Origin of the sequence: Fictibacillus sp. UD, from assembly GCF_043558025.1 — a bacterium.
In the GTDB taxonomy this organism is placed as follows: Bacteria; Bacillota; Bacilli; order Bacillales; family Fictibacillaceae; genus Fictibacillus.
Genome location: NZ_JARUHH010000021.1, coordinates 1 through 54,655 on the forward strand (window position 1 = coordinate 1; position 54,655 = coordinate 54,655).

51 protein-coding genes, 2 tRNA genes and 2 riboswitches are annotated in these 54,655 nt (G+C 39.1%); of the genes, 8 read left to right on the top strand and 45 right to left on the bottom strand.

Annotated elements, in window-relative coordinates:
• Positions 1–298: 298 nt before the first annotated feature.
• The 8 genes from P8610_RS19020 to P8610_RS19055 form a co-directional block, all read right to left on the bottom strand.
• Entirely contained in the window at positions 299–1,732 is a 1,434-nt protein-coding gene (locus P8610_RS19020) for a nicotinate phosphoribosyltransferase (protein WP_394605789.1), read from the bottom strand.
• Positions 1,733–1,840: 108 nt separating this feature from the next.
• Complete coding sequence (locus P8610_RS19025) at positions 1,841–3,181, bottom strand: vWA domain-containing protein (RefSeq protein WP_394605790.1); 1,341 nt, start codon at positions 3,179–3,181, stop codon at positions 1,841–1,843.
• Positions 3,182–3,208: 27 nt separating this feature from the next.
• Positions 3,209–3,412: a hypothetical protein gene (locus P8610_RS19030; RefSeq protein WP_289497371.1), complete on the bottom strand. Its 204-nt coding sequence runs from the start codon at positions 3,410–3,412 to the stop codon at positions 3,209–3,211.
• Positions 3,413–3,434: 22 nt separating this feature from the next.
• Complete coding sequence (locus tag P8610_RS19035) at positions 3,435–5,108, bottom strand: transglutaminase domain-containing protein (protein WP_394605791.1); 1,674 nt, start codon at positions 5,106–5,108, stop codon at positions 3,435–3,437.
• Positions 5,109–5,174: 66 nt separating this feature from the next.
• Complete coding sequence (locus P8610_RS19040) at positions 5,175–6,476, bottom strand: vWA domain-containing protein (protein ID WP_394605792.1); 1,302 nt, start codon at positions 6,474–6,476, stop codon at positions 5,175–5,177.
• 158 nt (positions 6,477–6,634) lie between these two features.
• Positions 6,635–7,333, bottom strand: coding sequence for a pilus assembly protein TadG-related protein (locus P8610_RS19045; protein ID WP_394605793.1), 699 nt, complete (start codon positions 7,331–7,333; stop codon positions 6,635–6,637).
• Positions 7,323–7,721, bottom strand: a complete 399-nt coding sequence (locus P8610_RS19050; RefSeq protein ID WP_394605794.1) for a TadE/TadG family type IV pilus assembly protein — start codon at positions 7,719–7,721, stop codon at positions 7,323–7,325. The genes P8610_RS19045 and P8610_RS19050 overlap by 11 nt, the downstream gene beginning before the upstream one ends.
• Before the next feature lie 6 nt (positions 7,722–7,727).
• Complete coding sequence (locus P8610_RS19055) at positions 7,728–7,946, bottom strand: hypothetical protein (protein ID WP_394605795.1); 219 nt, start codon at positions 7,944–7,946, stop codon at positions 7,728–7,730.
• A gap of 100 nt (positions 7,947–8,046) precedes the next feature.
• Here P8610_RS19055 and P8610_RS19060 point away from each other — a divergent pair, with 100 nt between their 5' ends.
• Positions 8,047–8,331 (top strand): hypothetical protein, encoded by a 285-nt coding sequence (locus P8610_RS19060; protein ID WP_394605796.1) that lies wholly within the window; start codon positions 8,047–8,049, stop codon positions 8,329–8,331.
• A gap of 65 nt (positions 8,332–8,396) precedes the next feature.
• Here the strand turns inward: P8610_RS19060 and P8610_RS19065 are convergent, their stop codons facing one another.
• The 12 genes from P8610_RS19065 to P8610_RS19120 all read right to left on the bottom strand — a co-directional run bounded on the left by P8610_RS19065 (position 8,397) and on the right by P8610_RS19120 (position 20,101).
• Positions 8,397–9,338 carry a type II secretion system F family protein gene (locus P8610_RS19065; RefSeq protein ID WP_394605797.1) on the bottom strand — a complete coding sequence of 314 codons (942 nt, stop codon included), beginning with the start codon at positions 9,336–9,338 and terminating at the stop codon, positions 8,397–8,399.
• 4 nt (positions 9,339–9,342) lie between these two features.
• Entirely contained in the window at positions 9,343–10,272 is a 930-nt protein-coding gene (locus P8610_RS19070; protein WP_394605798.1) for a type II secretion system F family protein, read from the bottom strand.
• Positions 10,272–11,546, bottom strand: coding sequence for a CpaF family protein (locus tag P8610_RS19075; RefSeq protein WP_425590823.1), 1,275 nt, complete (start codon positions 11,544–11,546; stop codon positions 10,272–10,274). Before P8610_RS19075 ends, P8610_RS19070 begins: the two co-directional genes overlap by 1 nt.
• A 63-nt stretch (positions 11,547–11,609) precedes the next feature.
• Positions 11,610–12,731 carry an AAA family ATPase gene (locus P8610_RS19080; RefSeq protein ID WP_394605800.1) on the bottom strand — a complete coding sequence of 374 codons (1,122 nt, stop codon included), beginning with the start codon at positions 12,729–12,731 and terminating at the stop codon, positions 11,610–11,612.
• Positions 12,732–12,764: 33 nt separating this feature from the next.
• Positions 12,765–13,523 (bottom strand): Flp pilus assembly protein CpaB, encoded by a 759-nt coding sequence (gene cpaB / locus P8610_RS19085; protein ID WP_394605801.1) that lies wholly within the window; start codon positions 13,521–13,523, stop codon positions 12,765–12,767.
• Positions 13,524–14,016: 493 nt separating this feature from the next.
• Complete coding sequence (locus P8610_RS19090) at positions 14,017–14,442, bottom strand: hypothetical protein (RefSeq protein ID WP_394605802.1); 426 nt, start codon at positions 14,440–14,442, stop codon at positions 14,017–14,019.
• Between the two features lie 2 nt (positions 14,443–14,444).
• Positions 14,445–14,732 carry a hypothetical protein gene (locus P8610_RS19095; protein ID WP_394605803.1) on the bottom strand — a complete coding sequence of 96 codons (288 nt, stop codon included), beginning with the start codon at positions 14,730–14,732 and terminating at the stop codon, positions 14,445–14,447.
• 36 nt (positions 14,733–14,768) lie between these two features.
• A complete protein-coding gene (locus P8610_RS19100) occupies positions 14,769–15,209 on the bottom strand; it encodes a hypothetical protein (protein WP_289497385.1) in 441 nt (146 codons plus the stop codon).
• A gap of 144 nt (positions 15,210–15,353) precedes the next feature.
• Entirely contained in the window at positions 15,354–15,773 is a 420-nt protein-coding gene (locus P8610_RS19105) for a hypothetical protein (protein WP_394605804.1), read from the bottom strand.
• Positions 15,766–17,766: a hypothetical protein gene (locus tag P8610_RS19110; RefSeq protein ID WP_394605805.1), complete on the bottom strand. Its 2,001-nt coding sequence runs from the start codon at positions 17,764–17,766 to the stop codon at positions 15,766–15,768. The genes P8610_RS19105 and P8610_RS19110 overlap by 8 nt, the downstream gene beginning before the upstream one ends.
• A 130-nt stretch (positions 17,767–17,896) precedes the next feature.
• The gene (locus tag P8610_RS19115) at positions 17,897–18,640 is read right to left on the bottom strand and encodes a prepilin peptidase (RefSeq protein WP_394605806.1); all 744 of its coding nucleotides are present in this window, start codon (positions 18,638–18,640) and stop codon (positions 17,897–17,899) included.
• Between the two features lie 162 nt (positions 18,641–18,802).
• Complete coding sequence (locus P8610_RS19120; protein WP_289497393.1) at positions 18,803–20,101, bottom strand: NCS2 family permease; 1,299 nt, start codon at positions 20,099–20,101, stop codon at positions 18,803–18,805.
• 106 nt (positions 20,102–20,207) lie between these two features.
• Here P8610_RS19120 and P8610_RS19125 point away from each other — a divergent pair, with 106 nt between their 5' ends.
• On the top strand, positions 20,208–20,438 hold the full coding sequence (locus P8610_RS19125; RefSeq protein ID WP_394605807.1) for a hypothetical protein: 231 nt from the start codon (positions 20,208–20,210) through the stop codon (positions 20,436–20,438).
• An 11-nt stretch (positions 20,439–20,449) separates the two neighbouring features.
• A riboswitch (purine riboswitch) is annotated at positions 20,450–20,551 on the bottom strand.
• A gap of 103 nt (positions 20,552–20,654) precedes the next feature.
• Here the strand turns inward: P8610_RS19125 and guaA are convergent.
• From guaA to P8610_RS19150, 5 genes are all read right to left on the bottom strand, one after another.
• Positions 20,655–22,184, bottom strand: coding sequence for a glutamine-hydrolyzing GMP synthase (gene guaA, locus P8610_RS19130; protein WP_394605829.1), 1,530 nt, complete (start codon positions 22,182–22,184; stop codon positions 20,655–20,657).
• A 151-nt stretch (positions 22,185–22,335) separates the two neighbouring features.
• Positions 22,336–22,437, bottom strand: a riboswitch (purine riboswitch).
• A 40-nt stretch (positions 22,438–22,477) separates the two neighbouring features.
• Positions 22,478–24,673, bottom strand: coding sequence for a DUF4129 domain-containing transglutaminase family protein (locus P8610_RS19135; RefSeq protein WP_394605808.1), 2,196 nt, complete (start codon positions 24,671–24,673; stop codon positions 22,478–22,480).
• Positions 24,660–25,931 carry a DUF58 domain-containing protein gene (locus P8610_RS19140; protein WP_394605809.1) on the bottom strand — a complete coding sequence of 424 codons (1,272 nt, stop codon included), beginning with the start codon at positions 25,929–25,931 and terminating at the stop codon, positions 24,660–24,662. The genes P8610_RS19135 and P8610_RS19140 overlap by 14 nt, the downstream gene beginning before the upstream one ends.
• Positions 25,931–26,905 carry an AAA family ATPase gene (locus P8610_RS19145; RefSeq protein ID WP_394605810.1) on the bottom strand — a complete coding sequence of 325 codons (975 nt, stop codon included), beginning with the start codon at positions 26,903–26,905 and terminating at the stop codon, positions 25,931–25,933. Before P8610_RS19145 ends, P8610_RS19140 begins: the two co-directional genes overlap by 1 nt.
• A 596-nt stretch (positions 26,906–27,501) precedes the next feature.
• Entirely contained in the window at positions 27,502–28,209 is a 708-nt protein-coding gene (locus P8610_RS19150) for a hypothetical protein (RefSeq protein WP_394605811.1), read from the bottom strand.
• Positions 28,210–28,542: 333 nt separating this feature from the next.
• Here P8610_RS19150 and P8610_RS19155 point away from each other — a divergent pair, with 333 nt between their 5' ends.
• Together P8610_RS19155 and P8610_RS19160 are read left to right on the top strand one after the other, a co-directional pair.
• On the top strand, positions 28,543–29,070 hold the full coding sequence (locus P8610_RS19155; RefSeq protein ID WP_394605812.1) for an ECF transporter S component: 528 nt from the start codon (positions 28,543–28,545) through the stop codon (positions 29,068–29,070).
• A 146-nt stretch (positions 29,071–29,216) separates the two neighbouring features.
• On the top strand, positions 29,217–30,398 hold the full coding sequence (locus tag P8610_RS19160; protein WP_394605813.1) for a DUF4317 domain-containing protein: 1,182 nt from the start codon (positions 29,217–29,219) through the stop codon (positions 30,396–30,398).
• 68 nt (positions 30,399–30,466) lie between these two features.
• Here the strand turns inward: P8610_RS19160 and P8610_RS19165 are convergent, their stop codons facing one another.
• Both P8610_RS19165 and P8610_RS19170 read right to left on the bottom strand, forming a co-directional pair.
• Positions 30,467–30,937, bottom strand: a complete 471-nt coding sequence (locus P8610_RS19165) for a hypothetical protein (protein WP_394605814.1) — start codon at positions 30,935–30,937, stop codon at positions 30,467–30,469.
• A gap of 250 nt (positions 30,938–31,187) precedes the next feature.
• Entirely contained in the window at positions 31,188–31,877 is a 690-nt protein-coding gene (locus P8610_RS19170) for a hypothetical protein (protein ID WP_394605815.1), read from the bottom strand.
• Between the two features lie 431 nt (positions 31,878–32,308).
• On the opposite strand from P8610_RS19170, the gene arr reads away from it, so the two are divergent.
• Complete coding sequence (gene arr / locus P8610_RS19175) at positions 32,309–32,722, top strand: NAD(+)--rifampin ADP-ribosyltransferase (protein WP_394605816.1); 414 nt, start codon at positions 32,309–32,311, stop codon at positions 32,720–32,722.
• 382 nt (positions 32,723–33,104) lie between these two features.
• Here arr and P8610_RS19180 read toward each other — a convergent pair whose 3' ends face one another.
• The 5 genes from P8610_RS19180 to groES all read right to left on the bottom strand — a co-directional run bounded on the left by P8610_RS19180 (position 33,105) and on the right by groES (position 40,817).
• Positions 33,105–33,725 (bottom strand): hypothetical protein, encoded by a 621-nt coding sequence (locus P8610_RS19180; protein ID WP_394605817.1) that lies wholly within the window; start codon positions 33,723–33,725, stop codon positions 33,105–33,107.
• Positions 33,726–33,816: 91 nt separating this feature from the next.
• Complete coding sequence (locus P8610_RS19185; protein WP_394605818.1) at positions 33,817–34,767, bottom strand: hypothetical protein; 951 nt, start codon at positions 34,765–34,767, stop codon at positions 33,817–33,819.
• A gap of 247 nt (positions 34,768–35,014) precedes the next feature.
• Entirely contained in the window at positions 35,015–38,062 is a 3,048-nt protein-coding gene (locus P8610_RS19190; RefSeq protein WP_394605819.1) for a DEAD/DEAH box helicase, read from the bottom strand.
• Between the two features lie 738 nt (positions 38,063–38,800).
• Positions 38,801–40,438 carry a chaperonin GroEL gene (gene groL / locus P8610_RS19195; protein WP_066242575.1) on the bottom strand — a complete coding sequence of 546 codons (1,638 nt, stop codon included), beginning with the start codon at positions 40,436–40,438 and terminating at the stop codon, positions 38,801–38,803.
• A gap of 94 nt (positions 40,439–40,532) precedes the next feature.
• Positions 40,533–40,817: a co-chaperone GroES gene (gene groES, locus P8610_RS19200; RefSeq protein ID WP_066242572.1), complete on the bottom strand. Its 285-nt coding sequence runs from the start codon at positions 40,815–40,817 to the stop codon at positions 40,533–40,535.
• A 246-nt stretch (positions 40,818–41,063) separates the two neighbouring features.
• On the opposite strand from groES, the gene P8610_RS19205 reads away from it, so the two are divergent.
• Together P8610_RS19205 and P8610_RS19210 are read left to right on the top strand one after the other, a co-directional pair.
• Positions 41,064–41,777 (top strand): CPBP family intramembrane glutamic endopeptidase, encoded by a 714-nt coding sequence (locus P8610_RS19205; RefSeq protein ID WP_289497411.1) that lies wholly within the window; start codon positions 41,064–41,066, stop codon positions 41,775–41,777.
• Complete coding sequence (locus tag P8610_RS19210; protein WP_289497412.1) at positions 41,774–41,980, top strand: YdiK family protein; 207 nt, start codon at positions 41,774–41,776, stop codon at positions 41,978–41,980. The genes P8610_RS19205 and P8610_RS19210 overlap by 4 nt, the downstream gene beginning before the upstream one ends.
• 327 nt (positions 41,981–42,307) lie before the next feature.
• Here P8610_RS19210 and tatC read toward each other — a convergent pair whose 3' ends face one another.
• Genes tatC through moaC form a run of 4 tightly spaced genes read right to left on the bottom strand, consistent with a single transcriptional unit; the run spans position 42,308 to position 44,488 of the window.
• Positions 42,308–43,090 (bottom strand): twin-arginine translocase subunit TatC, encoded by a 783-nt coding sequence (tatC, locus tag P8610_RS19215; RefSeq protein ID WP_289497413.1) that lies wholly within the window; start codon positions 43,088–43,090, stop codon positions 42,308–42,310.
• 12 nt (positions 43,091–43,102) lie between these two features.
• Positions 43,103–43,285: a twin-arginine translocase TatA/TatE family subunit gene (locus tag P8610_RS19220; protein WP_066242562.1), complete on the bottom strand. Its 183-nt coding sequence runs from the start codon at positions 43,283–43,285 to the stop codon at positions 43,103–43,105.
• An 18-nt stretch (positions 43,286–43,303) separates the two neighbouring features.
• Positions 43,304–43,939 carry a redox-sensing transcriptional repressor Rex gene (locus P8610_RS19225; protein WP_289497415.1) on the bottom strand — a complete coding sequence of 212 codons (636 nt, stop codon included), beginning with the start codon at positions 43,937–43,939 and terminating at the stop codon, positions 43,304–43,306.
• A 45-nt stretch (positions 43,940–43,984) separates the two neighbouring features.
• On the bottom strand, positions 43,985–44,488 hold the full coding sequence (gene moaC, locus P8610_RS19230; protein ID WP_394605820.1) for a cyclic pyranopterin monophosphate synthase MoaC: 504 nt from the start codon (positions 44,486–44,488) through the stop codon (positions 43,985–43,987).
• Positions 44,489–44,892: 404 nt separating this feature from the next.
• Here moaC and P8610_RS19235 point away from each other — a divergent pair, with 404 nt between their 5' ends.
• The gene (locus P8610_RS19235; RefSeq protein ID WP_394605821.1) at positions 44,893–46,833 is read left to right on the top strand and encodes an ABC-F family ATP-binding cassette domain-containing protein; all 1,941 of its coding nucleotides are present in this window, start codon (positions 44,893–44,895) and stop codon (positions 46,831–46,833) included.
• A gap of 306 nt (positions 46,834–47,139) precedes the next feature.
• On the opposite strand, the gene tsaD is transcribed toward P8610_RS19235, so the two are convergent.
• From tsaD to P8610_RS19280, 9 genes are all read right to left on the bottom strand, one after another.
• Positions 47,140–48,156 carry a tRNA (adenosine(37)-N6)-threonylcarbamoyltransferase complex transferase subunit TsaD gene (gene tsaD / locus P8610_RS19240; RefSeq protein WP_394605822.1) on the bottom strand — a complete coding sequence of 339 codons (1,017 nt, stop codon included), beginning with the start codon at positions 48,154–48,156 and terminating at the stop codon, positions 47,140–47,142.
• Complete coding sequence (gene rimI / locus P8610_RS19245; RefSeq protein ID WP_394605823.1) at positions 48,153–48,602, bottom strand: ribosomal protein S18-alanine N-acetyltransferase; 450 nt, start codon at positions 48,600–48,602, stop codon at positions 48,153–48,155. Before rimI ends, tsaD begins: the two co-directional genes overlap by 4 nt.
• A gap of 9 nt (positions 48,603–48,611) precedes the next feature.
• Positions 48,612–49,307, bottom strand: a complete 696-nt coding sequence (gene tsaB, locus P8610_RS19250; RefSeq protein ID WP_394605824.1) for a tRNA (adenosine(37)-N6)-threonylcarbamoyltransferase complex dimerization subunit type 1 TsaB — start codon at positions 49,305–49,307, stop codon at positions 48,612–48,614.
• Positions 49,307–49,759, bottom strand: coding sequence for a tRNA (adenosine(37)-N6)-threonylcarbamoyltransferase complex ATPase subunit type 1 TsaE (gene tsaE, locus P8610_RS19255; RefSeq protein WP_394605825.1), 453 nt, complete (start codon positions 49,757–49,759; stop codon positions 49,307–49,309). Before tsaE ends, tsaB begins: the two co-directional genes overlap by 1 nt.
• Positions 49,760–49,768: 9 nt before the next feature.
• On the bottom strand, positions 49,769–50,767 hold the full coding sequence (thiL, locus tag P8610_RS19260) for a thiamine-phosphate kinase (protein WP_394605826.1): 999 nt from the start codon (positions 50,765–50,767) through the stop codon (positions 49,769–49,771).
• A 379-nt stretch (positions 50,768–51,146) separates the two neighbouring features.
• Positions 51,147–51,222: transfer RNA gene (locus P8610_RS19265), tRNA-Asp, on the bottom strand.
• A gap of 44 nt (positions 51,223–51,266) precedes the next feature.
• A tRNA-Met gene (locus tag P8610_RS19270) sits at positions 51,267–51,343 on the bottom strand.
• A gap of 139 nt (positions 51,344–51,482) precedes the next feature.
• Positions 51,483–52,862 (bottom strand): amino acid permease, encoded by a 1,380-nt coding sequence (locus P8610_RS19275; protein WP_394605827.1) that lies wholly within the window; start codon positions 52,860–52,862, stop codon positions 51,483–51,485.
• A 109-nt stretch (positions 52,863–52,971) separates the two neighbouring features.
• A complete protein-coding gene (locus P8610_RS19280) occupies positions 52,972–54,120 on the bottom strand; it encodes a trans-sulfuration enzyme family protein (RefSeq protein WP_394605828.1) in 1,149 nt (382 codons plus the stop codon).
• Positions 54,121–54,655 lie beyond the last annotated feature (535 nt).

Below are 54,655 nucleotides of genomic sequence, written 5' to 3' on the forward strand. Positions count from 1 at the left end.
TGCTCGATTTTAAAACTGACGGAATTAATTCTTAATTCCTTACCTATTTCTTTTGTTCAGTTTTCAAAGAACTTTTTTCTTTATCGCGTCACTCTCTTAAAGCAGCGACAAAAACTATCTTAACACATATCTTCTTGCGAAGCAACAACTTTTTTAAAAGTTTATGTTTGTTTTTGTCGAACGTTATGTAAGAAAAGCAACAACGTTTATTACTATATCAGCGATATGGCCGACCGTCAACGCTTTTTTAAAGATTTTATTAAAAAACCTCTTTTCATGTCGAAAAGAGGCTCATTACCTATAAAGAATACTTCTCTAAAAGGTCGTTTTTGGTTCTCCACACTTCTACAGAAAGATCGACAAAGTACTCTTGCGGGTTCAGTCTCCTTAAATGCTGAGGCCAGAACAATTGAAGCTGTTCCTGATGATAACGGCGAATTTCTTCTAATTTAGGAAGCTCATATACAAGTTTTCCTTCTATATAAACAGGCTGAAGCAGTTCTTCTGCTGTAAAAGAAGACACGATCTTGCTTTTATAGGTGTGCACCGGATCGAAAAGCTTAATATCTTTTTCAGGAAGCACCTCATCATCCATTGCGATGTAATCCGCTTCCGCTTTTCCTTTTGCATTAATAATACGGTATACCTTTTTATAGCCAGGTGTAGTGATTTTCTCTACATTAGATGAAATCTTAATGGTTGGGACGTACTCTCCATCTTCAAATTTTGCTACCACTTTATAAACACCGCCAAGTGCTGGCTGGTCGGCTGCTGTAATAAGCTGCGTACCGACTCCCCATGATGTGATTTTAGCACCTTGTGCCTTTAAGTCTGTAATCACATCATCATCTAAGTCATTACTTGCGATGATTACTACATCGGTAAGTCCCGATTTATCTAACATTTTGCGTGCCTGTATTGAAAGATAAGCCAAATCACCGCTATCCAACCGGATGCCTTTTAGCGATTTACCCGCTTCTTTCATCTTTAAGCCGACCTTTATTGCGTTAGGTACTCCGCTTTTTAAAGTATTGTACGTATCCACTAGCAAAATACTTTGATCAGGCAGTGCCGCAGCGAACCTTTCGAAAGCTTCTTCTTCTGTATCGTGGTCTTGAACCCATGCATGTGCATGCGTTCCTTTAGTAGGAATTCCGAAGAGCTTCCCGGCACGCATGTTTGAAGTTGCATCAAAACCAGCAATGTATGCGGCACGCGCACCCCAAATCGCTGCATCCGCTTCCTGTGCACGACGTGTTCCAAACTCCATCAATTGATCATCGGGGGTTACATGACGAATCCGGGCAGCTTTCGTAGCAATCAGAGTTTGGTAGTTCATAAAATTAAGAAGGGCTGTCTCTAAAAGATGCGCTTCAAACACCCGGCACTTTATACGGATTAACGGCTCATTCGGAAAAACAACCGTTCCTTCTTTTACAGAGAATAACTCACCCGTAAAGTTGAAGCTTTTTAATTCCTCCAAAAAACCTTCCTCATATCGCTCTTCTTGTGTTCTTAAGTATTCGATGTCTTCCTCAGTAAATTGAAGGTGCTCCAAATAGCGAATAATCCGCTCTAGCCCCGCGAAAACGGCGTAACCGCTCTTAAACGGATTTTTTCGGAAAAAGGCTTCAAATACTCGAATGTTATTATGCGTTCCATTTTTCCAATGGGCGTACATCATATTAATTTGATACTTATCTGTATGTAATGCCAAATCTTCATAGCTCATGTATGAATCCCGCCTTTCTCTTGTTTCATTTTTCTCTAATTGTGCGGTTGTTAAACATAATAAAAGGCCCGGTAATAAAACCGGGCTAATTACCTCTTATCAATTTTTTTAATTAGTTCTAGCTTCCTTAGCATAATCTTGAATCAGTTTAACTACACGGTCTCTTTCTGCTTTAAGCGCTGCATTTTTTGTATCGTGTTTTTCTTTTGCATATTCCATAAGCTTTTCATTTCTTTCTCGAATCAGATCATCAAGCTTGTTCATTTCTTCATCTGTAAGTTTTTTCCGATCTCTCAAATTCAACTTAACATCTTGTAAAAGGGACTGTTCATCTCGAACGCTATCAATAACCGTTTTTGTATAAATCTTGCGGAGGTCCATGAATTTACGTGAGCTGCTCCAATTAATATCATTAATATCCATAGAAGAGTCCCAGTTAATTCTCGTATTGTGCATCGCCTTTGACCAGTTCGACTCTACTTCATCAAATAACTCTTTTTGTGATGAAACGGATTGAAATTCTCCTCCACCCGCTTCGGCTACTGCCTTAAGTTGCTGTTGTCCTTCGTTATCTACATCAAAACCGATGATGTTTACTTCTGCCTGAATATTCGATTCATGCAGTTTTTTCGCCGCTTCTATCGGATTTCCGTCACATGTCTCGATTCCATCACTCACGATATAAATGACGTTGTTTCCTTCTTTGCCTTGAAGATCTTTTTCTGCCGCTTCAATAGATGCCGCGAGTGGCGTCCAACCTGTTGGCTTGAACTTAGAAAGAGATTGTTGGAAAGCACCTGCATCATAAGCCCTTAACGGATACATGACTTCTGTACTCTCACATGATAACTTCTTGTCCTTATCATCATTACTTCCTTTATGACCGTAAACACGCAGCATAACGTTTGCGTCCTCAGGCAAGCCACCTGCAAACTTCTTTAGCGCTTCTTTCGCAGCTGTCATCTTATCCGTTCCTGAAACTTTTCCTGCCATACTACCACTGGCATCTAAAAGGATAACTACATTAAGAGGACCTTCTTTCTTTTCCTCTCCATCTTCTTCACTATACTTCTCGTACGCCTCTACTTCTTCAAACGTAATGTCAAAGTCCTCTAACTCCTGAAAAGCTAGCTGATGATCCGCCGCGAATGCTGCAATGATTCGATTATAGGCATCCTCACTTTTCATATCTTTTGGGAAGTCTTTCGTAAGTTCTTTAATTTCTTTATCTAAATCATCACCTTCAAGATCCTTTACCTTTTCGTAATGCTCACCAGCACCCTGTTTAACCATCTCTTCAGGTTCAGTCGGCGCTTTTTCAACTGTCTCTTTTTTAGGCTCTTTTTTCTTTGGTTCTGAGTCCGATGCTGTTTTTTCGGTTGAGCATGCTGTTAATAGAAGAATGACAAATAAAATTAGCGCTAGCACAAAACTTGTAGACCGATTCATTTTCCTCTCCTCTACCTCAATGAATGACTAAGCACCCATCTCTTTTTCTCTAATCTTCTGGATATGATTGTGCTTCATAGCTGGTAGTGCCAGTACGACTGGAATGATAAAAAACGGAAATGATTCTTCTCCTATAAAAAAGAGAATTAAACTTAACGGTGCAACCATTCCGTAAATTAAGATGTAAAGAAATAAATAGACTCGTCTCCATCGCTTTTCTTTTTTAGACATAACTGGCACCTCAAATATTTAATTAGAACTCCACTTCTTCCTTTTTATGTGTTTTTTGAAACTCTGCTGGTTTTGGATCAAAGTATTCCATCGTGAATTTTGGTACGAACTTGTTGTTCTGTAAGTAACCTGATCCCCATGTTGGATCCATCGTCAACCAGCGTCCGTCCACTTTCGTCTCTACCCACGCATGATTTTGACCAGCGTATCCCGTTACCACCTGCGCTTCCATCCCGCTTGCACGTAAAAGAGCTATCGCTAAGTATGCAAAGTCCTGACAAACACCTTTTTTCTCATACAGCGTTTTTAATGCACTGTCGTCAAACTCGAATGTACGATTATTTAACTTATCCACATCATAGCTTACGTTTTTAGCTACATACTCATATACAGCAAGCGCCTTTTCTTTTTCAGTCTTCTTATTCTTCGTCAGTTGAGCTGCTAAATTTTTGATCTCAGGTGCATCGGATTGAATTCCTCTTGAAGGCAGCGTAAATCGCTGATCTTGTGCATTTGTGTTCTCTACCGTAAATCCAGCAACCCCAACAAAATACTGCATATACCCATTTGTCGACATAAAATCAGGAGCCATAACAGAAATCTCATACTCACCAGGTCCAAATCGCAGGAAGAACTCGCCTTCAAACTTATTGTTTTTAACTGGAATGGCATACATGGCTTTCAAGTCACCCTTTGTGGTTTGTACAAAAACAACATCCGTTTTGTTCGCGTCTTTTCCACTAGGATCGACACTTCCTTTGATTGTATATGCTAGATCTGCCTTTTCACCGCTGACTTCAGGGGTTTCCAGGTTAAATCCTTTTTCTTTATATGCCGAAGAGTAATTAATAGGTTGAAAGGTATCACTTGATAGATTTTTAACAAACAGATTTGCCGCTTCCGAATAAAAATCTGTCATTCCCTCTTTTGGTGTCATGATCTGAACTTCATGAATTCCTTCACCATAATAAAGAGGGATTTTTTTCGTGAATTTCCCGTCCTTAACCGGAATCATAACCTTGGTAGATTCACTGTCTTTTTTAAGTTCCACCATAAGCTGCTTTACACTAGAATCCGCAATCTCACCAGCCAACTCGAAGAAACCATCTCTTTCCATATACCCATTTATGGAATTATTTAACACTAAATCGTGTTTATAAGCGTTCTTCGTAAACGCAACATCTCGCTTGATCTCAGGGTTCACGTTTTCCACATCAAATGAGGCAATGTCGTAATAATAGTCTTCAGCCGTATCACTCGGCACACTCACCTTAACGGAGTAATTACCTTTTCCGTTAAACAGCTGGACCTTCTGTTCAAACTTACCTTCTTTTATAGGTGCGTAATAACTGAATTCGCGTCCATTTGGTCCATCTTCATCACTTCTCACCTTGATCCATACATGGTCAGACTTAAAACCGCTGTACCTTTTCGCCTTACCTTTAATGAGTACGGTTGAGTTTGTTGTAAACTCTTTGTACTTGGGGCTGGATATCGTCGCTTCCACTTCTTCTGCATACGGAAGGAGTTCTAGCTTCTCAAGCTTTTCCTCTGTGTTCGCTTCCTCAGCAAGAGTTGTATACTTGTCCTTCTTCTCTTCTATTGATGGTTTAGTAGAAGAGTTTTGATCAGGACTACAAGCGGTTAGTGCCAGAACCATGGAAATCAGAAGAAAACTCGTAATCTTGTTTTTCATTTCTTTACTCTCCTCGGGGTTTATTCAAAAAGAAAGAGATGGGGTTTCCATCTCTCAAGTTGTTCGTTAGTTTTGTGAAGAATCATTAATTTGTTTAAAAGCTTTATCTTTCTCTTCATCCGTTTGCTTTTTAAGCTCTTCAAACTTCTCTTCATTATACGTATTAATTTTTTCTTCTCGTTCATTCACCTTAGCTCTTGCTTTCTCTGCCTCTTCTAAAGTAATCATCTTTTCTTGTTCCATGGCACCTATCATATTACTTAGTCCCATTGCCTCTGCTGAGACAACATCAGATACTCTGAATTTCAATTCGTTCAATACTTCTAATTTATCTACATAAGCATAGTTTACTTGTGTACCAGAGTTCGCTGCCCACTGATCTTTTTTGATTCCTTCCCATGCTTGTTCCATTAATGTTTTAAAGATACTGTTAAGCTCGCTCGCATTACGCACTGTTTTATATTCGCCACCGCCTGCTTCTGCGGTAGCTTTCAATTGCTGTTGGCCCTTATCATCAACATCAAATCCGATGATGTTCACTTGAGCTTTTAGAGAAGAGTTGTGCAGCGCGCGTGCCGCTTCAACAGGATCTCCATCACACGTTTCCACACCATCACTGATTATGTAAAGAAGCGTTTCCATGCCTGGATTCGCCTGACCAGCTAAATCTTTTTCCACTTGTTGAATGGATCCAGCGATCGGCGTCCACCCAGCAGGCTTAAACTTATTTAGTGAATCAGAAAAATTACCCTGATCATAGCTCGATAATGGATAAACCACCTCATGGCTTTCACATGACAGCTTTTTATCACTGTCCTTACTTGTACCCTTATGTCCGTAAACGCGAAGCATAACCTGATCTTCTTTGTTCGCTTTTGAAGCAAAATTAGAGATGGCCTGTTTAGCCAAATCCATCTTAACGCCGCCATCTACTTTTCCGTTCATGCTTCCGCTTGAATCTAGAAGAAGTACTAGATTTCTTGGTTTAGCATCACTGCCAGGCCCGCCTTCCACATCATTAAACCCAGGATTGTATTCATCATATAGTTCAAAGACTTTTTGGTGTTCAGCTGCTCCAAGAAAAACAGCTAGATTATATGCGTCTTCACCGTTTAACTTTTTAGGATATTTCTCTAGCTGTTTCTTTATCTCTTCATTCTCTTTTTCAAGAGCAAAGCCTGGCCCTTCATTAATCATATCTTCCACTTTAGTAGCTGCTTCTGGTATCTTTTCTTTTTTCTCTTCTGTCTTCTTCTCTTCTTTTTCCTTTGTAGAAGCCGATTCAGAATCAGAACAAGCAGAAAGTACTGCAATTAAGCATAGAAGAAATATTCTTAAAGCAAGCTTGCTTTTCAGCATCGTTTTCATGGTTGATCTCCTTATATGGTTATTAATCTATAAGTTTTTTTTCATAAGTGATAACGCAATAAAAATCATTGAGAACAAAATTGATGTTAATAAGAGTTTCCACGAAAATTTTAACCCGTTTTACCTTTAAGAAAGATATAAGTTAAAAGGACTGATCCTTAATTACAAACGATATTCATTCCTTTAGGTGCCTGAATGACTGCAGAAGCATTTGCTTTAACCTGATTGTTATCTCCTAATGCTTCTTCATCAACAGTCACGAATTCAGCTCCTTTTTTTACTTCTACATAGATTTGAAAAGCGTTGTTATAGAAGAATTCGACCTCAACGTCATCGCTTTTATTTTTGGTTGCATAATACCTAGCGGCTTCTTCAATACGGTTACGATTTTCATTGATAGCACCGCAAGCGATATCGTTAACTTCATCTTCTTCAAACAAATATTTAAGCGCATCATTTAAATCTACATCGACACTTGGGTCCTCAAGCCATTCCTCTAAATCGGGAGGCATTTCTTTCCCTACTCCATCAAAGATACCTCCTAATAAACCATCATCTTCAACAGGAGGTTCTTCTCCCTCTTCTTTGCCTTCTTTATCTTTCTCTTTATCCGCATCTTTTTTTAATTTCTCCATGCGGTCTTTCAACTCTTTAGACAGTTCTTCATCATAAACCTTTTTTGCTTCATTAGAGGCCGCAAGAGCTGCTGCATCAGCACTTGTTTGACTTACGCGTTTTGTCGCAAACGTCGTAAAGAAATCAAAAAAGATGAAGCTAATGAAGATCGAGGCTATTAATAACCCCATGACAACTAAAAGGGTGCTTCCTTTTTCATTATCAACATGCTTAATCTTCATCCGCTTCATCCTCCTCCATCGGCATGGTTGCATCCGCATTGAGTGAATAATTGATTCTACCTACAAAAGGTATAGATACAGTTGGTACTTTGGAGGTAACGGTGACGGTTACTTCTTCTCCGTATGAACTGCTTCCATAACTATGTGTTGCACGAACATCCAGTCCAGATGCTGATTTTTGAACAGTCGCTTGATAATCACCTTCTACAGAAGCGACACGAGCACCATCCCTGGCTGCTGCTTCTGAAACGACAACGGTATATGCCACTAGTGCCATCTGCCATATGAAAAGCATGGCGAATATAACCATAGGAAACACAGCCACAAATTCGATTAGCTGTGATCCCTTCTGGTTTTGAACGTATTTTTTAAAGTTTAGCCGCTTCATCTGGAATTAGTTAATACCATTGATAAGTTGAGTTAACTTGCTAATGATAGCCTGTCCTAAACCACTTGCGTTTCCAGAAACACCTGTAGCGATTGCTGCCATAACAGCGATAACAACAGTACCTAATGCGATCCACTCAAGTGCTTGCGCGCCTTCTTCGTTCTTTACATATCCTTTGTATGTTTCCATCTTGTTTTGTGCCTTAGCATATAATTTGTTCATCATGAAAATCTCTCCCTTAGTTTTAGTTTCTTTGATTAGCTCTTTTCTAAAAGATTGTTGCTTTTACATTTTGTCTTCTATGATTAGTTGATTGGAGTGCAAGGTGCGAGACTCCTCGAAAATTAAACTTCAAATTTTCTTCGTGCGATGTGTCGCTGCTGAAGCCTTCCTTGTCCTGCGGGACAGGCGGGCAGTCCGAAAAAGCGGAAGTGGCTCGTTCAGCCCCGACAAGCAAAAGTTAGATGGATTTGAAGGCGCACTTTGCCTTCTGAGCCATTTAACTTTTGACCTCGAGGGGCTAGCCACTGCAACTAGACAGGTGAGACACTTAAAAGTGAAACGTTATCAATGTGGCTCACCGCCTGCCCCGCGGAAAGCGAGCATCTGAAACGGAGATCAACTACTTCAAAAGCAACAATGAATACGAAAACAGCCTTTTATTTTTACATCTGGCTAATCGAATAATATATCTAATCCAAAAGCGCCAGGGTTATACACAACATTTAAGAATAACAATCCAATAATCAGTACAAAAACGGCTGGTGCTACAAAAAATGTAGTGATCAGTGTAATCTGAGGACTTGCTTTTGCAGCCTTTTCTTTTGCCTTAAATCCTCTCATAGCACGCAGATCTTCTGCTTGCAGTCTAAATGTCGTTGAAACCGGTACTCCCAATGTTTGTCCTTGAAGCAAGGAGTTAACCAGCATCTCCAGCTCCTTTGACTTATTCCTCGCTAAAAGATTCATGTAAGCTGTTTTTCGAGGAACACCTAAATCTACTTCTCGATTAAATTGCTCTATTTCTTCTATTAAGGGGCCGTCAAATTGCTTAGTAACTTGATGCAATGCTTGATCGATTCCAACGCCTGCTGATAAGGTAACGCTGACGGTATCGAGGAAATCTGGCATCGCAGCACTGATGAGCTCCTGCCTGTCTTTTGCTTTTAAATTCAACCAGACGATCGGACCAAAGTAACCGATCAGCGGAAGAAAAAGCATTCCCATTAAACCAAAAGGCAGTCCTAGCAGTAAATAAAGCACAGAATACATGAGAAGTCCTAAAGCCAGGACAAAACGAAGGCTATGAAAAAGTTCATGCGTTAAACTATACGGACTTCCAGCTAGTACCAGTAATCGTTCTTCCTGGGATTTATTCGTAAAAAATGTATATTTTACGGCTGTTGGTTTCGCATAATCCGCGGCTTTTAACAACGGATCCATAAACAAGCCGGACCTGCTTCTTTTTTGCTTCTTTTTCTTCTTTTCCATTTTTAATGCTTTATGAAGATTGGATTTCTTAGCTATAAAGATCCAAATGTAGATAAAGCTTATCAATAGAAATAATAATATGAAGGCGATGGCCAATACAGCTAGTGAACTCGTATTTGGATTCATACCGCTACACCCTTATCTTTGTAACTTTTTTTATGAGCATGAAGGCGAACCCTTGCATCGCTAAGAATACAGCTAGAAGAATAAGTCCTAAAGGAGTAAACAGCGGATTTAGAAATCCTGGAATGAACAAGTTCATCATCATCGCCATCATAAGCGGCATAATCGGTAGAATATAAGCAACGAACTTCGATTCAGCTGTTACCGTATCCACTTCTTTATTTACTCTTGCTCGTTCTTCCAGCGTTTGTGCCATTAGAGAAAGTACTTCAGTGAGGTTTCCCCCTACTTTACGCTGAATGAGAATGGTACTCACAAAGATGTTCAGGTCTTTACTTAGCACCCGTTCTCTAAAACGATCCATTACTTCTTCAAAATCGTCACCTAATCTGAGCTGCTGATCCATCATCTGAAACTCAGGGCCAGCAGGTGCTTTAATATCTCTTCCGACTAACTCAATTCCTTGAGGTATCGTTAGACCGGCTTTAATCGCATTACTCATCATCCGGCACACTTCTGGCAGTTGTTTATTGAAACTTTCACTTCTTTTATTCTGTCTCGAATTCAGGAACATTTTAGAACCTAACCAAACGATGAAATAAGCTAGTGTTGCATCTAAAGGAAAATCTAACTTCAGCAAAAAGTGATTCACAAACCAGATAAATGCAAATGTCATAAAATAGATGCCCATGTATTCAGAAGGCTTTAATTTTAGATCTGCTTGCACTAGTTTTCTTTGGAGATCTTCCGCAAGCTCTGATTTGTCGTACTTGTCTCCGATGAGCAGTACAACACTTTTTCTTTCAATCTTTCTTTCTCCTTCAAACCATGTCGCAACTCTTTTCTTTGTATCTTTATTACTTGAGGCAACTCTGAAATAATAGAATGCTAATATGAAGAAAATAAAAGTACTAGAAAGGGATAACCACGCAGCCATTATTTCATCGCCCCTCTCTCGAACAGGTTTTCTGGAACTTCTAGACCAAAAGCTTTAATTTTATTAAGAGCTTCAGGGACATAACCCGTTGCTTCGAATTGCCCAATAACAGAGCCATCTTCTTTTACACCTTGCTGTACATATTTAAAAATATCTTTCACATGCACTTGTCCATCCACTTCAACTAGTTCTGCTATACTGGTAATCTTTCTTTTTCCATCCGTTTGTCTATTTGTCTGAACGATGAGATCGAGCGCTCCTACAAAATATCCTCGAATGACATCTACGGTTAGCGGAAGTCCTGACATGATGACCATCGCTTCTAATCGGCCAAGTGCATCCTTTGGTGTGTTGGCATGGACAGTTGTAAGAGATCCTTCATGACCGGTATTCATCGCTTGAAGCATATCTAGCGCTTCTGTTCCACGCACCTCTCCGACAATAATACGATCGGGTCTCATACGCAACGCATTCTTTACGAGTTGGCGTATCGTGATCTCGCCTGTTCCCTCCATATTGGGAGGTCTTGTTTCCATTCTAATTAAGTTGTTGTATGAGAATCGCAGTTCGGCCATATCCTCAATCGTGATGATACGTTCACCAAGTGGGATCGAATCTGACAATACGTTAAGTAACGTCGTCTTACCGCTGCCTGTTCCCCCGGATACTAACATGTTGCATTTCGCTTTTACAGCCGTTTGCAGGAATTCTCCCATCCCCTCAGAGAACGTCCCAAAAGATAACAGGTTCTGCAAAGTAAAAGGCTTTTTATTAAACTTACGAATGGACATTGATGGTCCGTCTAAACTTACTGGAGGAATAATGGCATTCACACGGCTGCCGTCATGCAACCTTGCATCTACCATTGGTGAACTCTCGTCTATTCTTCGGCCAAGAGGAGCAATAATACGATCGATAATATGCCTAACATGCTGATTATCCTTAAACCGTATATTCGTTTTTTCAAGTTTTCCGTTTCTTTCTATGAAAACTTCCCTCGGACCGTTCACCATAATTTCTGTAATCGAATCATCTTGCAGAAGTACTTCCAGCGGACCATAACCAACAGACTCATTGATGATCTGATCAATAATTTCCTCAATCTCCATCTGCGGAATGATGATTCGTTCTTCTTGGATCATTTGAGAAATCAAACGCTCGATCGTCTGTTTTCTCTCTTGAGGAGTTAACACCGTTATGGATTCAAGATTAGCTTCTTTTATTAACCTTGACTTAAAATGCTTCACCCAATGGTCGATACTCTGGTCATTAATATCCCAGTTATCATTGGTAGCATTCTGTTGTGCAGCTGTTTTTAACCAGGACACAGTCATCACCTACTTCATGCTTTTTTCTACGAGTTGAACAATATCTTTCAAAGCCTTAGATCCTGGCTTCTCTTTCTTTTTTAAGTAAAAAGGTGTTCCCATGTTGATATTAGGCTGAATGTTAAAGAAGTCGGCTCTCACTTTACCGATAATAGGACGCGGTACAACTTCAGCTAAATCTTTTTCTGTTAACTCGTTCTTCGCGTGCGCGCGATTAATAATGACAGATAGGTTTTCTTTATTGCCCAATTGGAATCGCTGAAATACATCTTCAGCTGTTTTATAAGCTTTTAATCCTGGGCTGTCCGGTGTAAGAACGTAATAGATATGAGCTGCTTCATTTAGTCCCGTAAAACTTACCGTATTGATACTTGATGGAAGATCGAGAATGATATGATCAAAACTTTGACGGCAAATACGAATCAGCTTGGAGATTAACTCTTCTGTAATATCTTCCGCTTTTGCTGGATTAGCTGGACTTAGCATGACAAGATTTCCTGTTCTTTCATCCTTAAAAGCTACATTTTCGATATGGTGAATGCCAAGCTCTTTTACTACAGGCTGCAAGTCAGCGTATGAACGGCTTACTTCTAACCCTAACATGGACTCTAAACCACCAAATTGTGCGTTCAGATCAATAACAATTACTTTTTGATCATGTCGTACTTGCAAAGCTTGCGCGATGGCAGCTGCTAGGAATGTTTTGCCTGAACCGCCCTTCGCACTATAAAATGCACTGACCTTACCACCAATTTTTCCAGCATTGGTATAGTTCGTTTCACGTGCTTGAGCTGTTTCTTTTGTATTTTGGATAAACTCATCTAGCCGGTTACTATCTTCTGGCAGTACAACAACATCATTTGCACCTTTGTTCATCCAAGACCTGACCATTTCAAATGAAGGATTCTGCACGATTCCAATCAGGTAGCTTAAAGAATGGACGGAAATATTTTGATCATCTGTAACGGTCTCTTCATCAATAAAGTAATAGGAATATGTAGACGTATCGGAAAATGACTTCTTCCATTCGGATATACTTTCAACATCAATTGAGTGCTTTTCACACAAACCTTTTATATGTGTAATGAGATTTCCATTGGTAGATATAATGAGTGCTTTTAATTTATTCATGAATGACTAGACTTCCTTTCTTAACATCATCCATTAGTTCGCTGGCTTGGATGAGGGTTGTTCAGGCTTTGGAGCTGGTGTTGGTGCTGGAGCTTTTGGTTTTTCTTGAGCCGGCTGTTTTGCAGGAGCCTTCTCAGGAGCTGTTGTTTCTTTCGCTGGTTCGCTTGGCTCTTCAGCAATGGTGTTTACAAGCAACACACGAATTTGTTTCGCTTTGTTTTGGTAATGAATCAATTGCTCTGCATCTTGAACAGTTAAAGAAACCTTTATTTGTTTTGCATCAGGATTATCTTTCGTTGGCATTGTTGCCGCTTGAACGACAGATACATTCTTAAGGAGGCGCTGTGTTCTCAGACCTTCTTTTTCCTCTGTTGATACAATGACATCTACAATGTCACCTGGCGTAACTTCTTCATCAATCAGCACATTCTCCGTAGGGTTCAACATTACAACACGGTGATCTGCCGGGATATCAACATCCCCTCTCAACATGTTCTTGGAGAGGATATCGCCCTTCTTTATATTAACGAGGGCAATCTTCTTATCTAGATCATTTTTTCTTTGGATAAATGAGGGCACAACACTGGATTTAGGCATTTCAATCCATTCAATCTGATCTTCGCTAATCTCACGGTTTGATCCGATGTCTTTACTAGCCGAAGCCACTTCAACTGTCTCACCCATAGCCGTTTGAGCCTGTTTAATCTCGTTAAGTATTAGTCCAGCTGTAACAATTGCTAATATAAATGCTAATGATAAAAATATGAGTGCTTTTCTCTTTGCATCAATCATTTTTTAACTTCCACTCCATCAACAGACTTTTCTGTGCATATTTTGTCAAATTCTATACTACGAAAAAGTACCACAGTTTTTTTAAGCACGTCAACGCGTTAAAATGCTTTTATAACAACAATTCTAAAGGTTTTTTGAGACTATTTTACTATAGTTGTTGAGATTCGATTTTTTTCGACAAAACCCTCATACTAACTTTTTTAATTTAAAGGACTTCATACTTCGTTTTGTGAAATTATAATGCCCGCCCTTCTCCCTTAACCATCAAAGGAATGCAGCCTAATTCATACTAAATTACAATAAACAAAGTTATACGCAGGAAATAATTAACATGTAAATTAATATAATTTTTATAGTACTATCGTTCCTTTTTTAAAAAAGAGGTTAAATACAAGTCAACAAAATTCTGGAAATGCAAAAAACCTCAAATGCCATGAATGCAATTAAGGTTTTAGAAGAGTACAAATACAAGAATGAGGAGTATCTAGATCTATTAGAATTTCCACAAATCTTTATTATTTTTTATAATATCTTGCCAGATTGGCTCTCTAACTTCCCATACTTTGTCTAGCTTTTCTTGTTTAACGTGCTCAAGTCTGTACTCTCCCTTATTAACTTGTTCAAAGCCCCAATCTAGTAATTGATGATCATTAACGTCTCCAGATGTAATTAAGGAATATCCCATTTTACTAGACAGTAATAAGAAATCTCTGTTTTTAAACTTTGCCATTGTTTGGACACGGTTAGCTGCTGTTATATCTTTTAAATCTAAAGTTTTAATGTATCCTTCACTATATTTCACGAATCCTGCAAATTGATCTTCCGGATTTTCAGATATAATTTCAATTTGGTCTCCATTTCTAATTGCTTTATATTCTCTTGATTTATAAATTACATAATTACCGAACTTTACATCCATATTTACCTCCGAGGGAGTAATTTTTCAGCCATCTTTTCTGCTTTATCCATTTCACCTAACATTGGATTCAACCAATCACTATAGGCATCTACATAAGCCTTCACGCTGCCGTTTATGCTTAAGTCTGCATATGTAATTTCACTAACCCTTTTAGAGTTTACGATTTTTAGTGCCTTTTCGTATTTATAAACGATTAAATCTAGCATTCTTGTCGGTTCTTCTATTCTTTTTTGATTTAACAATTCTACTACTTTTTCGAGCTGTTTAATTAACATCGTTTTATCGTTCATAGAACACCTCTATATACTCTATATAGTTGAGTCAAACTAATCTGTTTCAAATGCAAAGTATATTATACTTTGTCCTGCCCTAGGATCTAAACTAGATGATATTGAACCCCAAGTAAATTTATATTTAGTCCAAAAAGGGCCATATTCATGTGGCTCTCCAAATAATTCTTGTAACCACGCATCATGAACTGCCTTCCTTTTTTCTTCATTTTCTTTATCATAAGGTATTTCCTTCATTTCACTATAACTTAGTGCAAGTGTTTGAAATATAGAATCCTTAAAAGTAAATGTTAAACCAAATGTTTTTCCCATTATATACTGCGGCTGTATCGAATAACTTATCCAATTTGCCGATTCGAACTTGTTAAAAATTAGTTTGGAGAGAGGAGAATAAAGAAATTTTTCTTTATTTAAATTTTTGTCGACTACAAACTGTAATTTATTAATAACTAATTTTCCTTTATGAATATCTAACATTTTAAATCTTACCTTTCTAAATTGAAAATATCATTGATAATATTTTTCTTTTCAATGAACCAACTGTTGATCAAGAATAAAAGTGGGTCGGACATAAAAAAAACAGTTCGAGATAATTATATCATCGAACTGTTTTATTCAAATTTAATCTAAATAGACTTTATCTTGTTTCTCAATAATTTCATCGAGGTCTTCAATTTGAACATGTTTATCATAAACAAATGGTTCTACAAACTTAAAATCTAATTTCTTAGCAATATCGCAATTACTCGTTGTAATTAGTACTTCTCCATTATCTTCACCCATAATATAGAACTCTTCACCTTTATATTTAGCCCACATTTCAATTTTATAAGCTTCTTGTATATCATTTTGATTAACCTTTTTCATAAATATATCTGTATTAATCTGACCTGCAACATTTACATAATACTCAAAACCCTTCTTCAAATCAGAAGAATCCCGGCTAGTAATATAATATTCCTGTCCCCTTTTTATGAGTTTATATTCTTTATTTTCATAAATAGCAAACAAGCCTTTTTTATTAATGTTATTTTTATTCAACTAAAATCCACCCTTTCTTTTCTTCATCGAATAAGAGGGTACTTTGAACCTTTCCATTACGGTCTCTAATTTGGAACATATCTCCATCTTCAAATGCCTTAGCATTTTGATAAAACTCCGGAATTATGTCCGTTTTACTTCCTGAGAATCCTTTCCCGGTATAAGGGAAATTTTCAGGTGTAGGCAAATCACTAGGAGTAGATAGTTTCTCTGAATCTGCTTTATATTGGAAAACTCCATAAAATTCGTCTTTGTCTCCAACACGTGAAGATATAGGATCTATCATTCCGCTATTAACCTTAAAAGCCGTTTGATTATAGTCTAACCGTAGTCCATAGTATATATCTTCTAGACTTACTAATCCTTCAGCATGTTCTTTCGTAGTTACAAATCCGCGTGTACCTTCATACTTAGGGTTATACAAATACTGATAAATATCCTGTTGAGGAATTACTTTTTGCATCATCGTTCCGCTAGCTACTGTAGATAATTCTTCTCGAACTTGATTAACTAAAGCTGTTTCTGATGAATTTAGTGTTCTTTCAGGATGTAATAAACTCTGGAAGTATACATCATCAATGCCTTTTTCTTTTAGTAATGTTTTTAATTGTGGTGATGTTTTTGTGTTGATTACACTATTTGGGATAGTTTTGGAATCTGTTTTACTGCTGAAGTATTGTAAATCTAAAGCTAAGGGACTTGTTTGGTCAGCTGTCTTCGTATTAGTACTTGCACCTGTTTTATCAGCTGTGGTTGTTGACAGATCTGCATTACCATCAGCACTTCCATTTTTCCCAGCCTGTACCCCATCATCAGCATTTGCTACCGTCGCCGTATCCGATGCTAGCTCAGTCGAATTCGCTACTTGCTTAACCGATTTATTTGTCATTTGGGTTGCGAGTACGCCTGCTCCACCCAATACAACAACAGCTGATGCTGCGATTGCCGCTTTCTTCAGATCGATTCCTTTACCTTCAAGCCAGTCACTTACTACGCTCTCTGACCCGGCACTTGTAGAAGCACCTGCAATCATTGCTTTCCCTTTACTTACAAAACGAGATGCCGCATTTGCGACTGGTTTGAACATTCCTCCAGCTACAGCACCGCTTGCTCCCCAAATCATAGCGTCTCTTCCAACTTCACCCCAGTTTGGAGTTTCACCTGTAATGGCCCACTTCGCCATATGTGTGTATACAGCGAGACCCGATCCAGCTATGGCACCTTTCATCATGCCTGGGATGATCGCACGTGCTGCACCAGCTATCATTGGATAAAAACGACTTCCTTTAATCGCTGCAGGAACGAAAGAAGCTAGCCTTCCTGCCACAGCTGCTTTTCCTCTGCTAAGTGCTGCACGGGCAGGGGCAAGGAATTTCGCACCTTTTGCAGCTAGTCCGATTCCTCCGCCTACCATTCCAAGTCCGCCCCACATAAGGCCGCCCCAAAAACTAACATTATTCGTAGTTGCAGCATACAGCGCATAGTTTGCCGCACCCATAACGCCCATCGTTAACGCGGCACCTGCTGAGATTACACCTGCTGCAGCTCCAAGTGTTACCACTGTCGCAATAACCCCAACGATGATTAAAGATTTTTCAAGCAGAGAACGTTCATTCCACCACTCTGTTGTGGCATCTACTATTTCAGACGTCTTATCACTTATGTATTCACCTGCATCTGTTACAGCATCAACTACTGTTTCTGTCCCTTTTTTAACTTTATCCACTACTACGTCTGCTGCCTTTTCCCACCAAGGACGGTCATCTTCTTCTTTGCCGTCCTCTTTTTCACCGCCGCCATTCCCATTTTTATTAGGATTGTTCGGATCATTAGGATCAGGATTCTTTTTAGCCCCTTGTTCGAGTGTAGGAGTTAATTGATTTTTTGTGTACTCAATCTCCCCTTTAACTGCTGTACTCGCAATAACATGCTGTAGAGGTAATAGTAAAACCGCTACCGCAAACATCCAAAATGTTAACCAATTAACCTTCATCATTATCCTCCTATACCGTACAACGCTTATATTGTTTCATAATAACCCACAATTTTAAGGATTGACTATATAGAATGGACAATTTTTACAAGTTAGTAAAGAGGGACCTGGACTATAGTACTATTGTATTTTATATATGAAAATTTAAGTATTCGTTAAAATAAAATGTAATTAATGCACCTAATGCCAAATAAGGGCCAAAAGGGATTGCTGTTTTTCTAGTATACTTCTTCATGACCAGGCCAATAACCCCTATAATCAGACCAATTACAGAAGCAATCATCAATGTGTAAAATCCACCCTGAAACCCAAGCGCCAGCCCCAACACGCCCATCAGCTTAATATCGCCTCCCCCCATTCCACCTTTAGAAAGGATGGCTAACAGCAACAAAAACAAAAACCCGAGCAAACTACCCGCTACAGCATCCACCCAGCCTCTATATTCGAAAATCACTTGCAACAAAAGGAACCACACAAAAAACACGATCAGCACTTTATCTGAGATAATGAAGTACAACAAATCAGAAACCGTAATAATGGCGCATAACAAAACGAGCGAGCATGCTAGCAACAGTTCTACCGAGAAACCGTACTTTATGTATGAGAAACTATAAAGTGCACCCGTCCCAAGCTCAACCATTGTATATAAAAGCGGAATCCGTTTCTGACACGTCTTGCATTTACCGCGTGCGGCAAGAAAAGAAACAATCGGAAACAGCTCATACCAGTGCAGCTGTCTTTCGCAGTGATCGCACTGTGATCGTTCCACACCTAGTACCTTCATACCTTTTGGCAATCGATATCCGATAACGCCTCCAAATGAAGCTAGCACTGCACCTAAGATAAAAAACCAAACGCTCCATACGATTTCCATTTCCCCACTTCTCCTTATTGCTCATTCTGCACACTATTATAATGAAGAAACGTATTTTCCGCACCCTTCTTCCTTAAAGTTATCGGCTCCCTTTTTCATTTGTTTTCCTCCACATACAAAAAAGGAATGCCCGATTTTGGACATTCCTTCTGATGTTTTTCACTATTCAACTAAAAATACGAAGTAACTGATAAAGATGATGAAGAGAACCCACATGATTGGGTGAACTTCTTTTACACGTCCTTTAACCGTCATTGTTAGAGGGTACATCACAAATCCTAATGCGATACCTGTTGCGATGCTGTACGTAAGCGGCATTGCGATCAATGTTAGGAATGCTGGTACTGCAATTTCTAAACGGTCCCACTTAATCTTGCTTAATACGGATACCATGAGCACACCGACAATGATTAGTGCAGGTGCTGTTACAGAAGGTGTTACGACCACTAATAACGGCGAGAAGAATAGTGCTAGTAAGAACAATCCGCCTGTTACAACGGATGTGAATCCTGTACGTCCACCAGCTGCTACACCTGAAGCTGACTCGATGTAAGCTGTTGTAGATGATGTTCCTAGGATAGCTCCAACTGCGATCGCTGATGAATCAGCAAGAAGTGCTTTACCTGCACGAGGCAGTTTGTTGTCTTTCATGATTCCCGCTTGTGACGCGACCGCCATCAACGTACCTGCTGTATCAAAGAAATCTACGATAAAAAATGTTAAAACGACAATCATCATATCGATTGTAAAAATTTGATCGAAGTGTGAGAAAGCTTGTCCGAATGTTGGTGCAAGGCTCGGGATCGCACCAACAATTTTGTCTGGCTTGTCGATTAATCCAGCAAAAATACCAACTACTGCTGTGATGACCATTCCATAGAAGATTCCTCCACGGATGTTTCGGATCATCATTAAGATCGTCACGATAAAACCGAAGATTGCAAGTAGCGTTGGACCAGTCGTTAAATCACCTAGAGAAACTAGTGTAGCTTTATTAGGTGCGATAATTCCTGCATTCTTCAATCCAATAAATGCGATGAACAAACCGATACCGGATGCTGCAGCAAACTTAAGATCTTGCGGAATTGCGTTTATGATGGTTTCGCGAATTTTAAATAATGTAATAAAAATAAAGATAATACCAGACATCAATACCCCAGCAAGTGCTGTTTGCCACGGGATATCCATTACTAGAACTACTGAGTAAGCAAAAAATGCGTTAAGTCCCATACCTGGAGCGAGTGCAATCGGATACTTAGCTACGATTCCCATGAACAGTGTGCCGAGAGCCGCTGCGAGTGCTGTTGCGGTGAATACTGCACCTTTATCCATACCCGCGTCACCAAGGACCATCGGGTTAACAAATAAAATGTAAGCCATCGCAAGGAAAGTTGTTAATCCTGCTGTAGCTTCTTTCTTGTAAGAAGTATTGAACTCCTTGAAACCAAAATACTTTTCCATCTATATATCCCCCTATACCCTGTCTACGTATAAAACCGAAAAAGCTTATTTCACTGACTTATGGGGTTTGAACTTTGCAACATTGACAAGTTGATTGTAGCGTAAGGTGCGAGACTCCTGCGGGACGAGTGGGACAGGTGAGACCCTTAAAGGCGCAAAGCGACAAGGGGCTCACCGCCCGCCCCGCGGAAAGCGGAGCACCTGGAGCGGAAATCAACCACTTCCAAAAACAGCTCAGTTCAAACAAACAAAAAGACCCAAGGGACTAGCCCCTGGGTCTGAATACGTAAGAGTTAATGAAACAGGCATATGCAAAAAGATCATAAATAGCAGATAGAGCACATGCGTGAGGTTTCAAAAATCCTTCGTAGTCAGACCATTTACGGCAGTCTGGTAGAAACTTTCGGGCCATATCCCCGAATTTATACGTAGGAAATACATTTAGTTTTTATTTACTACTTGAGTATAGGTCGAACTTTGTCGTACGTCAAGCATTTTTACGAATGATTTTATGTTATTTTACAATAATCGTTCGTGTTTTCGTATTTTAGATCTACTCCCACTCGATTGTTGCAGGTGGTTTTGAAGTAATATCATAAACGACGCGGTTAATGTGATCCACTTCGTTAACGATACGTGTAGAGATTTTCTCTAAAACGTCCCAAGGGATACGAGCCCAGTCAGAAGTCATTCCGTCGATTGACGTAACCGCACGGATTCCGATCGTGTAATCGTACGTACGAGCATCACCCATAACACCTACACTGCGGATGTCAGGAAGTACCGTGAAATATTGCCACACGTCACGATCTAATCCAGCGTTCAAAATTTCTTCGCGAAGGATTGCATCTGATTCACGAACGATTTCGAGCTTCTCTTCCGTAATTGCACCAAGAACACGGATTCCGAGACCTGGCCCTGGGAACGGCTGACGCCAAACGATGTGTTCAGGAATACCAAGCTCTGTACCTACTTTACGAACTTCGTCTTTAAATAGTGTGTTAAGAGGTTCGATCAATTTGAACTGCATGTCTTCTGGAAGTCCGCCAACGTTATGGTGAGACTTAATTGTTTGTGCTGTCGCTGTACCGCTCTCTACGATATCTGTGTATAGCGTTCCTTGAGCAAGGAACTCGATGCCTTGAAGGTTAGACGCTTCTTCATCAAATACATAGATAAATTCATTACCAATAATCTTACGCTTCTTCTCTGGATCTGATACACCTTCAAGTTTGCCAAGGAAACGGTCCTTTGCATCAACTTTGATGATGTTAATGTTGAATCCTTCACTGAACGTCTTCATAACTTGATCTGCTTCATCTTTACGAAGAAGTCCATGATCAACGAAGATACATGTCAGCTGATCACCGATTGCTTTATGAACAAGTACTGCTACAACAGAAGAGTCTACTCCACCAGACATCGCGCAGATCACTTTTTTATCGCCAACAACGTCACGGATCTTCTGAATTTCGTCTTCGATCCAGTTTTCCATCGTCCAGTTGCCTTCACATTCACAAACGGATTTTACGAAATTATCTAGAAACTCGATACCGTACTCAGAATGACGAACTTCTGGGTGGAATTGAACACCGTAAAGCTTACGAGACACATCACTCATCGCCGCTACAGGACAAGAAAGACTTGTTGCGTCTGTTACGAAACCTTCTGGTGGCGCTACAACTAAGTCACTATGGCTCATCCATACGACTTGTTGTTCTGGAAGGTTTTCATAAAGCTTGTTTGTGTTCGTAATATTAATGGAAGCTTTTCCGTATTCACGGTGGCTCGCGCGCTCTACTTTACCGCCAAAGTGGTAGCTCATCAGCTGCATACCATAACAGATACCAAGCACTGGGATATCCAAATCAAAAATAGCTGGATCACAAGCTGGTGCTCCTTCTGCATAAACAGAGTTAGGTCCACCAGAGAAAATGATTCCCTTTGGGTTCATCTTCTTTATCTCTTCCGCTGTTGTAGTGTGCGGATGCAATTCACTGTATACTCCTAAGTCACGGATACGACGTGCAATCAACTGATTGTATTGTCCACCGAAATCTAACACAACGACCATTTCGCTCATTACGTGCAAATCATTCGTTACGCTCATGTACTCACCCCATCTATTAGTGTCAGCTATAGTATCCGTCAGCTTGTCTAACTTTATAAACAAAAAGAATTCTACCCTTGTTTTCTACATACAAAAACAAAGGCAGAATTCCTTAAAATGTAGCTATAAAGAATCCTGCCTTCATAGTCAGGTCGTTATCGGCAACCCGGTAGAGACTCTCGAACCTTATTATCGAGGATATACGAAGGAGAATAATATCTGACGCTATAATCTTAAAGACATTCTAACAATGCCTGTTATAGCGGTCAAGGGCGGATTCTTTTAATTAAATTTTCCCACAATTCTCTATGAAAATCATTCCATAGATCTGTTCGTTTATTTGGACTGAATTGAACACCTTCATACGCTTTTGCAAGGATTCTCATGTCCTTCGTATCAAGTTCCCGGTCCACGTAAAGTGCATACTCTCGCAGTGTAAATGCAGGTCTTCTTTTAATGCCATACACGCGTAAAAGCCATAGCAAACGTTCAAACGCATCTTCAAACGTTTCGGAGCCTTTTTTGCGTTTATATCGCCAAATCGTATACTGTCGAAGCCATTTTCTGCGGAACAGAAAGGCAAGTCCAGCGATGATCAAAAGTGCTCCTAGTAATATGGCTGCTCCAATTCCTGCTGATTTTAAAGTGAAACCAGTATTCGAGTCCTTACTTGAGTTAGAGTCCTGTTCTTTCGCAAGGTCTTTTTCAGGCTTTTCAGGCTGATCAGGAACTGCTGCAGCAGGTGCAGAGTTTTGCTGATCTTCTTCTGGCTGGAACGGGTTATCGAATCCGCGTGTCGGCTCGAACGGCACCCATCCTATTCCTGAAAAATACACCTCTACCCAAGAGTGGGCGTTGGCATTTGTTACGGTATATTCACGAAGACCATCATTTAATGCCTCAAATGTACCTGGAGTAAAACCCTTCACCCATCGTGCTGGGATACCGACTGACCGCAGCATAACGACCATAGATGTTGAGAAGTTATCACAATACCCTTTTTTTGTATCAAAAATGAACTGATCCACATAATCTTCATCACCTTTTGGCACAGCAACTTCAATTGTGTTATAACCATATCCATTTTTTGCAAAGTACTCTTCGACCGTTTTGACTTTATCGTAAATGGTCGGTTGACTCGCAGTTACGTTTTGAGCAAGATCTTTAACCCTTTGCGGCAGCGATTCTGGAAGCTGCAAATAGTTTTCGGTTATGTGATTAGGATACTCATTCGTTGAAGCTCTTAGCTGTTCTTCCTTTAGGGTGGGCAGCTGGTAATCCATTTCATAAGCAGAAAGCTTTTCTTCTTTTCCTGCTGAAAACGTAGAAATCTTTCCACTCACACCATCTAACTGAAAGTTCGTTTCTGAACCTCCCTTAATGCTTTTCAGCTTTCCAGGTATCATAAGAAAAGAGTATTCTTTTCCTTTTTCAGCTTCGATTCGTGCTTTGTGGTCCTCCATCTGAAGTCCGTCTTCCCAGATTCGTGTGTAATCCGTATCTGCATCAGGAAGATCAGGTTCAACAGCTACAGCCTGGGTTGGTATCTTATTCTCCCACCCTTTTCCCGTGTAGAATTCTTTCGTTTCAATTCGCCAATAATGCCTTCCGTTATCGAACGTTTTAAAGATTGGCGTATAGTCGAATTGAAAAGGACCTCCGAGCTGGCTGTCATTTTCCCCATAACCAATTTTAGCGATTCCCGAACCTTTTCCTAATCCTTCTCCATCTTCTTTACCAGACATATTCTGAATGAACGGAACAGGGTCTGGCCAGATCGGTGACGCTTTCGGTGCCACATATCCTAGAACGGATGACAAGGCGATGACCCCTGAGAGGGGTGCCACCCATAGAATCGGAAACTTCCCTTTCAATAGGGAAAAGCCTTGCGTTTCAATAATCTTCATCATTCTTAAGATGCCGATAAGAATCAGGCCGATAAACACGGTACGGATGATCGCGAATTTTCCATCATAGACTGTAAATGTATCGAGAATGGAAATATAGATTACGGTAATCAAGAAGAACACAAAGATACGGCGCGTTTGGACAAGCCAATAATGCATCAAATAACTCACGAGCCACAGCAGTACAAAAAATAACAAACTTCGGGTCAGTGACGTCATATCGTTCCAGTTTCGATCCGAAAAGAGACCCAAGTTGTATTGAATATCCTCTATTAAAAACGGAACCCACTTAAAGGATAAAAACACATCAAAAAAGTAAAGAGAGTGGAGGGCGTATAACAGAGCACCCAATTTCACCGGAAAAGAAATCCAGAATGGCAGCTGAAAATACGTCACAATAAACAAAAAGAACGTGTACATCACAAATATTTGGATATCGCTCGTTGTTGTAATTTCTTTAAGCGGTCTCAACCACTCCCATAAAAGAAGAAATCCTAATCCATAAAGAACTAAAACATGCAGATTTGAAACCTGCTGCTGATTAGATTGAGGCATACATACCACCTGCCTTCAGCGATTCGTTAAAGTCAGACCCTGTAATCGGTGTTATTGGAACACCAAACTGCCTGATTCTTGAAATATACGTGAGATCTTGACTATTAAGCTTCTGGTCCAGCGCTAAATAAAAGAAAATAACGTTCGTTTGCTGTCTGGATGCTAAGAGTTCCAACGTTTTCATCGTGTATTCGGAAAGGTTTGGTGAAATAATGAGGACCGTTTTTCCTTCCATATGCCCTACCATGTATTTCTGCTTTAGACGTTCTTCAAAATGATCTGTCACATTTGCTTTCACTTTTGCAAGTTCGTGAAAAATTCTCCACTCTTGCTCAACCCCAATGTTCATCGAGATTTCTTTTCCTTGTAAAGGATGATATCCGATTGAACCGCCTTTAGAGATCGAGTAATGAACAAGTGACGCAGCAAGTGATACACCTCGTTCAAATAGCCAGTCGTTCGTGTCATAGCTTTTTTCACAATGGTCTAAAACGATCACAAAATCATCATTCCGCTGCTGCTCAAACACTTTTGTCAGCAGCTTATTCGACCTTGCACTCGCCTTCCAATGCAGCCAGTTCATTCTGTCACCCGCTACATAATCACGAACGCTTACAGTAGACGTGTAATCTGTAAACGAACGCATACCTACCTTTTTCATACCCGTTTGAAGCATCTTGCCCGTTTCCCACCGCTCAATTTCTTGATATTGAGGATACACAAAGATTTGATCGTTGACGGATACCGTTGTGCTTTTTAATACAAAGCCAAAGATATCGCCGGTGCTCACTTGAATGTGGTCGAACTTAAATAACCCGCGTGGCGCAGGATTGATCGTATACGAATATTCCATATGTTTTCGGAACAACGGAAACATCAGGATGCGGGACTGAACTTGATGCGTATTGCCTTCGTATCGTGTTTCACGCAGCAAAATCTCTGGCAGAACATCTTCTAACACGACATAAAAGAGCGGAAAATTGTTGCGCCGCTTAACGACGATCGTCACTTCCACTTCTTCTCCTGCCATCAGCTTGCTTTTTGAAATATACCGCTCAATCTTCAGCCTCTGAATAGGATAGAACGCCATAGTAATGGAATAAAGAACGAGAGGAAGAACGCTGTAAAATAGAAACCAGCTGACGAACCCTCCCTGAAACATAGCAAAAGAAAACGTAACAAGCAGTAAGAATATAATCCCTGAAAACCCAATTGGTGTTTTATAACGTTCCCAATTTTTTTTGAGAAATGCTTTCATTACGCGTGTTGTTCCTTATGGATTGGTGCAGGAACGCGTGCCAAAAGATCTTTGATCACTTCTTTGGCGGTTATACCTTCAAAACGAGCTTCAGGTTTTAAAAGCACACGGTGTACAAGGATAAACGGTGCTAAATATTTCACATCATCAGGGATGACAAAGTCACGGTTCATGAGAAGTGCAAATGCCTGGGCCGCTTTTAATAAAGCGAGTGATCCACGCGGACTTACTCCTAGAGCAATTGATTTATGATTACGCGTGCGGTTGATCATATCGACGATATATCGCTTGATCGAATCCGATACATAAATGTTTTTGACCGCTGCCTTCAATTCTGTGATCTCTTCTGATGAGATGACTGGTTTAAGAAGGTGAATCGGGTGTTCGTTTCCAATCACGTTTAGGACATTAAGCTCTTCTTCTGGTGTCGGATACCCCATCGTAAGCTTCATTAAGAATCGGTCAAGCTGTGCTTCTGGAAGTGGATATGTTCCTTCATATTCAATCGGATTTTGTGTAGCCATTACTAAAAACGGATCGGGCAAAATGTGCGTCTGGCCGTCAACGGTCATGCTCATTTCTTCCATAGATTCTAATAGTGCGGACTGTGTTTTAGGAGAAGTACGGTTGATCTCATCCGCTAAAATTACGTTTCCGACTAATGGACCTGGTCTGAATTCAAAGCTCATATCTTTTTGGTTATATATCGAAACCCCCGTCATGTCCGACGGCAATAGGTCAGGTGTAAACTGGATACGGTTAAACGTAAGTCCAAGCGATTTTGCGATGGAACGAACCATCATCGTCTTCCCTACTCCTGGTACATCTTCAAGTAATACATGGCCGCCTGCTAATAACGAAACGAGTGTTAACTCTGTAACCTGCTTTTTACCTACCATAACTTTTTCTACGTTTGCGATTACTTCTCTAAGTTGAGGATGATATTCGTATGTCTTTTCATTTCTAGCGTTCATGATAGACTCCCCTCTAACATTTCTGTCTCTCTATTAGATATATTTTTTCTTCCTTTAATAATTCGCATCACAGAAGTGGTATTCCTTGTTTTTTTTACAAAAAAAGAGAAAATTCGGGAGATTGTAATCATGAGTATAATTTCGATCAGACGTATAAGTAAAAAAACATTGCAGAATCACTTCATTCTCTTTTTAGTAAGATCATGTGAATATTTTCATTAAATAAAACAAAAGAGTTCCTTGCAGCAATAACTGCTAGGAACCCTTTTTACAATTTGTCGATAAGAACGCAAAATTTGTAGATATTTCTCGGGAAATGACTGTAAACTTGTGACTATAAGGAGTTTTTTCTGCATATCGGGTAGCGATATGCTGTCTATATTTAACAACATAACATTCTATAACCCTTTAGTTAAGAAGATCCATATCGCATGACGCTATAAACTTGATATGGTTTTCATCTCCTAAGCTCTCCATATCGTCTTATGCTATGTGATTCTTCCTTATCTCCTGTTACATTTATAAGAAGCATATCGCAAATACATGGAGTTCCACTATTAACCCATAGCTCATATCGCTAGGCGATACATAAAAATCTACTTGCGAAATAAGGATAGAAATCCTCCCCATTTGTCTCTTGGTTTTTCTATCGCTTCTTCTAAACGCTTATTAAAATCATTTTGAGAACGCCACTCTCTTGTCTGTTCTTCCCTCATATTTTGTATTTCTTTTTGTAGAAGTTCACTTTTTTGCTGCTCTTGTTCGAGCAATGTTTCGTAATGCTCTTTTTGCTGTCTCGTTAATGTTTCAATCTTAGCATTGGTCTTCTGTGCTGCATTTCCAACAGTAGAACTTATAACATGGTGATCTTGCTGGAGTCTCGACACTGTTAGTTTAAGCTGTGACATATCGTTTGTAAGTTGGACGTTCATTTCCCTTGTAGCTGCCAGTTCATTAGCTAACACCATTAAGACCTCTCTTAACTGATGGGGGTCTTGTGGTAGATTTTGGTATGTATCGGGTAGCGCTACGTCTGTTGCGCTGGTTTCTTGTAATCTTTCGTTTTGGTCACGCACAAGATCTTTCGCTGTATCATCTAATGGCTTGTCTGTATCGCGTAACGATATAAGCGCTTCAATATCAGATTGAACAAAGATACGGCGATCTCCATCCTTCAAAAACTCGTATCCATTCCGTTCTAAGATTTGACCATACTTCCGAACTGTAGGAGTAGCGATCCCCACTTCTTCTGCCACTTCCTTGGAAGAGAACGCTCGTTCATTCACTTGTATATCACGTCGCATATCGGGCCTCCTTTTTCATACATATCTATTTGCTGGTGTATCGCCATGCGATACAACTTTAATAAGCGGTTAAGCAGTCTACTATAGAAGTTCGAAGTGAACACCATCGATACGTCTATGTTACTTAGAGTTCTTCATTTTTATCTATCCCCCTCCTTAAACACCATAATAAAAAATATTTTATTTAAAACTACCAAAAAAATAGCTATTTTCTTAACAGTAATAGATAGATATAATGGATAAGTGGGTAAATTCCATCGATATGGATGACTAGATTAAAATAAACTTCTCTTGAAGCTGTGTAATAACTATAAAAAAGAAAGAGGTAATGATGTGAATACAACATACTCATCAATAGAATCGACTAAAACAAAGACATTAGTGATTAATGCCCTTTTCGTTGCACTGACACTTGTTGCAACGATGTTCATCAACATAAAACTTCCGATTGCAGGAAACGGCGGTCTTATACACTTAGGAAACATTCCTCTATTCATAGCAGCATTCGTCTTCGGCAGAAGAACAGGTGCTATTGCCGGGGCTTTTGGGATGGGCTTATTTGACCTTCTATCTGGCTGGACGATTTGGGCTCCGTTCACGTTCATCATCGTTGGAGCAATGGGCTATGTAGCTGGTCTTATCTCTGAAAAAGTACCTGGCAAACGAGTAATCGTCTATTCCATGGCAGTTGTCGTAGCTATGCTCATTAAAGTGGTAGGCTATTATTTTGCGGAAGTTGTACTTTACAGCAACTGGATTCAGCCTTTCGGATCCATTCCAGGAAACGTTTTGCAAGTTGGATTCGCTGGACTTATCGTAGTTCCGCTTGTAGCTCGTATTAAGAAAAGAATTTTATTTTAGAAAGAATTCATTGCACCCTGTAAAGTAGTACTTAGAAAAAAGACTACTTTAACAGGGTGTTTTTTGTTGTTACACTTTGTTTAGAGAAATGAATGTCCCTAAATTGGAAGACTACTACTTTTAAAATCTTAGGAGTGTATAGAAGCATGAATAAAAAAGATATCGCTCAAATACGAAAACAGTTCAAAAAAGAAAATGACTTGCTCAAGATCTCCAGCATCTTTAATGTATACATTACAAAAGAGTCAAGTGAGATCTACCATCACGTTAGTCAGCCTTTTGAAATGCTAGATGCCGAGCAGCAAGAGCTCTTTTTTAATAACTTTAAAAAATTGCTTGGTGGAAATCTCGATGAAAAACTCTTTGAACTTAAATTCAAAAGGGATGCTGAAAATAACAGCCAGCTTATTCTGCATCAAGGACTTCTCGCCAGTGATACGGAAGACTGGAAAGAGCGCATGCTTCAAATGGTGGGGAAAATGCTCTTAAACCGACAGTACGAAAAGGATATCGTGATTACCTTCATTAAGGGAGAATACTATAAGCCGACGAAGCGCAAAAATGATGAGGCGGAGATTAGCGAACGAGATGCCGTCTACTCTTTCCCCTTTATTTTGTGCAGCATAAACAATACACAAGAACCTAAGAAAGAGCTGCTCTTTGATTATGTTGAAAAAGAGTTCAAGTACAATTTTGTAGTCGATCCTGTTATTAACCTGAATGCGCCAATCGGAGGATTTCTTTTCCCTTGCTTCAGTGATAATGCAGCAGACGTGAATCATATCCTGTATTCAGCAGGTAAAGTGCATGAGCCCGATTATGAATTCATCGTGGACGTTTTAAATGGCGAAGAAATCATGACGGCGAAAGACGATAAGATCGTGTTTGAAGAAATCATTAAAGACGTAACGCAAGATCAATTAAACACATCTACCCTCTCCAATGTGTATGAAGAGATCAACCGGATGATCGAAGAAAACGAAGAGGAAGAACATCCTCGCTTAGATTCCAAGGACGTTGAACGCGTTTTGAAAGCGAGCGGTGTTGAAGATATTAGCGTGGAAAAGGTAGAATCTGCTTTCCAAAAAGTGATTGATGATGATAAGTATGAGATCAAAGCAAGCAGTGTGGTACCGAAATACAACTCGAAATCAATTAAGATCGACACAAAGGTAGCTAAAATTTCGATTAGTCCTCAAGATTTAAGGTACGTGAAACAAGTGCAGCTCAGCGGTAAACGTTACCTTATGATTGAAGTTGAGGAAGATACTGTGATTGAAGGGTTTACTATGATTCCTGAGGCTTTTGGGGAGAAGGTTGAGAAATAAACTACAAATAAAAAGCTTCTCACAAGTTTCTTCAACTAATGAGAAGCATCTTTTTATATAATCTTTTTTTAGTATGAATTTTTTTTCATAAGGGTTAGTAATTTTTCGAAATCCTTTTCTTCTTTTTCTATGTTAGGAGAGTCCCATTGACTTCCAAGTAATATTGGGAATTGTAATAATGTTGCCATTTCAAAGTATCTACCTTCAACCAATAAATGTAATAGAAATCCTAATTTATCCACCATATATTTATTTAGTTTTTTCATATCCTCTTGAGATAATTGACTAATATTTTCTAGTGAAGTATCTTCAGTAGCATGTTTTGGATTTGTGCCAGAGTGCATATCTTCAATTGGTCCACTTCTAAAACTATATTGTGTAAGACCAATTGCAAGATTTCGAATATAATCCTGACCAGCAAGAAATTCAAGCAATTCTTCAATACCATTCTCTGCAATTGCGTCTGCAATCAAATCATTTACATCTTCAATGTTTAATTTGTTTTCTTTAATATAAGTTAATACTTCTTCCTTTAACAAAAAGAACACTTCCTTTGAATATGTAATTGTAATTATTAATATTGGTGTATCACTTTATGTGACTAGATTATATTCCATTTTTTATATAATCTATATTATACCAATTATTAACTCTTTAAAGCATTTACTTCCCTTCACCACCTAAATAAAAGCTAGTATACTTCGTTTTTACCATAAGACTTTAAAATATTAGGAACTTAAAAAGGTGATCCAAGTAGATTTTAGTACTTGGATCACCTTCTTCATTCACTTATGAATCAGCAGTTATCACATCATTATGCGCCGCTATTCTCCTAGGTTCTGCCCAAAGATCATACCCCAGCCAAATGAGAGCTGCTCCCATCGGTATTGCCAGGATCCTGTCGAATGGGTGAGGGATAACGAAGGCAGCAAAGGTGACGACGGCTGCGAAGGCAAGTAATGCGCCTGCCATGCGCGGGAAGATTCTTGCACGGTATGTTGCGATTCCAAACAGCAGCCCGCCAAGAGCATACAGAATCCCTGAAATGGGTGCTAAGACTGGGAAAATCCCCAGATCCACCGTGCTTGTTGTTCCGCTAAAGAGCCCTACTATCCCTTTTACAAACTCAGGAGCATCCGTTGTAAGCAACGGCAACACAAACGCCTCGTTAAAACTAAAATTCATTGAAAGTAACCAAAATAGACCAAAGAAGATAAAACCAATCAGCCCCAGCCAGCCGGCTTCTTCCGCTTGCCTGCTGTAGATGCCTGTTATGCCGATCAGGCTGAAAAGAGACATGAGACTCGTTGCACATGCAACGGCCACCCATAAGCTTGTGCGAACGGAAGATAGCTGATCCGCCGGGTGAACAAACTGGATGCCGATATACAAAATCCCTGCTAACAAAGCAAAAACACCCGCCACTCGTATGAAACACTGCCCCGTATTACTTGGCTTTTTTTCATCCTTCTTATCCATATGCCCCTCCAATTTAATAATTAGTTTAGTGTAAAGCGAAATCGTATGACATATAGTAAGTTATGAAAAAGCACGGTGTTTCATTAATTGATTAAAATGAAATTTTCTTTAGCAAGAAGCTCACTGCATTTCAATTAAGAAAAGGGCTTTTCAAAAGTTTATGTAACTAATGAAAAGCCTCTTGGAAGTTAATATTCTGCTATTGAAAATAAAGGGGGATTCTTTCGCTTTAAGAAGCGCTCGTTCTTCCCCGAGTTGAGAAGCTTATTATTAAAAGTAATGGTTCTTATAAAACAATAGATGATTTCCGTCTGAATACGCTCTCTCTACTATAAGTATACTATTAATAACAAGCTATTTATAGACTATATTTCCCAACGCTCATGCCATAAACTGTTATATACAAGTCTAATAATAAGAGGTGAATTGGTATGAACGACAAAGATGCCTTAGATAAAGGTCCTTTCTTTCATGGTACTAAAGCAGAACTTGAAATTGGAGATCTTTTAGAACCGCAACACTTATCAAATTACCAAGACAAAAAGTCTAACTATATCTATTTCACTGCAACATTAGATGCGGCTAAATGGGGTGCTGAATTAGCAACATCAAAATCAAAAGAAAGAATTTACATTGTAGAGCCTTTAGGTGATTTCGAAAATGATCCAAACTTAACCGACAAAAAATTCCCTGGAAACCCAACTCGTTCGTATAGGTCTAGATCCCCTTTGAAAATTATTGCTGAATTAGAGTCATGGGAGAGACACTCGGATGAGCAAATAAATCATATGCTTATATCCTTGAGAAAATTACATGAGGAAGGTAATGCTATAATACACGACTAATCATTCAACTTCTATTCTTTTAAAAGAGGCAAGATATATAAAAAAAGCCTCTCTAAAACTCCTAAGTTTAAGAGAGGCTTTAAAATATTTAGCTTTTAAAACCCATTTGTGTGGTAAATTTACCTTATTAGATCAGGGGAATTAAGAGGCAGATTACATCATGACGCCAATGATCTTCAATTTAAACAGAAAGTAATATAGTTAAAAATAAACCAAGAAATGCTTTTTGACAGTTATTTTCATAAACTTTATTAAAGACTTAAAATTACGCGGACAAACTTGTGGTCAAATGCTCCAATATCACCTTGTAGTGAGGAGTTTATGATTGAGGTGTGTGGGATGATTCACTACAAAAAATTGTTACCAGTGTAATACCTTAATGTTATTGGAAATAATTATCGAATCTTTGTTGGAGAGATTTTAATAGTTCAAATGCGATTTGTCGTACGCTTGCTAATTCAGGACCATGCACATTCGAAACTTGCCCAGAATTATATTGATGATAAACATTTAGTGAATTTCCACGTGAAAGTTCAGCGTAAGATTTATTTAGCTTTTTATCTACATGAGATCCACCATCCTGATTCGCAACGCGCAATATCAAATCTTTTCTTGAAAAATTATTTCTTCCATCTGACAGCGCTACCATGTTAATCCACCATTCATCAAAAGTAATCCAGGGCATTTGCTTTCTTACATCACTTAAATTATCTAAAGGAGCTGAAAAAAATGTCTTACCTCCATTTTCAGTAGTTGTTGTTCTACCTACTAGCCCGAACGGTGTTCCCGGAATGGCTGTATTGAAATAGTAAATTTTCTTTTTACAATCTAGATGAGTTAATAAAGAAATAGAAGAACTTGTATCATGAACTAATGTTCTAATTGTTGATGCTAAACTCTTTCCTTCTGCACTATACCCTCGATCAAAGCCTTCACAAGATCTTTTTAAAAAGTAAACTTGTTCCTTTAAATGTATTAAAAAATCTTGTCTAGTTTGTTTCATGTTTCATTCCCCCCAAAAAAATAACCTTCACTCTGAGTCACTATAAATAATACTATTTTCATTGAGTATCTTTGATATATCGCCTCGCACCTTATTTGTTAAATGAGACTTTCATATTCTCTCTTATATCTATGACAATAACTTTGTCTCTACTTAAAAAAAATTTTGTCCTTTCGAAATCCCAATTCTGTATATTTTTAAAGTCTATATCTATGTTGTTAGTAAGTTTTTTAAATAAATATTCAGGTAAACCAACTTCTATTTCAATTTCTGGTATATTAATTAGGATATATACTGTATTCTGTATGATAACTTTATAAACTTTTTTGGAGTTTTCATAAAACAAATCTATGATTAATTTATAATATCTTTTTAGAAATTTAATATGATTTATCTCTAGTTTTACAGAATTGATTTTCGAATCATCAGGGTCTTCTATATGTAACTTGGCAAATCCAGAGTTAGTAAAATAAGTCTGGATAGCTACCTTAACCACTGGAATATTATTATTAATTTTACGAATTGCTTTAAGTTGAGTTTTAGCTTTATCTATTGCAATATTATCTTTTCTCCCACTTCTACCTTTTGATTCTAAAACTATCCATTCGTCTCTATAATTTTGGGCAATAAAATCTGGTTTACAACCTCCTATCGCGGATATAGAGTAAGTATGCTTATATTGGTCGTAATGTAAAATTGTTTTTACTCCTAATAATTTTATAGATACTAAATTAGTAAAAACGTTTCCCAAAAAATAGGATACAGCTCCCTTTTCCGACGGGTCTAGGACATCTTTATAAACTTCTGACTTCACTATCCCCCCTGTACTATCCTCTAAGATGAATGCTTTTAACATTGAATATCTGTATATAACCTCCATGTAAGAATAATAACCATGTAAACTTAACTCAAAATAAGATTGCTTTCCTACCATAAGCGCAGCGTGTACAATTTCAGGCCATGAGAAATTAAGGGTATTATGACCTTTTAATTTTTTACCCCAAATTCTAGTAAATTTATCTGCTTCATAGTTAACGAACATATACTCCTCCAATAAATACAATTAATTGTTCCTATTAATTAATGCGGTTTTATATCAGAAGTGAAATGGCTTACAAAAAAGTGCGATTTGACTTTTTTCGCACTCTAATTATTAGGTCTCTTTTAAGATTAACTCCTATTATTATTGACAATCTATAGAGTCATCCATTGGGTTTATCCTCGTATAATTTTACCTACTCTTAATCTGTTGCATTATCATATTGCGACCTTTTGTTATTAAAAGATTACTAAAGTTTGTTAAAAGAGAGTAAAAATTCGGCTTGCGCTCGTCCAATCGCTACAGCAGTTTGATTTAATAGATAGTCAATCTGTATTACTTCAGGTTTTTGCTTTTCAAACTTTTTATTCTTTTCAGCCAAGTACCTAGATTTAGAAAAAGCATCACCCACTAAGGCTATGACTTTTGTCTTAGAATTTGGATTGTTTTGAACTTCTTTTAACTTTCTCCAAATTCCCTCGGCTGTCAAATTATTAGGATTAAAGATATTCCTATTGGCTTTTACTTTATAATAGCTATTAACCCACTCCTTTTCCCAATAAGTGTAATTAGGTCTTCTATTACTTCCTTTATTAACATAATCAAGATTTTTAACTATCTGTCCACAAACTTCTTGAAAAGCTGAGGCAGACAATTTGGATTTACCAGCTTTACAGTGAATGAAACAAACTGTTTGTGTTGTTTCACTAATTGTTATAAAATCAGCAATTTCAGTTTGTAGATCTGTACAAATAACATAATCTGCATCTTGTAATAGTGTTTTTATTGTTGATATATTCGTAATGTTGTCTCCTTTTTTTGCAACCAAATAGAAAAGTGAATTTGGATCCCAGATTGATTTATATATACTACCCTTTGCTTTATTACCTTTTTCATTTATTTTTTTTGTTCTAGCTGGTAGAGATAATGTATATTCATCAAATATGTTTTCTAGCCAATTGTAATCAGAAGGAATACCAATGTTATGAAAATTACCCATAAAATAGCGGTGAGTATTACCTTCCACAATAATCTGAAAAGCTTGCTCCTCATTTAACCAGTTTAACAGCCGAATTTTACTTTTATTTTTAATTGAAACATACACATTAGGTTCATTTGTAGGTGTGGTTAAATTAAGGACATACTTACCTTCTTTAAATGAAAATTTAATATCTATTTCGTATGAATTATCATCCCATTTAAGATTAAACTTCGAGTCTTTTATAGTATAAAATAATTGGTCTAACTCAGTTAAAGTTCCATAATCAGTTTTTAAAGTAACGTCTTCTTCATTAAACTGGAATAAAATCGATTTTGGGGCTACCTTTGCTGGAATATCTGTTACAGTAGCAAAGCGATGAAAAATTCCATGCTCTTGATATGATGAATTTGTAATCTTCATATCTATCTCTTCTAACCAATCTAAATAAGAAGGTAAAGTTATGTATTCTGTACCTTGTGAAATACGTGCATTAGAAAACCCAATGTAATTCCTTATACTAGGAGTACCTAGTTTTTTCTTCCTACTACCTACCAATGTAGTACAAAGATTAAACTTATCATTTACATCAGGAATCATTGTAGATACATCTTGTGAATCAACAACCATTCTGTTGAAACTATTGTAGTTTATACTCCCATTTTGTATAGTTACTGAGGAAATATGAGAATCATTAGGTAAAATCTTTTTTAGCTGAGCTGCATTAATCTTTTTCCACTCATCATAAATAAATGAGGGAATATATTGGTTGCTAGCATGGTAATACAACTTATTCTGTAAAAAACGAAATACCGCAATTTCTAATTTGATTTCAAGGAAGCTATCATTAACCAAGATACTACTATTTTCGTATCTGGAATAAATGATACATGCAGTTCGTTTATCTAATATGTTAATTTTGTCTAAAATTAAAAAATCTAAACTATTAAAATCATCTATAATTTTTTCACTAAAAGACTCAATATACGACTGCACATCACCAATATGGTCAATAGCTTCAAAAACGTTTGCCTTCATTGGCAATTGATATTTTTTTATTCTTTCTTCAACCGTCTGGTCAGAATTCACTGAAAAACGTTTTAAAAATTTTTTATTTAGATAAGTTGTAGATGGATTTGCCTCTCTGACCTTCATAAAATAATCATTGTATTTGAATACTATCTCTTCAGGATTTAAAGATATTAATCTTTCATATTCTATATATGAATCCCACCACTCTTTTTGATACGATTCATTCTCTCTTAGTAATATTATTGCCTTTCTAGATTCACTTCCTTTTCTGATTACCCGACCTATTTGTTGAATTAATGAACGTGGATCAGGTAGTGGTTCATAAATACCTAATATACTGAATTGTTGATTATCAATACCTTCTATGAGTTTATTTTGATGAATCCAGATGCTTATATCGCTTGTTCTAAGATTTTCTGGAACATGGTCTGTTAATAAATCATTACTATCATTCTTAAACCGTTCATGTATACCAATTACTGATATCTTATCCTTCAATTCTTCTACCATTGCTCGAATTTCATCGGCATTCCCACACCGGATAATACATTTTATTTCTCCTTCGTCACAAGATTCCTTAACAACATAATCTTTAAATCTATTATAAATCCTTTCTGCAAACGTCTTTATTTCGTTATCAATGTGCATATATTCAAAGGTAATATCTCTAATATACCCATGTTTTTTTGCCTTTTCATATGAGTATGTATATGTAAAATTAATATCGAGTTGAAATTTATTACTATCATTACGAACTGGAGTTGCTGTAAATAGAACAATCTTTTTTCCAAATGATCTTATAACTGATTGCCACGTACTAGCAGGTTCCTTATGTCCCTCATCAAACAATACTAAATCTACTTTGTTTTGAAGGTTTTTAAATTGATCAACGTAATTTTCTTTAAGAGTAAGTAATGCTTGAATGGTACTAACAAAAATAGTTGGTGAATCTGGTATGTTTGTTAAAGTAGACGGTTTAAGCATATAAACAGTTTTAGGAGGACGTTTTGTCAGCCCCATCTTTAACCATACTTCCTCCGATATATCTTTTATTAATTGATCTCTAACAGCTTTTGTTGATGTCACTACAATTACAGATTGACTAGGAGTAAGCTCAGAACCTGTTACTGCAATAACTGTTGATTTCCCTGTCCCCATTGGCATTTTAACAAGTGCTTGTTTCATTGAATCACTAGAAATATATTGTCTAATCATGCATAAGGCTTCTATTTGATATGGGCGTAACGCTGTTAACAAGTCTTTATCAAGTTGTGCATCATTCTTCATTGTTTCATTCCTTTTTTGTTCTTTAATTTCCCTAAATAGATATGGTGTAAATCTGTAGTGAGTAAAAGTAATCACTTAAATAGTGCTTAATTTCTCACTTTAAATTTTAAAATTCCTAGCAGTTCAAGGATTTAACTGCAGTTTTTGAATGGATATATGTAATCAATATTTTTAAGTGCCTTTTAACATTAATATTTGATATTGAATATTTTAAAATCCAGCATTTATTCTTTCTTCCTTCATGTGATAGGAAGAAAGAAGATTTTATCTATTCGAATTTTGCCTAATAAAATTCAAAATCAAACAAAATACTCATCATCCATAAAATCAACTACATCTTGATAGATATAAGTTAAACAATAAAGGTCTGAATAAAATTAATTAAACAACCACCTTTCATACTATTAATTTTACATTACTCAACAATATCATCATACAAATTTTTACATGAAGAGATAAAAAAAGCCTTTTATCATTTTATTCATAGCTGAACGAGCTGCTACATAACATAAAGCTCTAATAAATGATTTAAGGATATCTTGTTAATTGAGAAAATATTTCAAAAAAAATAAAATAAAATTGTTTATTTACATGTTACAAAAGACAAAAAAAGAAGCCTCCCAAAAGTTCAGTGAACTATTGAGAAGCCTCATTTAAGATCCTTATGTTATCAAAATGTTAACATTTCACTCACACCCTACTCACAAACCCTTAGATATAAAGGCTTGGAGAGGCAAGTTACATCATGCCGCCCATTCCACCCATGCCCATACCGGACATGTCAGGCATTCCGCCGCCAGCGTTTTCTTCTGGCTTATCCGCGATTACTGCTTCTGTTGTTAGGAACATTGCAGATACGGATGCTGCGTTTTGTAGAGCTGAACGTGTAACTTTTGTTGGGTCAACGATTCCTGATTCGAACATGTTTACCCACTCGCCAGTTGCAGCGTTAAATCCAACTCCGATTTCTTCGTTCTTCAGACGCTCAACTACTACAGATCCTTCAAGACCTGCGTTGTGTGCGATTTGACGAACTGGCTCTTCTAGTGCACGAAGTACTAGTTTCACACCTGTTAACTCATCGCCTGTCGCTTCTACTTGAGCGATCGCTTTTAGCACGTTAACTAGAGCTGTACCACCACCGGATACGATACCCTCTTCAACCGCTGCACGCGTTGAGTTTAGTGCGTCTTCGATACGAAGTTTGCGCTCTTTTAGCTCAGTTTCTGTAGCTGCACCAACTTTGATTACTGCTACTCCACCAGCTAATTTAGCTAAGCGCTCTTGTAATTTTTCTTTATCAAACTCAGAAGTTGTTTCTTCGAGTTGTGCTTTGATTTGATTAACACGAGCTGCGATCTTAGAAGAATCTCCAGCACCTTCTACGATTGTTGTGTTCTCTTTCGTTACCACAACTTTAGATGCTGTACCAAGCTGCGTGATGTTCGCAGTCTTAAGGTCAAGACCTAGCTCTTCTGTGATTACTTCACCGCCAGTTAGTACTGCGATGTCTTCTAGCATAGCTTTACGGCGGTCACCGAATCCAGGAGCTTTTACAGCTACTGCATTGAATGTTCCGCGAAGCTTGTTAACTACTAATGTAGCAAGTGCTTCACCTTCAACGTCTTCAGCGATTAACAATAGAGATTTTCCTTGTTGTACCACTTGCTCAAGTACTGGAAGGATTTCTTGGATGTTCGTAATCTTCTTATCTGTGATAAGGATGTACGGGTTCTCAAGCTCTGCTTCCATCTTGTCAGAGTTTGTTACCATGTATGGAGATGCGTATCCACGGTCGAACTGCATACCTTCAACCACTTCAAGCTCTGTTGTGAATCCTTTAGATTCTTCGATTGTGATAACGCCGTCGTTTCCAACGCGCTCCATCGCTTCAGCAATCAATTGTCCTACTTCTTCGTCAGCTGCAGAGATTGCCGCAACTTGCGCGATAGACTCTTTGCCTTCGATTGGTTTAGAGATCGCTTTTAATTCTTGAACAGCAGCAGCCGTTGCTTTTTCGATCCCTTTACGAAGTACCATTGGGTTTGCTCCGCTTGTTACGTTCTTTAATCCTTCGCGGATCATCGCTTGAGCAAGAACTGTCGCAGTAGTTGTTCCGTCTCCTGCTACGTCGTTCGTTTTGCTCGCAACTTCAGCTACAAGCTTAGCACCCATGTTTTCGAATGCATCTTCAAGTTCGATTTCTTTTGCGATTGTCACACCGTCATTTGTGATTAGAGGAGAACCGAATTTCTTCTCAAGCACAACGTTGCGTCCTTTTGGTCCAAGTGTTACTTTTACAGCGTTCGCTAGCGCATCAACACCACGAAGCATTGAGCGGCGTGCGTCTTCACTAAATTTAATATCTTTAGCCATGTAAAAACCCTCCCATTAATTTTAAAAGTTAGTGACTTACATATGCTTTATTTATGTAGCTTCAAAATATTGAAGCTTCCAAGTTACCTAACGATTAGCCTACGATCGCTAATACGTCAGACTCACGAAGAATCAAGTATTCTTTACCTTGGTACTTTACTTCTGTACCAGCGTATTTTGAGAAAATAATCGTGTTTCCTTCAGAAACTTCTAAAGAGATACGCTCGCCGTTATCCGTCACACGGCCCGTACCTACAGCAACAACTTTTCCTTCTTGAGGCTTTTCTTTTGCTGAATCTGGCAATACAATGCCGCTTGCAGTTTTTTCTTCACCTTCTACAAGCTCAATAATAATACGGTCACCTAATGGCTTTAACAAGTGAAACACCCTCCTTAAATAGTTAAAAGAATTTCTTATTAGCACTCTTGGTTAGTGAGTGCTAACTCCATTTCTAATAATAAATAAAACTAAAAAATTTTGCAAGCGGGAAATTTAAAATTTAATCTGAATTCTTCTTAAATTCGATATCCTCGCGAGCCCTGCCTATTCTATGTTAAAATGGGTAAGCATATAAAGAGGTATCAGACTTAAATTATTGGGTGCGGAAGTAAAGGAGAAGGTAATTTGAAGAAAAAATATTGGTGGATCATCTTCATATATATCGCTATGCAATTCTCAGGCTACATCGGAGTTCCTCTTCTAAACGAACTTGGTGTTCCTAGAAAACAACTATTTGGAATGTGGGGAACGATCAGTTTCATCGCCGCTCTTATTATCATCCTTTACATGCTGATTCCTGAAATGAAAAGCAGGCACAGAGACTCTGAGCGCGTATCAAGAGGTTCTGCAGTCCTATGGTCGATCATCGGAATTTTTATGGCGTATGCCGCTCAAATTATCGCCAGCATGATCGAAATGAATCTGTTTGGCATACAGCCAGGATCTGAAAATACGAAAAACCTTGTTGAAATCGTGAAAAACGTAAAATATTTTATGATTGTAACGGCCATCGTTGGGCCAATACTAGAAGAGATCATCTTCCGAAAGATTATTTTCGGCTCTCTTCATAAACGCTTTAACTTCTTTATCTCTGCTTTGATCAGTTCTCTAATCTTTGCTGCTGTTCATGCGGACTTTACACACTTATTAATCTATACGGCAATGGGCTTCACGTTCGCGTACCTTTATGTTCGCACAAAACGCCTCATTGTTCCGATCGCGGCACACGTTGCCATGAATACGCTCGTTCTGATCGTTCAAGTATTCTTTGCTGACGAGATTCAGAAGATGGAAAAGCAGCTAGAAACAGCGCAATTGATTATTGGAGGACTATTATGAAGACATCACCACTGTTTATGGCATTTTTATATTTAGGGATCGGACTTGTCTTTACATACTTGGCTGTCCACTACTCTAACGAATACGGCATGACGAGCTTCTGGACGATCATTACAATGGTCGTAGCAACCTTTGATTTTGCCAATGCCATCCGCTATTTCGCTTTAAACAACCACTTAAAAAGAAAACGGAAGAAGAAATAATAGCAAAAACTGCCCCTTGATGGAGGCAGTTTTTTTGTTTGATGGTGGTGAATTTTGAATTGGACAGATTATGTGACCAATCCGACAGATTAATCTTCGAATCAGACAGATTCACTCGTCAATTTGACAGTCTGCCTGCAAGCACAGCCTCCTCAGAGCTTACTGTCGACTTTTACGAAAATACTGTCCACTTTTTGAGTTTTACTGTCGACTTTCGCTGATTTACTGTCCACTTTTGTAAATTTACTGTCCACTCTGCCATTTTTACTGTCCACTTTAATTTTCCGCAAAAAAAAGAGGATCCTCCACTTGGAGCAATCCTCTTTTTTAATCATGAAAAGCGGATTCTGCCTCAGCTTCTCGTTCCTTCACGAGGGCTTCGACTTCTGCTTTCATTCTTTTTTTGTATGCTGTTCTCGATATGATAATGCTAATCTCATATAAAAGTATAAGCGGGAACGTAACCATTAAGTGTGACAGCAGTTCTGGCGGTGTGATGAGACCCGCTACTACTAAGATTCCAAAGTAGGCTACCTTCCGGATGCTCTTTAACAAATCAGGTGTTACAATACCGAGTCTTGTTAAAAACATGATCAAGACTGGGAACTGGAATAACAATCCGAACGGCAGAGTGATGTTGAATAGGAACGAGAAGTATTCCTGAATTCCGTATTCTCCTTCAACACTTAAGGCCTCAGCGACATTTCCCATAAAACTTACGACGAATGGAAATAGAATAAAGTAAGAAAATGCAAGTCCTGTTAAAAAGAGCACGAACGCAATCGGAATGTACATCAATGTTACTTTTCTTTCGTTCTCGTAAAGCCCAGGGCTGATGAATGCCCAAAGCTGATATAAGACCACTGGTGCTGATAAGACGAGCCCGATAAAGAAGGCGAACGTCATGTAGACATTCAGTGGGTCAGTTAGATGAAAAGCGTTCATCTGAATGTTCTTTGCAATTGGATCACTTTGCAGATATACAATTACGGGCTTCGCTAAGAAAAATCCTGCGATCAAGAACAAAAAGAAGGCTAGAATTGCCCACATGATACGCTTTCTTAATTCGCCAATGTGACCGTATAGCGACATATTTTTTTCAGAGGTCATAGAAAAACATCCTTACTTCTTCAGTTGTTCGCTTTCCTTTTTGTTGTCATCTTCTTCGTCCATCATGCCTTTTGTAGCATTCTTGAACTCGCGAAGCGTTTTCCCTGCAGCTTTCCCTAACTCAGGCAGCTTTTTTGGCCCAAACATAACAAGAGCTGCAAGTCCGATTACTGCGATACTTCCTGGTCCTAACATAAAGATTACCTCCTTGTTTTAAGAGTAGTTTTTCATAAAATAAACAAGTGATTGTAATTCAACGGCTAAATCAATATGATGCACACGAATTTTTGGCGAGACCGTTAACCTAGCTGGTGTAAAGTTCAATATCCCCGTTACACCTGCGCGCTCGAGCTGATCCGCGATCGGCTGAGCCGCTCCTACGGGTACGGTGAGAATGGCAACATCGATGTTCCGCTTCTGCAGTTCTTGCTCGATGTCTTCCGTGTGGTAGATGGGTACTCCCGCTATCTCTGTACCGATTTTGGCTGTATCTACATCAAATGCGATTTCTATCTTTGTATTATTATTTTTGGTGAAATTGTAGTGCAAAAAGGCCGTGCCTAAGTTACCTACTCCAATTAACGCCACTGTTGTTGTTTCGTCTTGGTTCAAGGTTTTCGCGAAAAACGACAACAGATAATTAACATTGTAGCCATAACCCTTTTTACCTAATGCGCCAAAGTAGGAAAAATCTCTGCGAATCGTTGCAGAATCTACTTTAACCGCTTCACTTAATTCAGCTGATGATACCCTTTGTTTACCGGAAGATGATAAGTTTTTCAAAAAACGATAATACAAGGGCAGCCGTTTTGCTGTTGCATGTGGTATTTTTAACTGTTCTTGGTTCATATATGGAGCCCTCCATGTGTAGAAAGCTTATCTATTCCTATTGTATCATACTTTGTCAGGGCTTGAAGAACGTAGAAAGTCGCCATTCTTTCCTCCTGTTTTGGACACAAGATATGTAGGCCCGATCACCATTCCTTTGTCTGCCGCTTTACACATGTCATAGACGGTAAGAGCTGCAGCAGAAGCCGCAGTTAATGCTTCCATCTCAACGCCGGTGCTTCCTTTTGTTTTAACTTCAGCTTGTATATTTAATTTATAGTAGCGGTTCACCAATTCATCCCAGTGAAAGGATAGATCAACACCTGTAAGTGATAGTGGGTGGCACATCGGAATCCAGTCAGAGGTCTTTTTGGCAGCCATGATTCCAGCGACCTGCGCTACGGCTAGAACGTCCCCTTTTTTAAATCCATTATCTTTAATTTTAAGGAAGACTTCTTCTGAAACGGTTACCCCGCTTACCGCTATCGCTGTTCGGTGAGATGTTTCTTTTTCCGAAATATCGACCATTCGAGCACGGCCTTCTTCGTTAAAATGGGTAAACTCTATCATAAAACCCCTCCTCATGATGAATATACACGAAACCGCTTTTATTGTCGTTATGATTTTACTTGTAATTATTGCAAAATGTTGAACATTCCCTTTGTTGGCGCGAATCTCCAAACTACGCTAAACTACTAAGTAGACAGGGTTTGATTGTTATTTAAAGACTGATTGCATGTTGAAAGTAGTTGATTTCCGCTTCAGGCGCTTCGCTTTCCGCGGGGCAGGCGGTGAGCCCCTTGCCGCTTTGCGCCATTAAGGGTCTCACCTGACCGCTTGTCCCGCAGGAGTCTCGCACCTTGCGCTACAACCAACTTTTCAAAGAAGTATTTTTACTGCATTTTTAAGTAAAACAATCTTTTGAAACAGAGTCTTTAATTAAAACCACCCGTTTTTACAGAGGTGAAATTACAATGATTATTTTACAAGTTCAAGACGTTACGAAGTCTTTTGGTGCGGACGTCATTTTATCGAATATAAAATTAGAAGTTCAAAAAGGTGAGCGCATTGCTTTAGTTGGTAGAAACGGTGCTGGCAAGTCCACGCTGCTTCGTGTGATTACAGGAGAGTATTCTTATGATTCTGGTCATATCATGATTCCAAAAGACGTTAAGACAGGATACCTAGCGCAAGACGCAGGACTGGACTCTGATGAAACAATTTGGAACGAGATGCTTTCTGTTTTTGAAGATATTCGTAAAAAAGAAAAAAAGCTGCGTGAGATGGAAGCGCGTATGGGCGATCCGGAAGTCCTCGAAAATGAAGTTGAATACGAACGCCTCCTTAAAGACTACGACGCACTGCAAGTCACGTTTAAAGATGAAGGCGGCTATCAGTACGAAGCTGAGATCCGCACTGTGCTGCACGGCTTTCAATTTGCCGATTTTGATCGCGATACGAAGATCAATACACTGAGCGGTGGGCAAAAAACACGCCTTGCGCTGGCAAAGCTCCTTTTAACGAAGCCGGATCTTCTTATTCTTGATGAGCCGACCAACCACTTAGACATCAAAACACTAACGTGGCTTGAGCAGTATTTACAGAGTTATCCAGGCGGTATATTGATCGTTTCCCATGACCGTTATTTCCTCGATAAGATTGTAACGACTGTTTATGAAGTATCGAGAAAGCGATCATTCCGATTCGTAGGAAACTATTCTAGCTATCTCGAGCAAAAAGCAGAGCGATTTGCTCAAGAGATGAAAGAGTTTGAGAAGCAGCAAGATCAAGTGGCGAAGTTAGAAGATTTTATTCAGCGTAACATTGTGCGTGCTTCTACAACGAAACGAGCTCAAAGCCGTCGTAAGCAGCTTGAGAAGATGGAGCTGAAAGAGCGTCCCGCTGGTGCTGAAAAGTCTGCTTCCTTCTCGTTTGATATTGAAAAACAAAGCGGCAATGACGTGCTGAAGCTCGAGAATGTGAGTACGGGTTATGAAGACGATGAACCGCTATTTAAAAACGTTCAATTAGCAGTTAACCGCCAGGATAGCGTGGCGATTGTCGGACCCAACGGAATCGGCAAATCGACTCTGCTTAAAGTCATTCGAAAAAAATTGCCGCTCATATCGGGCGATATACGCTATGGCAGCGGGCTGAAGATCTCTCATTATGATCAAGAACAGGCGGACCTCCATTCACGCAAAACACTTTTAAACGAACTGTGGGATGACTATCCGGAAAAAACGGAAAAAGAGATTCGTTCTATACTCGGACAGTTCCTGTTTAGCGGTGACGATGTGCTGAAGCTTGTTACGGAGTTAAGCGGAGGTCAAAAAGCACGGCTTGCACTTGCAAAACTTATGATGGAAAAAGGGAACCTCCTTCTCCTGGACGAGCCGACGAATCATTTGGATTTGGATAGCAAAGAAATCCTTGAACAAGCACTAATTTCTTATCCAGGTACGATCCTATTCGTGTCGCATGACCGTTATTTTATAAACCGCATCGCAACGAAGGTCGTTGAACTCGCACCAACCGGTATGACCGAATATTTGGGTGACTACGACTATTACACAGAGAAAAAGAACGAGATGAAAGCCCGGGAAGAAATTGCTGAGCGTCAGAAAGCAGAAAACGCAGTAAACACACCTTCCTCAAACCAGGTGAACGGTGCAAAAAACTCAATCGATAAAGAAGCGAAAAAACAAGATCGAAAACGCCAGCGCCGCATTGAGGAAATCGAAGGTCTTTTAGAAGGGCTCGAAAGCAAGATAACTTACGCAGAGGGCGAGCTTTGTAAACCAGAAGTATTCCAAGACTACGAAAAAACACAAGAGTTCCAATCGCAGCTAGATAAGTTGAACGAAGAAATGGAATCCTTAATGGAAGAATGGGAAGAACTGCAGAACGCATAAACTAAAGGCTGGCATCCTCACAAAGTTGTGAGGCATGTCAGCTTTATCATTTATCCACAGTTCGACTTGTGGATTTCATTTTTAAATTCAAGTTATCCACTTTATCCACACGAACATGTGTATACTTTATGTGAATTGTGTATAACATAAACCCTTTATTACAAATGTTTCAAAAGCTTTGTCCACATTATCCACAATCCTGTGCATAACTTTTCCACAAAAAATAAGGGATATTGTGTCGAATGAGGTCTACTTCGGTCGATAAATAAAAAAGCTCTTTCCCCATTAGGAAAAGAGCTTACCTTTTTATTGCGCTTCTAAATCAAGTCCTGGCACACCATTTAATGACATGTCTCCTCGCGTACCCTTTTGATACGCAACACTGCCCGCGGCAGCAATCATAGCCGCATTATCTGTGCATAAGTGCAGCGGTGGAATCACTAGGTCATACTGTGTTCCAGCAAACCGCTTCTCTAACGTTTGGCGAAGACCTTTGTTTGCAGCTACTCCACCAGCTAGCAATACTTGCTTCACGTTATATTGCTCTGCAGCACGGTACGTTTTTTCCACAAGCACTTCCACAACGCTCGCTTGAAAGCTTGCTGCTAAGTCTTCCGGTTTAATCACTTCACCGCGCTGCGCTGCATTGTGAACCGTGTTGATTACTGCAGACTTCAACCCGCTAAAGCTAAAATCAAGTGAATCCGGTTCTAGCCAAGCTCGAGGCAAGTCAATGTTCGGTTCCCCTTCTTGCGCCAGCTTATCGATATGAGGACCGCCTGGGTACGGCATGTTCAGCGTTCGCGCCACTTTGTCATACGCTTCCCCTGCTGCATCGTCCCTCGTTTCACCGATTACTTTAAACGTTCCGTGCTCCTCCATTAAAACAAGCTCGGTATGTCCGCCAGAAACGATTAGGGACAGCAATGGAAAAGTCATCTCTTTTACAAGTCGGTTTGCATAGATGTGTCCTGCAATATGATGTACAGGAACGAGCGGCAAGCCGTGTGCAAAGGCAAATGCTTTAGCAGCATTAACACCGATCAAAAGCGCGCCGACTAACCCAGGACCTTCTGTTACAGCGACTGCTGTTAAATCCGAAGGCTCAATTTCCGCTTGATTCAAGGCTTCTTCGATCACGATCGTAATTTGTTCCACATGATGGCGTGACGCCACCTCAGGAACGACACCGCCGAATCGTTTATGACTCTCTATTTGAGAGGCAACAACGTTTGCGAGCAGCTCTGTGCCGTTCTTTAGAATCGCAACCGCTGTTTCATCACAGCTTGTTTCTATCGCTAATATCAATTCATTTTTTATCATAATTCCACCCACATTACTAAAGCATCTTCACCATTATCGCTATAATAGTTTTTTCGAATACCGCCTGCTTCAAATCCAAGCTTTTTATATAAATTCTGCGCAACATGATTGCTTACGCGCGCTTCTAGCGTCATCGTTCGAGCACCCTGTGCTTTCGCAAGCTTAATGGCTTCTTTCATGAGCATTTCCCCAAGCCGTCTCCCTCTGTACGACGGCAGAATCGCAATATTCGTTACGTGTGCTTCGTCCATAACAAGCCAGATTCCACAATAACCGATCGGCTGAAAGGAATCTTCAATCACGAGGTAATAGGCAAATTGGTTCTCAACAATCTCTCTATAAAAAGCTTCTCTGGACCAAGGAACGGTAAACGATGCTTGCTCAATCCCTAAAATATCATCAATATCACTTACTTTTGCCAACCTGAATGTATAAGCCTCTCCCATCAGTTATCCCTACTTCCCCTGTGACTTCAGCCAGTTCACTTCTGCTTCAGCCAACTGAAGATAGCTTGGAGTAAACGAATGGATATCATCCGGATCTCTCAACATTCCGATACGGCCTAGTTCACTCGGCCGCGGATTATGATCCGATACAGTGCCAATTACAGCTTGATCTCCTAACACTTCTTTTATCGTGTCCTGATGCAGTGGAAGATCGTTTCCAACAAATAAAATTCTCTTATCTAATGTTTTCACCTTTTCCAGCCAATCACTTAATAAAATGATCCGGTCCTCCCAAAGATTTTGAAATTCTCCTGATTCATCTTGGCCGTAAAGCCCTGTAAATAATTGCGTACGGCGCGCATCAAATAGCGGCACCACAGACCCGTCAAAATATTTACCGCTTTGAGCTAAAACTTCTAAACTCGAGACACCTACAAGGTCTTTTTTCAGCGTCCAAGCGAGTGTCTTTGCGATTGTTACGCCGATTCGAACTCCTGTATAAGATCCTGGTCCTTTGGCAACCACGATTCGATCCAGATCAGCAGGTTTTACGCCTGTCTCTTTAAGCACTTCTTCAATTGCTGGCATGACTCGTATCGAATGATTCTTTTTTAAATTTGTAATATACTCACCGAGCACTTTTCCTTCATCCAATACAGAGATCCCCATCACAAGATTGGATGTATCTATTGCAAGAACTTTCATTACATAATCTCCTTAACACGTTCTTCGTATCTGTTGCCGATAGGTGTTACTTGTATCTCGCGCTCTTCATCGCCTTTATGCAAGATCACGAGCTCCAATCTTTCCTCTGGCAAATACTCTTCTATAAAAACTGCCCACTCAACCACACAGACTCCGTCACCTGAGAAATACTCTTCAAAGCCTAGATCTTCATCAGAGTCTTCTAAACGATACACGTCCATATGATATAACGGCAACCGGCCTTTGTATTCTTTAATGATAGTAAAAGTAGGAGAGTTCACTGTGCGCGTAATTCCGAGTCCTTTTGCGAGCCCTTTTGTGAAAGTCGTCTTACCTGCTCCAAGATCTCCAGCAAGAGTAAGCACATCTCCTTTTTGAAGAATAGAGCCCAGCTTTTCCGCAAAAGACATCGTTTCTTCCGCTGACTTCGTTTTGTAATGATATGTACTCATGCCTTCTCCTTACCTTTCCCTAAAATGATTAAAACCTTTTTTCTCGAGAAGTTCTGGCTCCTCATCCTTCTTATGCAGATAAACCGCTGTCTTATCAGCTTCTCCAACTTTCCCGATTTCATATAGGGGAAGGGAATGTTGTTGGAATGCTGCAGCCAGTTTCACAAAGTCTTCTTTAGAAGCCGTTCCAACTAGCACATAATCTTCTCCCCCATATAATTGGTGGGTAAGCCTATTGTTTTCTTGTAATTCAGCGAAAGTGGGACTTACAGGTAGCATGCCACTCTGGATATGTATCGTGACACCGCTTGATTCTGCAATTTCATTTAGTTCACTTGCAATTCCATCACTAACATCGTTCAGTGATACTCGAAAACCACTCTTAGCGAGAATTCTTCCTTGCTGAATATGAGGTGCAGGCATTTGATGCTGCTGAACCCACTGTTTCTCGTTATCTGTAAAAACGGAATGCCTTGTTTTCTCGAGTAATAAATTGAGCCCCGCAGCAGATTCACCTGTTGTACCTGTTAAAAATACGGAATCACCCGGCTTTGCATTGCTTCGAAAAAGATGTCTCCCTTTTTCTACTTTTCCAATAACCGTCACCGTTAATACTAGAGGGCCTTTTGTTGAAACGGTGTCTCCGCCAATGAGATCGATATGAAACGTCTTCGCAAGTTCGGCCATACCTTCATAGATTTCTTGCAGCTCTTTTTCGTTCCAGTCTGGAGATATAGCAATAGAGACTAAATAGAACTGAGGAATACCGCCCATCGCTGCAATATCACTTACGTTCACAGCAAGCGCTTTGAAACCCACTTGATAGGGTGATAACGTATTTCTTGTAAAATGGACATCTTCAACCATTGTATCGACACATACTACTTGGTCCATGTGTTCGCTCACAGAGAAAAGAGCAGCATCATCACCAATGCCTGCCACTAATTCTTTTTGAAAGAAGTGCTGAGGTGTGATGCTTTTAATCCAGTCAAATTCATCTTTAACCATGGATGAGCTCCTCTCTCTGGCCTTAACTTTAGTTTGTTCTCTAAATAGATAATTGCTGTTAGCTTTTTTCTAAAGGACTTCAATGAATAAGTTGATTGGAGTGCAAGGTGCGAGACTCCTGCGGGACAGGTAGGCAGGTGAGACACTTAAAAGTGAAACGTTAAGAATGTGGCTCACCGTCTGCCCCGCGGAAAGCGAAGCACCTGGAGCGGAAATCAACAGCCCTAAAGGACAACTGAGCATCAGCTTTCTAAAACAAATCAAATTATAAAAAAGCCTTAGGATCATAATAAAACTCCTAAGGTGACAGTAGTATATTTTTAGTTTAACTTACTTTTGGACATAAAAAAACACGAAACCTTGTTTCGTTTTTTGAAAGTGGCGGACCCGACCGGGGTCGAACCGGCGATCTCCTGCGTGACAGGCAGGCATGTTAACCACTACACCACGGGTCCAGCTTGTATGTAATTGATGTAGTTATAAGAGCATGAAATAAATTTGGTTGCGGGGACAGGATTTGAACCTGCGACCTTCGGGTTATGAGCCCGACGAGCTACCAGACTGCTCCACCCCGCGACGTTATAAAATGTTGTTTTTCTGGTTTTAGATAACAACTGTTTCGGACATTTATTAATATATCACGTTTATTAGTATGATGCAAGTGTTTTAAAAATATTAGGCACCGGAAATTTTATTTTTTTCCAGTGCCTGCTGTTTATGCTGCTTTATTGTTGTTTTCAGGGCGTTTGTTAAACCCTTTTGCATAATAGATAACTGTTAGTAATATTAACCAGAACGGCCCAACAATCAAAGCGATTCGTGTATCTGGGAAGTATGCCATGATTCCCACCACGAAAATAAGAATAGCTAGTGCGATATATGATCCATATGGGAAGAACGGCACTTTAAATTTCAATGCTTTCTTTTCCTCTGCACTTAAACCTTTACGGAACTTAAGCTGTGAGACGAGGATAATGGACCACGTCCAGATCGCTCCGAACGTTGAAATACTTGTCACCCAAACGAATACTTTTTCAGGAACTAAGTAATTCAGGATTACACCAATTAAAAGTGCTGCAGCAGAAACTAATACGGCTACAGACGGTACACCTGTTTTACTTACTTTATGAAGGCCTGGTGGTGCTTGTTTTTGTTCTGCTAGGTTGAACAGCATTCGACCTGTACTGAAAATTCCACTGTTACAGCTTGATAATGCTGCTGTTAGAACAACAAAGTTAATGATACCAGCAGCTTGCCCGATACCGATTTTTTCAAATGTAAGCACAAACGGACTTCCTTGCGTTCCGATCTGATCCCACGGATAAATGGACATGATAACAAATAATGCCCCAACGTAAAATAAAAGGATACGCCAGAAAACAGTGTTTACGGCTCTAGCAATCGATTTTTCAGGATTCTTTACCTCTCCTGCTGTTACACCTATCATCTCAATCCCTAAGAATGCAAACATAACCATCTGCATGGACATGAGGATTCCCTGCACTCCATTCGGAGCAAATCCGCCATTCTCCCAAAGGTTACTGATTCCTGTCGCAACGCCACCGTTACCAAAACCAAATAAAATCATGCCTAAACCTGTAACAATCATCAATACGATGGCAACGATCTTAATTAAAGCAAACCAGAACTCAAACTCTCCATATGCTTTAATCGCAAGAAGGTTAACGCTGGCCATGATGACCAATGCGGCTAACGCCCAAATCCATGTTGGCACATCTGGGTACCACATCTTCATATAAATACCTACAGCTGTTATTTCCGCCATACATGTTACGATCCATAAGAACCAATAATTCCAGCCAGTTAAATAACCAGCGAGTGGTCCAATATAGTTTTTTGCATATCGGCTAAAAGACCCTGCAACAGGCTGATGAATCGCCATCTCCCCTAGTGCTCGCATAATGATAAACATTACGGATCCACCGAGTGCATAAGCAAGTAAAATTGCTGGCCCCGCCATTTCAATCGCTGAAGCTGAACCTAAAAATAAGCCAACTCCAATAGCAGCTCCGAGTGACATAAGCGTAATATGTCTTTCCTCGAGCCCTCGATGTAATTCTTGTTTCGGCTTCATTTTTATGCCTCCCTTGATGTATATGATGAAGCGCTTTCACTCGGATATCATATCATAATTCGACAAAGTAGGACAATTCGTTTTTATTACAATTTAAAGCCCTAAAGTACTATACTTTTAGGGCTTTTTCAGCAGCGTTTTTGAATACCTTGCAAATATCATCAATGTTTTCAATTCCAACTGATATACGGATTACATTTTTGTTTATTCCAAGCTTCTCAGATGTCTCTGCTGGCAATGAACGGTGAGACGTCCCTAATGGATAGGATACAGTTGTTTCAACACCCGCTAGAGTTGGAACAATATGAACCCAATCCAAAGACTTAAAGAATGTATGCACATCACTTTGTTCGTCGAGTTCGATTGTAACAATGGATGAATTCCCGGTTTCGCTCACAAACTCAGGATAGTATACGGTTTTAATTCCTGCTGTTTCTTTTAGCTCACGTGCTAATTCGGTTGCGTTAGAGATATGACGCTCCATACGCACGCTTAACGTCTTTAATCCTCTTGAAGCCAGCCACGCATCAAACGGTCCAAGATTACAGCCAAGATGAATCATTTTTGCTTGTGCTTTTACAACGAGATCTTCCCTGCCGACAACAACTCCAGCTGTAACATCACTATGCCCATTCAGATATTTGGTTGCACTGTGAACAACTAAATCTACACCCTTCGTGAACGGCTGTAACACATAAGGCGTTGCAAAAGTGTTATCAATCATCGTTGTAAGATCATGTTCTTTAGCAATTGCAACAAGTGACTCTAGTTCTTCTACACGCAACAGAGGATTTGTTATGGATTCTGAATAGATCAGTTTTGTATTGGATTGAATATTTCTTTTTATTTCTTCGGTATCTTTAAAGGAAACGAATGTCGTCTCGATTCCAAAGCTCTTTAAATCATCAGAGAGAAGCTGATATGTTCCTCCATAGAGATCATCACATACTAAGATATGATCACCGCTTTGAACAACGGATAAGATGCCGACTAAAATGGCTGACATACCCGATGAAGTCACGACCCCCGCAGGAGCTTGTTCCAGCTGAGCTACGCCATTCGCAAAATCATTCTGGTTGGGATTGTTCATTCTTGTATATAAGTAATCGTTCTTTCCTCTAAAATAATCCTCTAAATCATCTAAGTCTGTAAAAGAAAAAGCCGATGTCTGGTAGATCGGATTGATTTTACTTACCGACTTTACACTGTTATGACCACTAGGATGTACACTGGAAGTATCAAAATGAACGTTTTTCATTATATATGGCCTCCCCATTGTTTTTAGTTTCTAGTGTAGCATAAATCTTTGTGGAAATAAGGTGTGGGGATTTGCTTGTACTCTAATTGTAATGGAGGAGTTTAGTTAATAGGAGTCCAGTTGGTAACGTGCTCGGTATTTAATAGCAATTGGTGTCGAAAATCGGATAATAATTTTTATACGTGAAATTATGACACTTATCCGTGAAAATATAGATGATTACTGTGAATAAAAATAGGATTACCGTGAAATTAAGTTTAGTTGGGTTGATGTGGAGAGGTTTTGAAGGCGAGATCAGGGGTGTTTTGGTTAGTTTTATGCTTGGTTGGTCGTTGTATGAGCTGATCTTGCTGCTTTTGGTTGTATTTTTGGAGCTTATGCTGAAGAATATAGCGTGCTGGAAGATGGTTGCGGCCATCTTCTTCCTTTTTTCTCTTTCTAGATCCCTCAATCTTTCATAACACAAAAAAAGAAGATGGATTTTCATCCATCTTCCTCATTTGCCTAGCGACGTCCTACTCTAACAGGGGGAGAC

Coding starts and splice junctions, on each gene's coding strand:
- P8610_RS19280 (WP_394605828.1), bottom strand. CDS start 54,120: ATGAAAAACGTTCATTTTGATACTTCCAGTGTACATCCTAGTGGTCAT.
- P8610_RS19045 (WP_394605793.1), bottom strand. CDS start 7,333: ATGAAGATTAAGCATGTTGATAATGAAAAAGGAAGCACCCTTTTAGTT.
- moaC (WP_394605820.1), bottom strand. CDS start 44,488: ATGATAGAGTTTACCCATTTTAACGAAGAAGGCCGTGCTCGAATGGTC.
- P8610_RS19080 (WP_394605800.1), bottom strand. CDS start 12,731: ATGAATAAATTAAAAGCACTCATTATATCTACCAATGGAAATCTCATT.
- P8610_RS19110 (WP_394605805.1), bottom strand. CDS start 17,766: ATGAAGGTTAATTGGTTAACATTTTGGATGTTTGCGGTAGCGGTTTTA.
- P8610_RS19020 (WP_394605789.1), bottom strand. CDS start 1,732: ATGAGCTATGAAGATTTGGCATTACATACAGATAAGTATCAAATTAAT.
- guaA (WP_394605829.1), bottom strand. CDS start 22,184: ATGAGCGAAATGGTCGTTGTGTTAGATTTCGGTGGACAATACAATCAG.
- P8610_RS19275 (WP_394605827.1), bottom strand. CDS start 52,862: ATGAAGCCGAAACAAGAATTACATCGAGGGCTCGAGGAAAGACATATT.
- P8610_RS19120 (WP_289497393.1), bottom strand. CDS start 20,101: ATGGAAAAGTATTTTGGTTTCAAGGAGTTCAATACTTCTTACAAGAAA.
- P8610_RS19090 (WP_394605802.1), bottom strand. CDS start 14,442: ATGGATGTAAAGTTCGGTAATTATGTAATTTATAAATCAAGAGAATAT.
- groL (WP_066242575.1), bottom strand. CDS start 40,438: ATGGCTAAAGATATTAAATTTAGTGAAGACGCACGCCGCTCAATGCTT.
- tsaD (WP_394605822.1), bottom strand. CDS start 48,156: ATGATAAAAAATGAATTGATATTAGCGATAGAAACAAGCTGTGATGAA.
- P8610_RS19115 (WP_394605806.1), bottom strand. CDS start 18,640: ATGGAAATCGTATGGAGCGTTTGGTTTTTTATCTTAGGTGCAGTGCTA.
- P8610_RS19100 (WP_289497385.1), bottom strand. CDS start 15,209: ATGTTAGATATTCATAAAGGAAAATTAGTTATTAATAAATTACAGTTT.
- tsaB (WP_394605824.1), bottom strand. CDS start 49,307: ATGAAAGTTCTTGCAATAGATACATCCAATCTTGTGATGGGGATCTCT.
- P8610_RS19225 (WP_289497415.1), bottom strand. CDS start 43,939: ATGAACCAAGAACAGTTAAAAATACCACATGCAACAGCAAAACGGCTG.
- rimI (WP_394605823.1), bottom strand. CDS start 48,602: ATGGGAGAGGCTTATACATTCAGGTTGGCAAAAGTAAGTGATATTGAT.
- P8610_RS19065 (WP_394605797.1), bottom strand. CDS start 9,338: ATGAATCCAAATACGAGTTCACTAGCTGTATTGGCCATCGCCTTCATA.
- P8610_RS19055 (WP_394605795.1), bottom strand. CDS start 7,946: ATGATGAACAAATTATATGCTAAGGCACAAAACAAGATGGAAACATAC.
- P8610_RS19095 (WP_394605803.1), bottom strand. CDS start 14,732: ATGAACGATAAAACGATGTTAATTAAACAGCTCGAAAAAGTAGTAGAA.
- P8610_RS19150 (WP_394605811.1), bottom strand. CDS start 28,209: ATGCGACGTGATATACAAGTGAATGAACGAGCGTTCTCTTCCAAGGAA.
- tsaE (WP_394605825.1), bottom strand. CDS start 49,759: ATGAGTACATATCATTACAAAACGAAGTCAGCGGAAGAAACGATGTCT.
- P8610_RS19145 (WP_394605810.1), bottom strand. CDS start 26,905: ATGAACGCTAGAAATGAAAAGACATACGAATATCATCCTCAACTTAGA.
- arr (WP_394605816.1), top strand. CDS start 32,309: ATGAACGACAAAGATGCCTTAGATAAAGGTCCTTTCTTTCATGGTACT.
- P8610_RS19160 (WP_394605813.1), top strand. CDS start 29,217: ATGAATAAAAAAGATATCGCTCAAATACGAAAACAGTTCAAAAAAGAA.
- P8610_RS19220 (WP_066242562.1), bottom strand. CDS start 43,285: ATGTTAGGACCAGGAAGTATCGCAGTAATCGGACTTGCAGCTCTTGTT.
- P8610_RS19180 (WP_394605817.1), bottom strand. CDS start 33,725: ATGAAACAAACTAGACAAGATTTTTTAATACATTTAAAGGAACAAGTT.
- tatC (WP_289497413.1), bottom strand. CDS start 43,090: ATGACCTCTGAAAAAAATATGTCGCTATACGGTCACATTGGCGAATTA.
- P8610_RS19035 (WP_394605791.1), bottom strand. CDS start 5,108: ATGAAAAACAAGATTACGAGTTTTCTTCTGATTTCCATGGTTCTGGCA.
- P8610_RS19030 (WP_289497371.1), bottom strand. CDS start 3,412: ATGTCTAAAAAAGAAAAGCGATGGAGACGAGTCTATTTATTTCTTTAC.
- P8610_RS19190 (WP_394605819.1), bottom strand. CDS start 38,062: ATGAAGAATGATGCACAACTTGATAAAGACTTGTTAACAGCGTTACGC.
- P8610_RS19040 (WP_394605792.1), bottom strand. CDS start 6,476: ATGAAAACGATGCTGAAAAGCAAGCTTGCTTTAAGAATATTTCTTCTA.
- P8610_RS19135 (WP_394605808.1), bottom strand. CDS start 24,673: ATGCCTCAATCTAATCAGCAGCAGGTTTCAAATCTGCATGTTTTAGTT.
- P8610_RS19025 (WP_394605790.1), bottom strand. CDS start 3,181: ATGAATCGGTCTACAAGTTTTGTGCTAGCGCTAATTTTATTTGTCATT.
- cpaB (WP_394605801.1), bottom strand. CDS start 13,523: ATGATTGATGCAAAGAGAAAAGCACTCATATTTTTATCATTAGCATTT.
- P8610_RS19235 (WP_394605821.1), top strand. CDS start 44,893: ATGATTATTTTACAAGTTCAAGACGTTACGAAGTCTTTTGGTGCGGAC.
- P8610_RS19070 (WP_394605798.1), bottom strand. CDS start 10,272: ATGGCTGCGTGGTTATCCCTTTCTAGTACTTTTATTTTCTTCATATTA.
- P8610_RS19170 (WP_394605815.1), bottom strand. CDS start 31,877: ATGGATAAGAAGGATGAAAAAAAGCCAAGTAATACGGGGCAGTGTTTC.
- P8610_RS19140 (WP_394605809.1), bottom strand. CDS start 25,931: ATGAAAGCATTTCTCAAAAAAAATTGGGAACGTTATAAAACACCAATT.
- thiL (WP_394605826.1), bottom strand. CDS start 50,767: ATGGTTAAAGATGAATTTGACTGGATTAAAAGCATCACACCTCAGCAC.
- P8610_RS19210 (WP_289497412.1), top strand. CDS start 41,774: ATGAAGACATCACCACTGTTTATGGCATTTTTATATTTAGGGATCGGA.
- P8610_RS19185 (WP_394605818.1), bottom strand. CDS start 34,767: ATGTTCGTTAACTATGAAGCAGATAAATTTACTAGAATTTGGGGTAAA.
- P8610_RS19050 (WP_394605794.1), bottom strand. CDS start 7,721: ATGAAGCGGCTAAACTTTAAAAAATACGTTCAAAACCAGAAGGGATCA.